The 57,671-nt window shown below is 37.8% G+C and carries 54 protein-coding genes (1 of these 54 cut by a window edge); 25 read left to right on the forward strand and 29 right to left on the reverse strand.

Features of this window, described 5'->3' with window-relative positions; genetic code table 11:
- The 6 genes from J3U37_RS10720 to J3U37_RS10745 form a co-directional block, all read right to left on the reverse strand.
- Window positions 1–187: hypothetical protein (locus tag J3U37_RS10720; RefSeq protein ID WP_267374837.1), on the reverse strand; the 187-nt coding region annotated here is incomplete at its 3' end.
- A gap of 6 nt (window positions 188–193) precedes the next feature.
- Window positions 194–1,174: a hypothetical protein gene (locus J3U37_RS10725; protein ID WP_267374840.1), complete on the reverse strand. Its 981-nt coding sequence runs from the start codon at window positions 1,172–1,174 to the stop codon at window positions 194–196.
- A 421-nt stretch (window positions 1,175–1,595) separates the two neighbouring features.
- Window positions 1,596–2,189 (reverse strand): hypothetical protein, encoded by a 594-nt coding sequence (locus tag J3U37_RS10730; RefSeq protein ID WP_267338012.1) that lies wholly within the window; start codon window positions 2,187–2,189, stop codon window positions 1,596–1,598.
- A 76-nt stretch (window positions 2,190–2,265) separates the two neighbouring features.
- Window positions 2,266–2,940: a hypothetical protein gene (locus tag J3U37_RS10735; RefSeq protein ID WP_220218563.1), complete on the reverse strand. Its 675-nt coding sequence runs from the start codon at window positions 2,938–2,940 to the stop codon at window positions 2,266–2,268.
- A 51-nt stretch (window positions 2,941–2,991) separates the two neighbouring features.
- On the reverse strand, window positions 2,992–3,582 hold the full coding sequence (locus J3U37_RS10740) for a hypothetical protein (RefSeq protein ID WP_267374842.1): 591 nt from the start codon (window positions 3,580–3,582) through the stop codon (window positions 2,992–2,994).
- A 90-nt stretch (window positions 3,583–3,672) separates the two neighbouring features.
- The gene (locus tag J3U37_RS10745) at window positions 3,673–3,975 is read right to left on the reverse strand and encodes a hypothetical protein (protein ID WP_267374843.1); all 303 of its coding nucleotides are present in this window, start codon (window positions 3,973–3,975) and stop codon (window positions 3,673–3,675) included.
- 383 nt (window positions 3,976–4,358) lie between these two features.
- Here J3U37_RS10745 and J3U37_RS10750 point away from each other — a divergent pair, with 383 nt between their 5' ends.
- The 4 genes from J3U37_RS10750 (at window position 4,359) to lysS (ending at window position 9,052) form a co-directional block, all read left to right on the forward strand.
- Complete coding sequence (locus J3U37_RS10750; protein ID WP_267374844.1) at window positions 4,359–5,087, forward strand: type 1 glutamine amidotransferase; 729 nt, start codon at window positions 4,359–4,361, stop codon at window positions 5,085–5,087.
- Between the two features lie 523 nt (window positions 5,088–5,610).
- Window positions 5,611–6,237: a Fe-Mn family superoxide dismutase gene (locus J3U37_RS10755; RefSeq protein WP_267374845.1), complete on the forward strand. Its 627-nt coding sequence runs from the start codon at window positions 5,611–5,613 to the stop codon at window positions 6,235–6,237.
- A 171-nt stretch (window positions 6,238–6,408) separates the two neighbouring features.
- Window positions 6,409–7,507 (forward strand): peptide chain release factor 2 gene (gene prfB / locus J3U37_RS10760; RefSeq protein WP_324169869.1). Its coding sequence is split into 2 segments (ribosomal slippage): window positions 6,409–6,483 and window positions 6,485–7,507, totalling 1,098 coding nucleotides; the frame shifts between segments, so codons are not numbered across the junction.
- A 30-nt stretch (window positions 7,508–7,537) separates the two neighbouring features.
- Window positions 7,538–9,052, forward strand: coding sequence for a lysine--tRNA ligase (gene lysS / locus J3U37_RS10765; protein ID WP_267336486.1), 1,515 nt, complete (start codon window positions 7,538–7,540; stop codon window positions 9,050–9,052).
- Between the two features lie 249 nt (window positions 9,053–9,301).
- Here lysS and J3U37_RS10770 read toward each other — a convergent pair whose 3' ends face one another.
- From J3U37_RS10770 to J3U37_RS10800, 7 genes are all read right to left on the reverse strand, one after another.
- Window positions 9,302–10,435, reverse strand: a complete 1,134-nt coding sequence (locus tag J3U37_RS10770; protein ID WP_267338006.1) for a hypothetical protein — start codon at window positions 10,433–10,435, stop codon at window positions 9,302–9,304.
- An 854-nt stretch (window positions 10,436–11,289) separates the two neighbouring features.
- A complete protein-coding gene (locus J3U37_RS10775) occupies window positions 11,290–12,537 on the reverse strand; it encodes a uracil-xanthine permease family protein (RefSeq protein WP_370634038.1) in 1,248 nt (415 codons plus the stop codon).
- 107 nt (window positions 12,538–12,644) lie between these two features.
- Complete coding sequence (gene upp, locus J3U37_RS10780; RefSeq protein ID WP_267374847.1) at window positions 12,645–13,271, reverse strand: uracil phosphoribosyltransferase; 627 nt, start codon at window positions 13,269–13,271, stop codon at window positions 12,645–12,647.
- A gap of 350 nt (window positions 13,272–13,621) precedes the next feature.
- Entirely contained in the window at window positions 13,622–14,626 is a 1,005-nt protein-coding gene (gntR, locus tag J3U37_RS10785; protein WP_220218556.1) for a gluconate operon transcriptional repressor GntR, read from the reverse strand.
- A complete protein-coding gene (ung, locus tag J3U37_RS10790; RefSeq protein WP_267336488.1) occupies window positions 14,619–15,311 on the reverse strand; it encodes a uracil-DNA glycosylase in 693 nt (230 codons plus the stop codon). Before ung ends, gntR begins: the two co-directional genes overlap by 8 nt.
- A 106-nt stretch (window positions 15,312–15,417) precedes the next feature.
- On the reverse strand, window positions 15,418–16,557 hold the full coding sequence (locus tag J3U37_RS10795; protein WP_267374849.1) for a glycoside hydrolase family 88/105 protein: 1,140 nt from the start codon (window positions 16,555–16,557) through the stop codon (window positions 15,418–15,420).
- Window positions 16,558–16,600: 43 nt separating this feature from the next.
- The gene (locus J3U37_RS10800; RefSeq protein ID WP_267374850.1) at window positions 16,601–18,121 is read right to left on the reverse strand and encodes an MFS transporter; all 1,521 of its coding nucleotides are present in this window, start codon (window positions 18,119–18,121) and stop codon (window positions 16,601–16,603) included.
- 647 nt (window positions 18,122–18,768) lie between these two features.
- On the opposite strand from J3U37_RS10800, the gene grcA reads away from it, so the two are divergent.
- A complete protein-coding gene (gene grcA / locus J3U37_RS10805) occupies window positions 18,769–19,152 on the forward strand; it encodes an autonomous glycyl radical cofactor GrcA (RefSeq protein WP_220218552.1) in 384 nt (127 codons plus the stop codon).
- Window positions 19,153–19,419: 267 nt separating this feature from the next.
- Here grcA and dnaJ read toward each other — a convergent pair whose 3' ends face one another.
- A complete protein-coding gene (gene dnaJ, locus J3U37_RS10810; RefSeq protein ID WP_267374852.1) occupies window positions 19,420–20,562 on the reverse strand; it encodes a molecular chaperone DnaJ in 1,143 nt (380 codons plus the stop codon).
- 122 nt (window positions 20,563–20,684) lie between these two features.
- A complete protein-coding gene (gene dnaK, locus J3U37_RS10815; protein WP_220218550.1) occupies window positions 20,685–22,601 on the reverse strand; it encodes a molecular chaperone DnaK in 1,917 nt (638 codons plus the stop codon).
- A gap of 230 nt (window positions 22,602–22,831) precedes the next feature.
- Between dnaK and satP the strand changes: the two genes are divergently transcribed.
- Window positions 22,832–23,410 carry an acetate uptake transporter gene (gene satP, locus J3U37_RS10820; protein WP_220218549.1) on the forward strand — a complete coding sequence of 193 codons (579 nt, stop codon included), beginning with the start codon at window positions 22,832–22,834 and terminating at the stop codon, window positions 23,408–23,410.
- Window positions 23,411–23,497: 87 nt separating this feature from the next.
- Here the strand turns inward: satP and asnB are convergent, their stop codons facing one another.
- From asnB to polA, 6 genes are all read right to left on the reverse strand, one after another.
- Window positions 23,498–25,171, reverse strand: a complete 1,674-nt coding sequence (gene asnB / locus J3U37_RS10825) for an asparagine synthase B (RefSeq protein WP_220218548.1) — start codon at window positions 25,169–25,171, stop codon at window positions 23,498–23,500.
- A gap of 206 nt (window positions 25,172–25,377) precedes the next feature.
- Window positions 25,378–25,722 carry a YdbL family protein gene (locus J3U37_RS10830; RefSeq protein ID WP_220218547.1) on the reverse strand — a complete coding sequence of 115 codons (345 nt, stop codon included), beginning with the start codon at window positions 25,720–25,722 and terminating at the stop codon, window positions 25,378–25,380.
- Between the two features lie 141 nt (window positions 25,723–25,863).
- Complete coding sequence (locus tag J3U37_RS10835) at window positions 25,864–26,049, reverse strand: YnbE family lipoprotein (RefSeq protein WP_416380008.1); 186 nt, start codon at window positions 26,047–26,049, stop codon at window positions 25,864–25,866.
- Window positions 26,050–26,068: 19 nt separating this feature from the next.
- Window positions 26,069–27,673 carry an intermembrane phospholipid transport protein YdbH family protein gene (locus J3U37_RS10840; RefSeq protein WP_267374854.1) on the reverse strand — a complete coding sequence of 535 codons (1,605 nt, stop codon included), beginning with the start codon at window positions 27,671–27,673 and terminating at the stop codon, window positions 26,069–26,071.
- 66 nt (window positions 27,674–27,739) lie between these two features.
- Window positions 27,740–29,164, reverse strand: a complete 1,425-nt coding sequence (gltX, locus tag J3U37_RS10845) for a glutamate--tRNA ligase (protein WP_267374855.1) — start codon at window positions 29,162–29,164, stop codon at window positions 27,740–27,742.
- Window positions 29,165–29,427: 263 nt separating this feature from the next.
- Window positions 29,428–32,202, reverse strand: a complete 2,775-nt coding sequence (gene polA, locus J3U37_RS10850; RefSeq protein WP_267374856.1) for a DNA polymerase I — start codon at window positions 32,200–32,202, stop codon at window positions 29,428–29,430.
- Between the two features lie 199 nt (window positions 32,203–32,401).
- Between polA and folE the strand changes: the two genes are divergently transcribed.
- The 6 genes from folE to ispH all read left to right on the forward strand — a co-directional run bounded on the left by folE (window position 32,402) and on the right by ispH (window position 39,093).
- Window positions 32,402–33,058, forward strand: a complete 657-nt coding sequence (folE, locus tag J3U37_RS10855; RefSeq protein WP_220218542.1) for a GTP cyclohydrolase I FolE — start codon at window positions 32,402–32,404, stop codon at window positions 33,056–33,058.
- Between the two features lie 17 nt (window positions 33,059–33,075).
- Window positions 33,076–33,579: a hypothetical protein gene (locus J3U37_RS10860; protein WP_220218541.1), complete on the forward strand. Its 504-nt coding sequence runs from the start codon at window positions 33,076–33,078 to the stop codon at window positions 33,577–33,579.
- A gap of 199 nt (window positions 33,580–33,778) precedes the next feature.
- On the forward strand, window positions 33,779–34,717 hold the full coding sequence (gene ribF, locus J3U37_RS10865) for a bifunctional riboflavin kinase/FAD synthetase (protein ID WP_267374857.1): 939 nt from the start codon (window positions 33,779–33,781) through the stop codon (window positions 34,715–34,717).
- A 38-nt stretch (window positions 34,718–34,755) separates the two neighbouring features.
- The gene (gene ileS, locus J3U37_RS10870) at window positions 34,756–37,563 is read left to right on the forward strand and encodes an isoleucine--tRNA ligase (RefSeq protein WP_267374858.1); all 2,808 of its coding nucleotides are present in this window, start codon (window positions 34,756–34,758) and stop codon (window positions 37,561–37,563) included.
- A 106-nt stretch (window positions 37,564–37,669) separates the two neighbouring features.
- On the forward strand, window positions 37,670–38,140 hold the full coding sequence (lspA, locus tag J3U37_RS10875; protein ID WP_267374859.1) for a signal peptidase II: 471 nt from the start codon (window positions 37,670–37,672) through the stop codon (window positions 38,138–38,140).
- A gap of 2 nt (window positions 38,141–38,142) precedes the next feature.
- Window positions 38,143–39,093 carry a 4-hydroxy-3-methylbut-2-enyl diphosphate reductase gene (ispH, locus tag J3U37_RS10880; protein WP_267374861.1) on the forward strand — a complete coding sequence of 317 codons (951 nt, stop codon included), beginning with the start codon at window positions 38,143–38,145 and terminating at the stop codon, window positions 39,091–39,093.
- Between the two features lies 1 nt (window position 39,094).
- Here the strand turns inward: ispH and J3U37_RS10885 are convergent, their stop codons facing one another.
- Window positions 39,095–39,349 carry a YfhL family 4Fe-4S dicluster ferredoxin gene (locus tag J3U37_RS10885; protein ID WP_220218536.1) on the reverse strand — a complete coding sequence of 85 codons (255 nt, stop codon included), beginning with the start codon at window positions 39,347–39,349 and terminating at the stop codon, window positions 39,095–39,097.
- A gap of 621 nt (window positions 39,350–39,970) precedes the next feature.
- Here J3U37_RS10885 and J3U37_RS10890 point away from each other — a divergent pair.
- The 3 genes from J3U37_RS10890 (at window position 39,971) to J3U37_RS10900 (ending at window position 41,672) form a co-directional block, all read left to right on the forward strand.
- Complete coding sequence (locus J3U37_RS10890) at window positions 39,971–40,318, forward strand: phage virion morphogenesis protein (RefSeq protein ID WP_267374863.1); 348 nt, start codon at window positions 39,971–39,973, stop codon at window positions 40,316–40,318.
- A 314-nt stretch (window positions 40,319–40,632) separates the two neighbouring features.
- Window positions 40,633–40,773, forward strand: a complete 141-nt coding sequence (locus J3U37_RS10895) for a hypothetical protein (protein WP_267374865.1) — start codon at window positions 40,633–40,635, stop codon at window positions 40,771–40,773.
- Window positions 40,774–41,522: 749 nt separating this feature from the next.
- Window positions 41,523–41,672, forward strand: a complete 150-nt coding sequence (locus J3U37_RS10900; RefSeq protein WP_267374867.1) for a hypothetical protein — start codon at window positions 41,523–41,525, stop codon at window positions 41,670–41,672.
- Between the two features lie 280 nt (window positions 41,673–41,952).
- On the opposite strand, the gene J3U37_RS10905 is transcribed toward J3U37_RS10900, so the two are convergent.
- Window positions 41,953–42,387: a nuclear transport factor 2 family protein gene (locus tag J3U37_RS10905; RefSeq protein WP_267374869.1), complete on the reverse strand. Its 435-nt coding sequence runs from the start codon at window positions 42,385–42,387 to the stop codon at window positions 41,953–41,955.
- A gap of 34 nt (window positions 42,388–42,421) precedes the next feature.
- Window positions 42,422–43,426: a 2-keto-3-deoxygluconate transporter gene (gene kdgT / locus J3U37_RS10910; RefSeq protein WP_267336545.1), complete on the reverse strand. Its 1,005-nt coding sequence runs from the start codon at window positions 43,424–43,426 to the stop codon at window positions 42,422–42,424.
- 485 nt (window positions 43,427–43,911) lie between these two features.
- Here kdgT and J3U37_RS10915 point away from each other — a divergent pair, with 485 nt between their 5' ends.
- The 5 genes from J3U37_RS10915 to J3U37_RS10935 all read left to right on the forward strand — a co-directional run bounded on the left by J3U37_RS10915 (window position 43,912) and on the right by J3U37_RS10935 (window position 48,250).
- Complete coding sequence (locus tag J3U37_RS10915) at window positions 43,912–44,856, forward strand: C-terminal binding protein (RefSeq protein ID WP_267374871.1); 945 nt, start codon at window positions 43,912–43,914, stop codon at window positions 44,854–44,856.
- Between the two features lie 26 nt (window positions 44,857–44,882).
- On the forward strand, window positions 44,883–45,887 hold the full coding sequence (locus J3U37_RS10920; RefSeq protein ID WP_267374873.1) for a zinc-dependent alcohol dehydrogenase: 1,005 nt from the start codon (window positions 44,883–44,885) through the stop codon (window positions 45,885–45,887).
- Between the two features lie 29 nt (window positions 45,888–45,916).
- The gene (locus J3U37_RS10925) at window positions 45,917–46,678 is read left to right on the forward strand and encodes an SDR family oxidoreductase (RefSeq protein WP_220218529.1); all 762 of its coding nucleotides are present in this window, start codon (window positions 45,917–45,919) and stop codon (window positions 46,676–46,678) included.
- A 78-nt stretch (window positions 46,679–46,756) separates the two neighbouring features.
- Window positions 46,757–47,221: a YhcH/YjgK/YiaL family protein gene (locus J3U37_RS10930; protein WP_267374876.1), complete on the forward strand. Its 465-nt coding sequence runs from the start codon at window positions 46,757–46,759 to the stop codon at window positions 47,219–47,221.
- 75 nt (window positions 47,222–47,296) lie between these two features.
- On the forward strand, window positions 47,297–48,250 hold the full coding sequence (locus J3U37_RS10935) for a sugar kinase (protein WP_267374879.1): 954 nt from the start codon (window positions 47,297–47,299) through the stop codon (window positions 48,248–48,250).
- Between the two features lie 28 nt (window positions 48,251–48,278).
- Here J3U37_RS10935 and J3U37_RS10940 read toward each other — a convergent pair whose 3' ends face one another.
- Together J3U37_RS10940 and J3U37_RS10945 are read right to left on the reverse strand one after the other, a co-directional pair.
- Window positions 48,279–49,049: an IclR family transcriptional regulator gene (locus J3U37_RS10940; protein WP_267336540.1), complete on the reverse strand. Its 771-nt coding sequence runs from the start codon at window positions 49,047–49,049 to the stop codon at window positions 48,279–48,281.
- A gap of 54 nt (window positions 49,050–49,103) precedes the next feature.
- Complete coding sequence (locus J3U37_RS10945) at window positions 49,104–49,865, reverse strand: IclR family transcriptional regulator (RefSeq protein ID WP_220218525.1); 762 nt, start codon at window positions 49,863–49,865, stop codon at window positions 49,104–49,106.
- 382 nt (window positions 49,866–50,247) lie between these two features.
- Between J3U37_RS10945 and J3U37_RS10950 the strand changes: the two genes are divergently transcribed.
- The gene (locus J3U37_RS10950) at window positions 50,248–51,444 is read left to right on the forward strand and encodes an efflux RND transporter periplasmic adaptor subunit (RefSeq protein WP_220218524.1); all 1,197 of its coding nucleotides are present in this window, start codon (window positions 50,248–50,250) and stop codon (window positions 51,442–51,444) included.
- 1 nt (window position 51,445) lies between these two features.
- Window positions 51,446–53,416 carry a MacB family efflux pump subunit gene (locus J3U37_RS10955; RefSeq protein WP_267374882.1) on the forward strand — a complete coding sequence of 657 codons (1,971 nt, stop codon included), beginning with the start codon at window positions 51,446–51,448 and terminating at the stop codon, window positions 53,414–53,416.
- A 118-nt stretch (window positions 53,417–53,534) separates the two neighbouring features.
- Here J3U37_RS10955 and J3U37_RS10960 read toward each other — a convergent pair whose 3' ends face one another.
- Complete coding sequence (locus J3U37_RS10960) at window positions 53,535–54,263, reverse strand: DsbA family protein (protein WP_267337988.1); 729 nt, start codon at window positions 54,261–54,263, stop codon at window positions 53,535–53,537.
- Between the two features lie 19 nt (window positions 54,264–54,282).
- Window positions 54,283–54,552 carry a YihD family protein gene (locus J3U37_RS10965; RefSeq protein WP_220218521.1) on the reverse strand — a complete coding sequence of 90 codons (270 nt, stop codon included), beginning with the start codon at window positions 54,550–54,552 and terminating at the stop codon, window positions 54,283–54,285.
- Between the two features lie 270 nt (window positions 54,553–54,822).
- On the opposite strand from J3U37_RS10965, the gene mobA reads away from it, so the two are divergent.
- Complete coding sequence (gene mobA, locus J3U37_RS10970; RefSeq protein ID WP_267336536.1) at window positions 54,823–55,410, forward strand: molybdenum cofactor guanylyltransferase MobA; 588 nt, start codon at window positions 54,823–54,825, stop codon at window positions 55,408–55,410.
- 43 nt (window positions 55,411–55,453) lie between these two features.
- Here mobA and J3U37_RS10975 read toward each other — a convergent pair whose 3' ends face one another.
- Window positions 55,454–56,479 (reverse strand): threonine aldolase family protein, encoded by a 1,026-nt coding sequence (locus tag J3U37_RS10975; protein ID WP_366518747.1) that lies wholly within the window; start codon window positions 56,477–56,479, stop codon window positions 55,454–55,456.
- An 86-nt stretch (window positions 56,480–56,565) separates the two neighbouring features.
- On the opposite strand from J3U37_RS10975, the gene mobB reads away from it, so the two are divergent.
- The gene (gene mobB / locus J3U37_RS10980; RefSeq protein WP_267337984.1) at window positions 56,566–57,060 is read left to right on the forward strand and encodes a molybdopterin-guanine dinucleotide biosynthesis protein B; all 495 of its coding nucleotides are present in this window, start codon (window positions 56,566–56,568) and stop codon (window positions 57,058–57,060) included.
- Window positions 57,061–57,121: 61 nt separating this feature from the next.
- A protein-coding gene (gene mtgA, locus J3U37_RS10985) for a monofunctional biosynthetic peptidoglycan transglycosylase (protein WP_370634037.1) crosses the window boundary here: on the forward strand, window positions 57,122–57,671 show its 5' portion. 134 nt of this gene lie beyond the right edge of the window; only the first 550 of its 684 coding nucleotides appear in the window; the start codon lies at window positions 57,122–57,124; its stop codon lies beyond the right edge, outside the window.

Genomic DNA, 57,671 nt, shown 5'->3' on the forward strand with positions numbered 1-57,671 from the left:
GTTGCCAATGTGTGGCAAAAGGATATAAAACATGTTTATCACCAATTGGCGGGCTGGCAAGCGGAGCTTGCATAATTTGGGTAATAAAATGGTCTTTTTTATTTTTATTAATCGGTTGGCTATTCGCCATTTGCTTACAACCTATCATCAAGAAGATGATGATAAAGGGTATAACTATCGTTTTCATACTATATTACCTCTTTTTAATTTTAGCCACTTCATCATCTATAAACACCCGATTCACAAGCTCACCATCTTTATAGGTTTCTGTGTACAAAAGTTTGCCTTTTTTGCGGGTGGATAAGATGGGTTCATACAGTTCATTATATTGTTGTTCTAATTGATGACATTTCCAAATACCAACAGGCAGGCCATTTTTGTATTCCGATTCGAGATAAATATAACCGATACCTAGAGGCGCATATTTACTGCCTGTTATCTCTATCCATACCCCCTCGCGAGTATGGTTTTGAACTAAACCTTCCTCTGTATCATTAAGATCTGTATTTTGAAAAGAACCATTAGTATCATAATAACGGATGAATTTGCCTTGTGGTGTCAGTTGGTATGTTCTTTTTTCGTTAGCAGCACTGTCTGTCTCATCACTACCAAAATCCCTAATAATTATTTTCCCATTATCATAATAGAAAAATCGATAGCTTCTACCCAGATCATTTCCATATTCGTAAGTGGCTGCTAATTTATCCACAATTTGATCAGAGCTGATAGAGATAATGGATTGAAAAATAAGGTGTCTTCCATACTCGCAATGGTTGCATTCTAACTCAAGGTTCTCGGTGGTGAGTAGAAACAGATCAAACTGAGGAAAGCCGGCTATTTTTTCCACATGAACTGTAATTTTCTGGTTTAAAATATCGTTGATATTAAATGGGATATCATAGGAATCCTGAACAATCTGCTTTAAATTTTCTTGGGTTAAAGTAATCTTATAGGATTGTTCTGATTGGGACTGCTTATCTAAATTTCTGGCCAATTCATAAAAAGCTTTTTCACTCCCCGAACGTTCATTTTCTGTTTTTGCATGTTGCCAATGTGTGGCAAAAGGATATAAAACATGTTTATCACCAATTGGCGGGCTGGCAAGCGGAGCTTGCATAATTTGGGTAATAAAATGGTCTTTTTTATTTTTATTAATCGGTTGGCTATTCGCCATTTGCTTACAACCTATCATTAATAGGATGGTGAAACATACTATTATCAATCTCATTGCCAATATTCCTTGTTTATTTTTTACAGTGTTTCCCCCGTACTTTAAAAAACGCTTGTATAGAATAACGGGTGCAGTATATGAGTGCGGTTTTCAGAATTTATGGAGAGTATATACCTGATTTCAGATAATAGTGAATTTATTTCTTCTTTATTTTAGGTGGATTTTTAATTGATAAGTTACTTTGAATAATAACAATTTTTGCCGATATATTTTTTTATTATCACGCATATTATGCACGGCAATCCATAGTAAAAAAATCCTGAATAATTATATATCATTTAGTCGCAATAAATTGGTATATCATTATTCAGGATTTTTATGTTGATTTTCTATAAAACTATTTAAAACTAATTCTTTTTTAAAACTATAATTTTCTATTGCGTAATACGCCATATTTGAAGTAATCTTCCATTCCTATATTATCCTCAGTATTGTAATCAGCAGGTATAGGGCAGTCCAATATTTTGGTTTCAATTGGTAAAGGTTTTAATTTTACTTCCTTAGTGACTTCATAAATTTTTTCAATCTCAAAAAAAACATTTTCTTCATCAAATGTACCCAAGCAAATTCCATTTTTATTATTTTCTAATCGAACATCAATAGAATATACATATTTATTAGCAACGAGGAGCACATCTCTTAAAATGTCATTTTTATCATATAAGAGAATATAAAAATTTTTATGATTATCTTTAATTTCAATGGGTCGAACATAATAAAACTCTGCATCAAGACCAAAAGTATCTGGAAGCATATAGTCTTCATTATTAAGATTAAAAAGCTTGTCTAACTCTTTTGATTTAAAATAATCATTATTTCGATCATATTGTGCTTCATAGACAAATTTTGTATCTATATATTGATTTTCGTAGGCATTACAACCGAATGGTAAAAAAATTGCTAAAAATAAACTAATCAAATAGTTTTTAATTTTTATGGTAGTGCGGTTTATTTTCATTTTCATCATCTTTATCTTTGGTATTATAGGAATTTAGTCTAATTTTTGCCGATATATTTTTTTATTACCACGCATTTTATGCACTGCAATCCATAGTATAAAAATCTAGAATGGATAAATACCATTTATTATCTAATTGGGTTAGATAAAATATAAAAATATTTTTTTCATGATTCGGTATTATACCTGGAAAGTTTTCTATATAAACAACTTTAACTGTTTTAGGGGCTATTATATCGGCAATGGCTTGATATTCCTCCCAAACAGGATTTTTTTCAAATTGATAGTGTTTTAGTTCCCAATGATAATAATCAAGCGCTATTTTTAAAGCCTCAATATTTTTTTCTTTTGAATTGGCATACAGACCTAGTTTAGTGACTTTTTCACTACATGGATCAAATGTAGGATATTGTTCATATTGTATTTTAGGATTGCCAGATATTGAAAACCCTAGCAATTCATCGTCTACCCAAGACGGTATTGTATTTTCAATTATTTTATTATTCGATTTAAATTGTTCAATTCTTCTCATTGTTGGGCTGGTACTTCCATTATATACAATGAAAAGACCTATATCTTTATTAATATATTGGTTAATTTCTTTAAAATTCTTTTTATTAAAAAGGTCAATAAGTTGATAAACCGTAGCATCAAAATGTGGGATTGTTTGAGTCACTGCTGATTGATTTTCTATTTTTTGACTACATGCTATATTAGCCAAAGACAATAGAATCAGTAATAATATTCTCATGTTAAAATTCCCATGTTTTTTAGTTGTTTATCTTTCTTTCGAACTTAAACTTCATTTGCCATCAAATTCAACTTTTCCTTGATTTATCCATTGATTATCTTTCCACTCGCCGTCACACATATCTACCCCTGACCTAACAACTTTTGAGTTTTTGATATCGATAATGATACATTGATAGTTTCCGTTTAGTTCCTGTGATGTTCCAACATAACCTTTGCTAATAGTATCCATTTCAACATAATGTTTATTTTCAGATATTTTAAAATCAATTGAATAAATACCTGCATATACGTCATCGTATCCTTCATATCCTTCGATTTTAGATATAACACCGTTTCTACTTAGTCTTGGTTCTGAATAAAGTTTGTAATCTTTAATATAATTTAAGAAGATTAATTCTTCTTGATCGCTGATTTTTAGTTTATAGGCATAGCCTGATTGACCAGATAAATGCGTATCAGACTGCAAATCTATCTTAGGAGAAACCTTAGGAGTAGAAGAAGGAGGAGACTCTAAAAAAACCTCAGTAACTACGTAATCATATTCAATGGGAGTGACATGATCATCAGCTTGTTGACTCTCAATTTTTTGACTACACGCTATGTTAGCCAAAGACAATAGAATCAGTAATAATATTCTCATTTTAAAATTGTTTCCTTTTACTATTAAGTCGACTGACAGGAAAAGCAAAAAAATTCAAACCCCAAAAAGTAATATGTGGTAAAAATTGCTTCATAGGGTTTTCTCTTTTGTATTTTTACGTTTTAAAAAAAACAGTATAAGTAAAACTGAAATATTAAGAATTAAAGGAATCTTATAAATCATATCAATGATATTTTGTCCTATCATTTCATTTTCATCAGAAAACAAAACATAATAACTATTGTAACTTAAATCATTAATATAACTATAGTTTTCAGAAAGAGGATTTAATTTTAGCGCCATAAAAACTGTAGGATCATCTTTACAAATAAGAATTTGGGTAAAACATTTAATTAATAGTAATAGTATTATTAACATCTTTAATAATTTCATTTTGTCATCCATTTATAATCTTATTGGATAGATTGAATTGTGAATTTAATCCAAGAATACCCTTCATAAATATTACTTTTTTCATATTCTTTTCTTCCAATAATATAATGATATTCAATATCTACCCAATTATTTTTTACAACATGTCATTTTTCTACATCATTGCGCTAAAACCATAAAATCTCTCGCTGGAGCCAATTTTAGGAATTCTGAAACCTGTTAAAGCAGATTTTTATACCAAATATCTCCCCAGCTCCCGCATAATACGCCAAATCTTCACTATTGTATTTCTTAATAAAAGATTCATAATAAACATCGCGCTTAATTGTCCATATTCAATATAAAGTAGGACACAGATCGATAAGATTAAAGGAGATTTACCAATGCATGTGCACTTTATCATCCACGAAGATTTCGAAGCACCTGGCGCATATGAGCAATGGGCAAAAATGCATCAACACACCATTAGTTATTCTCGTGTTTATCTTGGTCAGCCGCTTCCCGATAAGATAGATAAGATTGATATGTTGATTATCATGGGCGGACCACAATCGCCAGCAACGACAAAAAAAGAGTGCCCGCATTTTGACTCATTAGCCGAGCAGACCGTCATATCTACGGCAATTAAATTACAAAAAATAGTCATCGGTGTCTGTCTTGGCTCGCAACTAATTGGTGAAGCCTTAGGTGCACATTTCGAGCATAGTCCGGAAAAAGAGATTGGCAAATTCCCAATTACGTTGACCGAAGCAGGCAAAAGAAATCCGCTTTTTTCTCATTTCGGTGATTGTTTGGCGGTCGGCCACTGGCACAATGATATGCCGGGTTTAACTCAAGATGCCAAAATCATTGCTTATAGTGAAGGCTGTCCACGACAAATTATTGCTTATGGCAAATTGGTGTATGGTTTTCAATGTCATATGGAGTTAACCCATGAAGTGGTTGAAAAGTTGATTGCCCACTCGCAAAATGATCTTAATCAAGCCGCTAAATATCGTTTTGTTGATACTGAAGATAAATTACGCAGTCATGATTACAGTAAGATGAATTATAAACTCTTTGTTTTCTTAGATAAACTTACCCAACTTTACCTATCATCAACCTCAAATTAAGAGGTTGATTGTTCATTGTAATAATTGTAGTTAGGCGAAATGATCAAGTAGATAAGCCAGAAAAACGGCGTAATTTGAGGCTAAAATTAGGTAAAAGTATTTTACCTTAAAACGTAAATTTCATTGGTGGAAAAATCGCAAGTCATTTAGTGTCGCCGATCTTAATAATCGTTCATGTTGCTACTTGCATAAAAAACATTATTCGGTTTTATTCAGACAGCTAAAAGATGTAGATATGTATTTGCAATATAACAAAATGACCAATCTCCGTTTAGCATTGAAAAACTTAATAGCTTATTATCAGGAAGTAAAATTAGTCAGCGAAAATGATGCTATCATGATGTCTATCCCACGCCTAACCAATCATGACACTCATTAATATTAAACGCTAAATTGGTATAAATTGATTAATTATTAAATAGTCATTAACTATCTAAACAATAGATTGTGAGTAAAACAATTTAACCGTATACTCAATTAATTAAAGCAATAACTAAAATCTAATTTTGAAAGGAGTATCCTCATGGCCTATACATTACCACCACTTCCTTATGCTTATGACGCATTAGAACCGTATATCGATTCAGAAACGATGCATCTTCACCATGACAAACATCATCAAACTTATGTCAACAATGCTAACGCACTTTTAGAATCTTTACCGGCCGAACTCAAAGATTTATGCCCTGAAACTTTACTTCAAAATTTAGACAAAGTACCAGCAGACAAACTGACTGGAATTAAAAACAACATGGGTGGTCATGTTAATCACACCCTATTTTGGGAACTACTCAAAGTTGGTACTGAACTTAAAGGCGAACTAAAAGCAGCGATTGAGAAAGATTTTGGTTCAGTTGATGCATTTAAAGAGAAATTTTCAAACGCCGCTGCTACTCGTTTTGGTTCTGGTTGGGCTTGGTTAGTATTGCAAAATGGCAAACTAGAAGTTGTCTCTACTGCAAATCAAGATTCACCGGTAATGGGCGAAAAATTTTCAGGTGTTTCAGGTACGCCAATTTTAACTTTAGATGTGTGGGAACACGCTTACTATTTGAAATACCAAAATCGTCGTGTTGATTATATCGGTGCATTTTGGAATGTCATTAACTGGGACAAAGTTGCTGAGTTATACGCTCAAGCTAAAAAATAGACTTTTTAAACATCATACCCTCCTGTTTGATCAATGACGCTTTATGCGTCATTTTTTTCTTAATTAAGCTCATTGCTTTGACCCGATAACAAATTGGCAATTGCTAAAATATACTTAAATCCGCTACAATGGGCGATTATTTAAATATCAGAAAACCGAACAAATTAACACATGTTTGAAATTAATCCGATAAAATCCAAAATAGCCGAACTTACCGAGCGCACAAACGTGATTCGGGGGTATCTTTGACTATGATCTCAAGAAAGAGCGGCTTGAAGAAGTCAACGCCGAATTAGAACAGTCCGAAGTTTGGGCAGATCCCGAAAAAGCACAGGCGTTAGGTAAAGAACGAGTCACACTTGAAGAAATCATAAATACTATCAACTCATTAACCCAAGGCCTTGACGATGTCGAAGGTTTACTTGAACTTGCTATTGAAGCCGAAGACCAAGAAACTTTCGATGAGGCTAATGCTGAGCTTGAACAGTTAGAAAAGAAACTGGCCGGACTTGAGTTTCGCCGTATGTTCTCCGGTGATTATGACAGTGCCGATTGTTATTTAGATATACAGTCGGGGTCTGGTGGTACTGAAGCGCAAGATTGGGCTGAAATGTTACTGAGAATGTACTTACGTTGGGCTGAATCGAAAGGATTTACAACTGAAGTTATGGAAGTTTCTGACGGTGATGTTGCCGGCATTAAATCTGCAACAATCAAAGTATCGGGTGACTATGCTTATGGTTGGTTACGTACCGAAACCGGCGTACATCGTTTAGTTCGTAAAAGCCCATTTGATTCAGGTAATCGCCGTCATACATCATTTGCATCGGTTTTTGTCTATCCGGAAATTGATGATAATATTGATATCGATATTAACCCCGCTGATCTTCGTATTGATGTTTACCGAGCATCCGGCGCCGGCGGACAACATGTCAATAAAACGGAATCAGCTGTTCGAATCACGCATGTGCCGACGGGAATTGTGACGCAGTGTCAAAATAACCGTTCTCAGCATAGTAATAAAGATCAGGCCATGAAACAGTTAAAAGCAAAACTGTACGAACTTGAGATGCAAAAGAAAAACGCTGAAAAACAGCAGATGGAAGAAAACAAATCTGATATCGGTTGGGGCAGTCAAATTCGTTCTTATGTGCTTGATGACTCAAGAATTAAAGATTTGCGTACCGGCGTTGAAACGCGTAACACTCAGGCCGTTTTAGACGGTGATTTAGATCAATTTATTGAAGAAAGCTTAAAAGCAGGTTTATAAACCGCTTGGTTATAAATAAAAGGTAAAATTATGTCAACACAGCAAGAGCAACAAAACCATATTGAAGAGTTAAATAACGAACTAGCTATCCGTCGTGAAAAGCTAGCAAATATTCGCCAGCAAGGTATTGCTTTCCCAAATGATTTTCGTCGTGATGCTATTTCAAGTGATCTTCATAAATTGTATGACGATAAAACCAACGAAGAATTAATTGAAAATAAAATTACCGTTACCGTTGCCGGCCGTATGATGATGCGCCGTATTATGGGTAAAGCTTCTTTTGTTTCTTTGCAAGATGTTGCGGGACAAATCCAACTTTATGTGACCCGAGATGATCTACCTGAAAACTATTATAACGAGCAGTTCAAAAAATGGGATTTAGGCGATATTGTTGGTGCTAAAGGTTATCTATTTAAAACCAAAACAGGGGAGCTTTCGATTCACTGTGAAGAGATTCGTTTATTAACCAAAGCGCTACGACCATTACCGGATAAATTTCATGGCCTTGCGGATCAAGAGATGCGTTATCGTCAACGTTATTTGGATCTTATCACTAATGAAGAATCAAGAAATACCTTTATCGCTCGCTCAAAAGTGGTAACTGAAATTCGTAACTTCATGTTAGAAAACCACTTTATGGAAGTTGAAACCCCAATGATGCAAGTGATTCCTGGTGGGGCATCAGCTAAACCTTTTATTACGCATCATAACGCCCTCGATTTAGATATGTACTTACGAATCGCACCAGAACTCTACTTAAAACGTTTGGTCGTAGGTGGCTTTGAGCGTGTGTTTGAAATTAACCGTAACTTCCGTAACGAAGGGGTTTCGCCAAGACATAATCCGGAATTTACCATGATGGAAATGTATATGGCGTATGCCGATTATAAAGATCTGATTGTATTAACCGAAGCACTATTCCGTCGCTTAGCTATCGCGGTAACCGGTGATGCAGTTGTACAATACGGTGAACACACTTTTGATTTTGGTAAACCATTTATCAAAATGACCATGCGTGAAGCGATTTGTCATTATCGACCAGAAACCAATAATGCGGATTTAGATGATTTTGATAAAGCCTGTGCGATTGCAAAAGCCGTGGGAATCAAAGTGGAAAAAGGCTGGGGGCTTGGTCGAGTTGTGACTGAAATTTTTGAAGAAGTTGCCGAAGCTAATCTGATTCAACCAACATTTATCACCGAATACCCGGCAGAAGTCTCACCACTAGCTCGTCGAAACGATGAAAACCCATTTGTGACAGACCGATTCGAGTTCTTTATTGGTGGTCGTGAAATTGGTAATGGCTTCTCAGAACTTAACGATGCCGAAGACCAAGCACAACGTTTTGCTGATCAAGTATCGCAAAAAGATGCCGGTGATGATGAAGCTATGTTCTATGATGAAGATTATATCACTGCATTAGAACATGGTTTACCGCCGACAGCAGGGCTAGGAATTGGGATTGATAGAACCGTAATGCTATTTACCAATAGCCATACAATTCGGGACGTGATTTTATTCCCAACAATGCGTCCAATTAAATAGTTGCTACTGACTTAAAACTCACTTATAAACATAAGTGAGTTTTTTATTGCCAAAAACCTCGCTTCTTAACTTTTTATGTAAAACGCTAAAAAAATAACCCACCCTAGTTGAGGTGGGTTTTTCATGAGGGGCTAGGTCACAAAAATGCTTCTTTATTGCAAGGCTACGTTGACTCATCGAGTCAACTAGCCTTTAACAACTTAACGCTATTTCTGCTACTTTCTATTCTCCAATCCTAAGAAATTAGAATTAAGGCCAGACGCAAAGCCCTTTGCTTTTGTTGTAGTCTTCTTTCTCTTCATCGTAGACGCCCCAATCTATAGTACCCTCGTCCCCGAACACAATAAAGTGGTAGGTAATACCAATTGAGTCACCAGTCCAGTACCAGTGGGGAGTAAAATCAGTCTCAGGATAGCTGCGCATAGTACCCCACTCAGTAAAGAAACCTGCACCAATGTGACGCTGGTAAACGTTACTCGGTGAAGGAGGGGTTGCACCGACTGAGCCTTCGCAGCTAACAGCTGCATTGTGACGCTGGCAAGATGCATTGGTTAGATCTTTTACCTTAGGAATCCGATAACCTATATTATTACACCAAGCAACTGTATTCGGATGAACATAAAAACCATTACCACGACCGACGAACCACTGCTTTAAGACAAACCCATACTTGACCACAGCATTACCATTACTATCACGGCCAACTAACTCGAATGTCTGAGGTAAGGTAGGTTTAGCAACAGGACCGGGATTATTTAAACCCCACTGAGATTGGGATGCAACTGGGCCTGTTAATGTAACACGAACCCCTGTACTTGTAGAATTGGTCATAGTAGCTGTGATACCACCATGTGAAACTGGAGACCACGATAATACCTGATTATTACCACTAATAGCTAAATCAAAGTACAAATTGTTACCACCAACGGTAGGAAAGTTTAAATCATAAGATGACTGAGGAAGAAAGCCATTATTCGGATCCCACATCGTAGCTGGGCCAGCATAAGCACTTACACCATATTTCAAGCTAGGCTTGGCAAAACAAACCACAGGCCCCGTCTTAGGATTAACATAATAAGTAACATCATTTGCACTGAAAGTACTACCTTGTGGAATGCCATAACGTGTAGCTAATGTGCTATCAGTGTTAGTTAATTTAACTTGATAAGGTGCCTTACAAATTTCCGGTACTGTATTACGTGATACCGCTTGGTCATATTTATCCACAATAGACAAACTTAAACTACCGGTAGCAGTTATATCACCATCACCATCATCATCCCCCCAATAATAATAAGGCGAACCAATCAATGCACTCAATTCAACTTCATTGGTATCAGTTGGCATTAACATGTTTATATCAGCAAAACTCTGACCTATCACAGGCAACTCGATTGGAGTTGTGGATGAAGTATTGGTTGAAGGCGTGTACTGCACGCCGTTGGATAACGTAATTCCGAGTAGACCATCGGTATCAACTGCGCGAGTGTGACCTCCGTCAAAAGTTAAATACGGCGCGCTACCCTCAATAGGGTTCGACGTTTTAGAGGTTAATGCATGGGCGGAAAAAGAAGTCGAAAACAAAATCGCCACACCTAAAAAAATCTGCTGAGATAATCTTGAACCGTAAGAGGATCGACGAAGAGATCTTAAATTTTGTTTTATTAATGAACTGGAGTGAAAAACGATATGTTGAGAGTTTGAATTATGTGAATTTGAATTAAAGTCTATTTTTTGAAAATTACGAAACATGTTCGACTATCCTGTCAATTATAATTATGATTTATTACTTGATTTTAGTTATCCAACTAAAATGCTATAAAAGTATAGTGATTGGAAAAATACGACGCAATCCCTTTTTTCATATAAAATAGTTAACTTTAGTAAAGAAAATCGCAGAAAAATCAAACAACGATCGAATAAACACTGCTTTAATTAAAATCCTCTTTAAAAAACTTTAAAAAAACATATTTTTTGATTAAAAAAAATCCAATCTTAGTGTATAAAATTAACGGTTTTAGTCATTGTATGAAATTTGAGTAGGATGTTGAGCTTCAAAAACCCGGCTTATCAACTTTTTTGCTGTAAAACCTGTCCATCACTTAAGGTCGGATTATTAATGCGGGGCAACATTGCAAGACGGGATTTTAAACTTTAAAAATCCCGTGCCACAATGTTTTGAAAAAAGAAGTGACATTTTTTAGCTATTCATCAATTTAATGATTAGCCACGATTTATTAGTCGGTTGACTTATGAGGTAAGATTAAATTTAGTACAATGGCTAAAATTCCACATAAGCTGATACCTTGTAGCGCATAGGATCCAAAATCAAAGATCATTCCACCAATACCAAACACAAGGACTAATGAAACAATGCACATATTGCGTGATATCGAAAGATCGACCTTATGTTTAATCAATATATTTATGCCTACTGATGCAATCGAACCGAATAAAAGTACCATAATCCCCCCCATTACAACAGTTGGAATTGTACTTAAAAAAGCGCCGATCTTACCAACAAATGACATGAAAATCGCCCAAATTGCCGCCCAAGTCATTACTCGTGTTTTAAAATTACGGGTTAACGTGACAGCGCCAATAACTTCGGCATAAGTGATACAAGGCGGACCACCAAAGAAGCCGGCACTTGAGGTTGCTAATCCATCACCAAGCAACGTTCTTTGCAATCCCGGTTCTCGGGTATAATCTTTTCCGGTTACGGCACTAATGGCCATAATATCACCCACATGCTCAATCGTTGGTGCAATAACAATTGGGATCATATATAAGATAGCTTGCCAGTGAAACTCCGGAAAGGTGAAATCCGGCACTTTAAACCATGGGGCATCAATAATGGGTTGAAAATTGACAATCCCCATTACACACGACAAAGCATACCCCACAACAATACCGGCAATAATCGGCACTAATCTAAAAAAACCTTTGGCCCAAATTGCCACAATTAAGGTGGTTAATAGTGACGCCATTGAAATCAAAATTAACTGATAGCTTTCCGCTGGTATTCCGCTGTCGGTACCCATTGCCATTTTTACTGCAACTGGTGCAAGCGATAGACCAATAACCATAATAATCGGCCCGGTAACCACTGGCGGTAAAATGCGATCAATAACATGCTTACCGTTAATTTTCACCAAAAAGGCAAAAAACATAAACACAAAACCGGCAGCAACCAGTCCACCCAATGTTGCAGGTATACCCCACTGTGCTACGCCAAAAGAAATCGGTGCGATAAAAGCAAATGATGAAGCTAAAAATACCGGTACTTTTCCTTTGGTGGTGAGTTGAAATAATAACGTCCCCACTCCAGCTGTGAATAAAGCAACATTGGTATTTAATCCGGTTAAAAGTGGTACAAGTACTAATGCACCAAATGCAACAAATAGCATTTGGGCACCGGTAAAAATATCTTGCCACGAGTGTTTAAGTTGTGATGCATCATTATCGATATTGTCTGTTGTAATTTTAGACACATTGTCCTCTCTTATTCAACTTAATGTTAATCATCTCTATTTATAATCAAATAGTAGGCATAAAAAAACCGGTTAAAACCGGTCTAAAATTTGAGATTTTATTTGGTGCCGAATATTTTATCGCCGGCATCACCAAGTCCGGGTAAAATATAGCCCTTCTCATTCAATCGTTCATCAATTGAAGCAGTATAAAGCTCAACATCCGGATGCGCTTGCTCAAGCACTTTAATACCTTCCGGTGCAGCAACTAAAACTAAAACTTTAATATTTTTACAGCCCGCTTTTTTGAGCAAATCAATGGTCGCAACCATAGATCCACCTGTTGCCAACATTGGATCGACAACTAAAGCCATTCGCTCTTCAATATCTGATGTTAATTTTTGAAAATAGGGTACAGGTTCAAGGGTTTCTTCGTTACGGTAAAAACCAACAACGCTAATCCGGGCACTTGGTATATGCTCAAGAACGCCATCCATCATACCTAAACCTGCTCGTAAGATAGGTACTACCGTAATTTTTTTACCTTTGATTTTTTCAACTTGAACAGGACCACACCAACCTTCGATAGTAACAGTTTCGGTCGGTAAATCAGCGGTTGCTTCATAAGTTAATAAGCTGCCAACTTCACTGGCAAGATCGCGAAAGTCTTTAGTACTAATATCGTGTTCGCGCATTAAGCCAATTTTATGGCGTACAAGAGGGTGTTTTACTTCAACAATTTTCATGGGAGCCTCAGTGTTATCTTTTATAATCTGTTAGTCGTTATAAATAACCACTGAGCGATAATTCTAACATAGTTATCACTTTATGAAAACCCGAATTGAATATGCCTATTTAAAACATAACGCTCTGTTAGATAAGCAAAAACAGATAAAAAAACAATAGTTTTATTTTTGTTTTCGCTTTTTTTTCATTAGGATCATTAAGCAAAGGCAACATATGAAGCGCAGTTTATATAAACTGATATTTCTTAAGCAACAGCTCATTTATTGATAAGTAAAACCTGACTAAATTGCTATTATCAACCAGATTAATAGGCTTGATTTAGAACATTAACTCGTACAATTTACGATAATCAAATACTTTCACCGTCTAAATATTGAACAGGGAAATCAACAACTTTTTCACAAATGGTTTCACCATTTATCGACTTTAATAACATTTGTGCCGATTTTTGTCCCATTTCAATTCTTGGTGTTGAAACTGATGCCAATTTTGGGGTAACCACTTGACCAACGTCATGCCCATGAAAACCTGCCACCGCAATCTGGTTTGGCACATCAATATTAAGGCGTTGACACTCAAACAGTACTCCTAGCGCCAAATCATCGTTGGTACTAAATACGCCGTCGATTTGAGGATATTGTTGCAAAGCTTGATGAAGCAGTTGTTTACCTAAAGAGTAAGAAGAAGATTGTTTCGTGGCAAAAGTTTTCGCAACCAATCCGGCATCGTTCATCGCCTGTTCATAACCTTGCTGACGGATAAGACTGCGATCATCCTGACGAGCACTAAAATAAGCAATATGCTTATGGCCTTTGTTAATCATACGCTCAATCATATTTTTGGCGACTTGAAAATTATCAATACCAACCGCCATATCAATACAAGGGGAAACACTATCCATAATTTCAACCACAGGAACGCCCGATATTTCAATCATTTTAAGGGTTGCGGGGGTATGTGTTCGTTCAGTTAAGATTAACCCGTCAACATTGTAAGCCAGTAATGAACGTAAGCGCATTTCTTCTTTTTCCGGGCTATACCCGGTATGGGCAATCATGGTTTGATAACCATACTTATCGGTCTCGATCTCAATGCCTTTTAACACATCCGCAAAAACTTGATTGGTTAATGACGGCAATAACACACCAATAGCATAACTTTTAGCATTCGATAACATATCCGGCGCTTTATTGGGGATATAGCCAAGTTGGTCTATCGCTGCTGAAATTTGAGATTGAAGTGGTTTAGAAACAAGATTGGGATCACGCAAGTAACGGCTTACCGTCATTTTACTTATCCCAATTAAATTAGCTATTTCCTGCAAGCCAGTTCGACGTTTTTTATTACTACCCATTATTTTGTTCCGGTAACCTTGGTTGCCAATCTATCGGCGTTTTTCCCTGTTGGATAATCAAACTATTGGCTTTAGAAAAATGCTGACACCCAAAAAAGCCACGATGTGCGGATAATGGTGAAGGGTGAACAGCTGTTAAAACATGATGCTTTTGACGATTGATAAATTGACCTTTCTTTTGCGCAGGCGATCCCCATAACAAAAATACTACCCCGTCGAGGTATTGATCAACTGCCGCAATAACATGATCAGTAAATGTTTCCCAGCCTATTTTGGCATGGGAATGCGCTTGCCCGGCTTGAACAGTTAATACATTATTTAATAGCAACACCCCTTGGGTTGCCCAATAGCCTAAATAGCCATGCGACGGAATTTGAAACCCTGCTATATCGGTTGAAAGTTCTTTATAGATGTTTAATAGCGATGGAGGCGGTTTAATTCCGGGTAACACAGAAAATGATAAACCGTGTGCTTGATTTGGGCCGTGATAAGGATCTTGTCCTAAAATCACCACTTTGATATCACTAAATGGCGTAAAACGAAAAGCATTAAAAACATCATGCTGAGGGGGATAGATAACTTTTCCCTCAGCTCGCTGTGATGCCACAAATTGCATTATTTGTTTAAAATAAGGCTTCTCTTTTTCCGATCCAATGACATCATTCCATGTTAATTGATTAGTCATACAGTACCTTTACTATAATTTGATATGGCTGGCAATGTTGCTTGCTCATCCCCCTAATTATACCTAAAAATAATAATAAGCCTAATGCTAATCAATATTGTTAAAACTAAATAAAAACCCTTAAATATTCAGTCAAACATAAAATTGCCATTGATTGCCCATATGGCATTGAAGTTAGTGGAATATTTTTATAATAATCCAAATTATGACCCATGGCGGTACCAAACGAAACATTTAACAAAGTACCTTCATCATTGATATTTGCCATGACACCTTTAATGGCTTTTTCTGCCATGAGCTTATAGTCATCAGCGATATAACGTTTCCTGATCGATTTTAATATCCCATAGGCAAAACCAGCTGTCGCCGATGTTTCTAAATAGGAATTAGGATCATCAATAATTGTATGCCATAAGCCACTTTCATCTTGGTATTTAGCGAGTGCTTCTACTTGAGCATTTAACACCTCAATTAATAATCTTCGAACAGGATCATCAATAGTCAGATCGAGTAGCTCAATAAATTCCGGAATAACAATAGTTAGCCAACTGTTACCCCTTGCCCACCTTGCTTTTGCAAAGTTATGGTTACCTTCAAAACTCCAACCATGAAACCAAAGCCCTGTTTGACGATCCATTAAATATTGAACGTGGATTAATATTTGATAGATTGCTTCTTGAATATATTCAGGTTTATTAAGCAGTTGGCCAATTTTGGCAATTGGCAATACGCTCATCATCAAGGTATCATCCCAAAGTTGTTGATGATTTTCACTGTTATAAACAATATGTTGCAAGCCACCAAACTTAGTCCGAGGCATTTGATACATAACCCAATCTGCCCAACACTCTAAATAAGGTAAAAATACCGGATTTTGCGTCTCTTGATAACGATAAGCTAAGGTTAAAAATGGACACACGGTATTGACGTTCTTCGTTGGAGTCCCTTCGGATAAACGCTGTTTAAACCAGTCATCAATAATAGCAAGTGTCGATTTATCGCCGGTTTGTTGGTAAAATTGGTACATACCATAAAGACCAATGCCATGCGTCCACTCCCAGCCATTCCAACCTTTTGTGTCAATCACTCGACCGTCATCTAAGCGAAGAAGAAATTCACCTGTCTCATCTTCAATATTAATCAGATTATTCACAATCTTTTTAATCAACTTTTCTAAATCAGCTCGAGCAATTAAATGTTCGGGCTTACACAGTAACTTGCTATGTTTTACAGGAAATATCTGCATGTTTTGTTTACCTCTAATCAAACTCATATAAAAACCAATAACGCTATTTACGTTTATAACCAATATTATTATTGCCCCAAAGCTTAGTGACAGGCATACCCGTTAACATTTCAACTACCGGCTTACCTTCATCACTGACTCTTTTTTCACTCTCAGAGCCAATACCTTTGATATTGTTAATTTCATCAATTAATATTTTGTGAGTTTTTAGATTCAATTTAAATTTCAAAGAAATTAAAAAGCCAAGTGTTAAAACCAAGATAGTCCCGGCTACTAATAACAATAAAATCGTTTGCGATACCGCTGGCGGCTGTTGGTTTTGCCCACTGACAAAACCAGACCACTGTAAACAGACACCAATTAACATCACTGCGCCAGCCTGCGAGGCTTTACGGGTAAATGTCATTACACCAGCAAAGATACCTTCTCGACGCTTACCGGTGATGATTTCATCGACATCAGAAATATAGGTATAGATATTCCAAGGAACATAATTAATCCCGCCACGCCCTAATCCTGCAATAGCTGAAACGGTAATTAACAATGTATGAATATGACTTAAGTTGTAATACCAAATAATCCCATAAGCTAAGCAACTCATACCAAAAATAGCCACGACACCACGATAAGCCGGCGCAGGGCCATATTTAATACACAACGGCATCATACACAGCACGGCAATAAACTGCGTAATGGACATTGTCCCAATTAGCGTAGAGGCAACGGTCGGCTCTTGTAATAGCACAAAAATGACATAATAAGTAAACACAGCATTAAAGACGTCTTGAGCAATATAGCCACCCAAATACATCCCGAGATGCTGCCTAAATATTTTTATTTTGAAAGTGGATAGCAGTTCAATAATTAAATGAGAAATACTTTCTTTAAAAGACAAGGAGGCGGCCTCTTGTTCGGCTTGCAACGCTTCTTTGGATTTAAGCGCTGTTGGTCTTTCCCAGGTAAACAAGTACACCATGCAAAGCGCAAATGAGCATAGAATAGAAAACACTAAGCTGGCATAAAAGAAGGATATTGCATTATCTTTACCAAAGTAATTGAGTAAAACTCCCGGTAAGAAACCGGCTAAAATGGCAGATAACTGCGCCATTGAAATTCTTGCCCCTGAAAACTTAGTTTTTTGTTTAAAATCATCGGTCATCTCTGGCACAAGGGTTTCATAAGGCACCAGCACCATGGTATAAACCATATCAAAAAAGAGATAAGTGAATAAGTAATAGAGATAATTCATACCCGGCGCCCACATTACGCTATAACTAAAAATAAGTGGAATACCGAGTAAAATAAAGAATTTACGCCGTCCAAAACGTTGTCCTAAACGTGTGCGCCCAAAGTTATCGGTTAAATACCCCATTAACGGGCTAATAACCGCATCAAGTACTCTTGCTGCCGCAAATATAAATGTCGCTTCAATCGGCGTTAACCCACAAAAATTGGTATAAAAATATAACAACCATACCGCCGTTAATGCCGTGGTACCCGCTCCTAAAAAATCACCGGCGCCATAAGCCAGATAATTTTTTAAACCAATCACTCTATTTTTCATCTTACCACCACTTTTTATCTAACTACTGCTCAAGATCAACATCTCTTTTAGATGCTCAAGTTAGTCTAGGGTGGGTGTTGCTTTGACACTTTAACGTCACTGCCAACTTTTTTTAAAAATGGCAAAAATTTAAAAGTCGACGTGATGTTGTTCACAAATATTCTTTTTTTATCAAATAAATTTCATTCGGCAAAAAAATTTATGAAACAATAATTTAAATTTTATTTCAGTAAAGCAAATTTACTCCAGTTGTTCATCAGTAGTAAAAGTGTGAAGTAAAAATAGTTTGCCTCTGTATCAGGCGATTTATATCAAATAGAATGGTATGTTGATTGAGTGATTGTCATTAATAACAATCTATTGAGTAGCAAAGACTAGCTGCCAACTTCAAGTTTACCTGCATTTTAGGCTGATTATTAAGGCTGGATAAAAAGCGATCTATTTCTAAACCGAACATGTTTATCTAACATATTGATACCCAAATCATTTATAAAATATTACAATCCGTTTTATTGATTACCTGACTAAAAAGTGATCTAAGGTATTGCTTATCAGATTGATAGCTTTTTTTGACTTTAATCAATTTTTTAAAGTGCTATATTACAATCAATTATTCAGGACAATAACGTCCGTTAGGAGGATTTAAAATGATTACAGGTATCCAAATCACTAAAGCAGACAATGCAGCACTATTAAACTCTTTCTGGTTATTAGATGATTCAACTAAAGAAGCACGTTGTGTTGCTGCTAAATCTGTTTACAAAGAAGATCAAGTCATTCCAACAGCTGAACTTGGTCAATTCGAATATCGTGAAATTCCATTAGATGTCGCACCAACAATTAAAGTTGAAGGTGGCCAACACTTAAATGTTAACGTACTTCGTCGTGAAACATTAGAAGATGCTGTGCAACATCCGGAAAAATATCCTCAATTAACTATTCGTGTTTCTGGTTATGCAGTACGTTTTAACTCTTTAACTGCAGAACAACAACGTGACGTTATTGCTCGTACTTTTACAACTAAAATTTAGTTCTAAATGACAATAAATAAAATTAAACATTAAACCCATCTTGCCCAGCTTTGCTGGGTTTTTTTACTTTCAATTAAGTTTTTATAAACTATTTCACCCAAGTTAAATACTGCGACCAAGTCGGATCATATTTACATTCAATATTTACGGATAAATTTTGATTGAGTATCTGTTGTACGACTTGCGTCGCTATATCTTTGAGTCTTATTTGAGTGTCAAAAAAATAGCGAAGCAGATAACCCTGCTTCGCTATTGAGTGATATTTTCTTATCCAAAAAACTTTTTAACTTTATCAAAAAAGCTTTTTTCTTTTGGGCTGTGTTTGGCATTTTTATCCGCTTTCAAACTTTCGCCAAGCTCTTTGAGTAACTCTTTTTGTTTACCGGTGAGGTTAACCGGTGTTTCAACCACAACATGACAGTATAAATCACCAACAGAATTACCACGTAATGATTTAATACCTTTACCACGTAAACGGAACATTTTACCTGTTTGAGTTTCAGCCGGAATGGTTAAGCTCACTTTACCATTTAATGTAGGTACTTCAACTTCCCCACCTAACGACGCTAAAACAATATTAATTGGAATCTCACAATGTAGATTTGTGCCATCTCGTTCAAAAATTCCGTGAGGTTTTACCTGCACTTGAACATATAAATCACCTGCTGGCGCACCATTTAACCCTGCCTCGCCTTCACCAGAAAGGCGGATACGGTTACCAGTGTCAACACCGGCCGGAATAGTGACAGATAATGTTTTGGTTTTCTGAACTCGACCTTCACCATGACATTTCTTACATGGATTTTTCACCACTTTACCACGGCCATGACAGGTTGGACACTCTTGCTGTACCGCAAAAAAGCCTTGACGCATTTGAACAACGCCAGCACCATGACAGGTATCACAAGTAACCACATCAGAGGCTTTTTCAGTACCTTGTCCATGACAAACACTACAAGCCACCCAAGTAGGTACTTTGATCTCTTTACTTACGCCGCTTGCTGCTTCTTCTAATGTTAGGGTGATATTATATTGTAAATCTGCACCTCTTGAAGGGCTTTGCGCACGCCCACGACCACCGCCGAAGAAGTCACTAAAAATATCATCAAATGCCGATCCACCGCCAAAACCACTAAAGCCACCAAATCCACCTGCGCCAGCACCGCCGCCACCAAAACCTTGCTCAAAAGCGGCATGTCCATATTGATCATAAGCGGCTTTCTTTTGTGCATCGGTCAATACTTCATAAGCTTCTTTAACTTCTTTGAATTTTGCTTCAGCTTCGGCTTTATTGTCCTGATTTTTATCAGGATGATATTTCATGGCTAGGCGTTTATAGGCTTTTTTTATCTCAGCTTCAGTTGCGCTTTTACTTACGCCTAATGTTTCATAATAATCTTTCTTCGCCATAATTAACCTTAATTTTTCTTGCAAAAACAACTAAACGGGCTTGAGTTACCTCGCGCCCGTTTAGTAAGTTACATGTTTATAACTCGTTGAAATAACTCATTAAAAAACATCGTTGTTAATGCTTATTTTTTATCATCATCAACTTCTTTGAAGTCCGCATCAACAACATCATCTTGACCAGCATCACTAGCGCTACTTGCTTGTGCACCTTGGTCAGCTTGCGCTTGTTGTTGTGCAATTTCAAGTAACTTTTTCGATGCTTCCATTAATGCATTGATTTTCGCTTCAATTTCAGCTTTATCTTCACCACGAGCTGCAGTTTCTAATGCAGTTACTGCTTCTTCGATAGCTGTTTTATCCGCTGCCGGTAATTGATCGCCTGCTTCAGTAACTTGTTTACGAGTTGAGTGAACAAGATGATCCGCTTGATTACGAACTTGAGCTAGCTCTTCAAACTTACGGTCAGCATCAGCATTTGCTTCGGCATCATTAACCATTTTTTGGATTTCTTCTTCGCTTAAACCAGAAGAAGCTTTAATGGTAATGTTTTGTTCACGTCCGGTGTTTTTATCTTTCGCTGAAACATGTAAGATACCGTCGGCATCAATATCAAAAGTTACTTCAATTTGTGGCATACCACGTGGTGCCGCTTGAATACCATCAAGGTTAAATTGACCTAATGATTTATTATCGCTTGCACGTTTACGCTCACCTTGTAACACATGAATGGTTACCGCAGATTGATTATCTTCAGCTGTTGAGAACACTTGACTATGTTTAGTTGGGATAGTCGTATTTTTCTCAATCAAGGTAGTCATCACACCACCCATTGTTTCAATACCTAATGATAATGGGGTTACGTCAAGTAATAATACATCTTTAACATCACCACCTAACACACCACCTTGTACTGCCGCACCAACTGCAACTGCTTCATCCGGGTTAACGTCTTTACGAGGTTCTTTACCAAAGAAGTCAGCAACCGCTTTTTGCACCATTGGCATACGGGTTTGACCACCCACTAAAATGACATCTTTAATATCAGAAACAGAAAGACCGGCATCTTGTAATGCTGTTTTCACTGGTTCCATTGAGCGTTTAACTAAATCTTCAACTAAAGATTCTAATTTAGCGCGAGTCACTTTGATATTTAAGTGTTTAGGGCCAGATGCATCAGCAGTGATATAAGGTAAGTTAATATCAGTTTGTTGTGCTGATGATAATTCAATTTTCGCTTTTTCAGCCGCTTCTTTTAAACGTTGCATTGCAAGTGGATCATTTTTAAGATCGAAACCTTGTTCACGTTTAAACTCATCAACTAAGTAGTTAATTAAGCGTGAGTCAAAGTCTTCACCACCTAAGTGAGTATCACCATTGGTTGCTAATACTTCGAAAGTTTTTTCACCGTCAACATCATCGATTTCGATGATTGAAATATCAAATGTACCACCACCTAAGTCATAAACGGCAATGGTGCGATTACCAACATCTTTATCTAAACCATAAGCTAATGCTGCGGCTGTTGGTTCGTTGATAATACGTTTAACATCTAAACCAGCAATACGACCAGCATCTTTGGTTGCTTGACGTTGTGCATCATTGAAATATGCCGGAACAGTAATGACAGCTTCGGTTACTGGTTCACCAAGATAATCTTCTGCTGTTTTCTTCATTTTCTTTAATACTTCAGCAGAAATTTGTGGTGGAGCAATTTTTTGGCCTTTTACTTCTACCCATGCATCGCCATTGTCAGCTTTAACAATTTTATATGGCATAATACCAACATCACGTTGCACTTCGGCATCTTCAAAACGACGACCAATTAAACGTTTAATGGCAAATAATGTATTTTGTGGATTGGTTACTGCTTGGCGTTTAGCCGGTTGACCAACTAGAATTTCGCCATCTTGCGTATAGGCAATAATGGAAGGGGTTGTGCGATCGCCTTCGGCATTTTCTAATACTTTAGCCTGACCGTTATCCATTACTGCTACACATGAATTTGTTGTACCTAAATCGATACCAATAATTTTACCCATAATCTATTCTCCTCAAAACCTGTATTTTATTCTTTGTATATAAGTCTGAAATATGGATTTTCAAGCCCTTAATTTTCACAAAGAAATAATTTTGTTTCCACTTAAATGGGAACGTAATTTTTAATATCAAGGGGGAAAAAAAATTATTTTTCTTTAAATCTTGATTCTCCGCTTTTCAACACTTATTATTGCCGCTCTTTTTTATTATGATTATTAGTTAAAGGATCTTTATGGAACAAACAAAACTTGCCAATCCTGGCCCACTTGGACTAATGGGATTTGGTATGACCACAATTTTATTAAATATTCATAATGCAGGATTTTTTCCTGTTATGACGGCAATTGTGTCAATGGGTATTTTTTATGGTGGACTGGCACAAGTCATTGCCGGCATTTTAGAATTCCGCAAAGGTAACACATTTGGCACCACTGCTTTTACTTCATACGGTTTCTTCTGGATTGCACTAGTTGGCATTTGGTATTTACCAACTTCGCCAGCAACTGCACCGACCGATGCAACTTTTGTCGGAATCTTCCTTGCTTTATGGGGCATTTTTACCGGCTTTATGTTTATCGGCACATTAAAAGGTAATCGTGTATTACAATTTGTTTTTGCCAGCTTAACGCTTTTATTTGCGCTGTTAGCAATTGGTAACATTTCCGGTAATCACGACATTATCCATGTTGCCGGGTTTGAAGGTATTATTTGTGGCGCAAGCGCTATCTACCTTGCAATGGCAGAAGTGCTTAACGAACAATACGGACGCACTATTTTACCTATCGGCGCACCAAAAGGCGCTGCACACTAATTCAAACTGTCAAACATAGGCAGTATGTGAGCAACAAAAAACGGGGAAAATTCCCCGTTTTTTATTAATCATTAAAGCGTAAGCTAATTATTTTTTATAAGCGTCGTTATGAACACCTACCGCTGCACGACCTGAAGGATCATTTAAATTTTTAAATGACTCATCCCATTCGATCGCTTTGGCTGTCGAGCAAGCAACGGTTGGACCACCCGGTACACAATGCGCTGCGCTTTCAACCGGGAATAATTCATCAAAAATTTCACGGTACATATAAGCTTCTTTAGAAGTCGGTGTATTGTAAGGAAAACGGAATTTTGCGTTTTCTAACTGCTGATCAGTGATTTTACTTTCCGCAATCTCTTTTAAAGTATCGATCCAACTATAGCCAACACCGTCAGAGAATTGCTCTTTTTGACGCCAAACCACTGATGCCGGTAAATAAGATTCAAATGCTTCACGGACAATATGTTTTTCCATTTTGCCGTTGCTACCGCACATTTTATCTTTTGGATTAATGCGCATTGCCACATCTAAGAATTTCTTATCAAGGAATGGTACACGAGCTTCAACGCCCCATGCTGCCATTGCTTTATTAGCACGTGCACAGTCATACATATGAAGAGCGGCTAATTTTCGTACTGTCTCTTCATGGAACTCTTTAGCATTTGGCGCTTTATGGAAATAGAGGTAACCACCAAACACTTCATCAGCACCTTCACCGGATAACACCATTTTAATCCCCATGGCTTTAATCTTTCTCGCCATTAGATACATTGGTGTTGAAGCACGGATAGTTGTGACATCATAAGTTTCAATGTAATAAATCACATCACGAATAGCATCGATACCTTCTTGAATGGTAAAGTTGATTTCGTGGTGAACTGTACCAAGATGATCGGCAACCGCTTGCGCAGCTTTAAGATCTGGCGCCCCTTTTAAACCTACGGCAAAAGAGTGCAATTGTGGCCACCAAGCTTCAGATTTTTCATGATCTTCAACACGACGTGCTGAGAATTTTTTGGTAATAGCCGAAATCACCGAAGAATCAAGTCCACCGGATAATAAAACGCCGTATGGCACATCTGACATAAGATGACTCTTAACAGACTCTTCTAACGCAATTCGTAATGCATTGATATCGGTTTTATTATCCTTAACGTTTTCATAATCCATCCAATCACGTTTATAATAGGTTTTGATTTCACCTTCAGTGCTTGATAGATAACATCCCGGCGGAAATGCTTCAATGGTTTTACACACCGGTACTAACGCTTTCATTTCAGAAGCAACGTAAAATGTGCCGTTTTCATCATGACCCATATACATTGGGATGATACCGATATGGTCACGACCAATAAAATAAGTGCCTTTGTTAATATCATAAAGAATAAAAGCAAACATACCTTGTAAGTCATCAAGGCAATCAATACCTTTTTCTTGATATAGCGCTAAGATAACTTCACAGTCTGAGCCGGTTTGAAACTCATAACGATCTTTGTACTGATTTCGGAGTTCTTGATGATTATAAATTTCGCCATTAACTGCTAATACTAAAGTCTTATCTTTATTATAAAGTGGCTGAGATCCTGTATTAACATCAACAATTGATAAACGTTCATGAGCAAGAATAGCTTTATCAGAAGCAAAAATACCAGACCAATCAGGGCCACGATGACGCTGTAGACTTGATAGTTCTAATGCTTTTGTTCGTAGTTGTTCCGGATCTGATTTAATATCAAGAATACCTAAAATCGAACACATTGAATTTCTCCATTTAAAATCGCTAAAGCGATACTATTTACAAGTAAAAACTAACGTTACATTTAAAACTTAGCACACATTATTGGGTGCCAAGCTTTTTAATAAATTGTTGCGAATAATTCGCTAAAGTAACACAATACACATAATTTATACATAATTAAAGTATTATGTCATTATACTTTTCCTATCACTGAAAAAGATTAAGATTATTTCTTTATCCACTGACCTTGTTGTTTGATATATTGACCGGCTGGCGTTTTTTCTTGCGCTTTACTGCCCGCTCGGTTTTGCACTTCGGTTAACGACACATTGGTTTCACCGGCAACTTTTTGATATTGTGCTTTACGAGCCTGATTAATTAACTGCGCAATTTGACTTGCCTCACCTTCATTTTTAACTACGCCTAAGTAGCCGTCGGCTTGTTCACCTACTAAACCATTAGCTTTTGCTTGGCTTAACGAGCTCATGGCTTGATCTAACGTTAACGCCAATACCGGAAAAGATAAAATAGCCGATAATAATACTATCGTTGCTTTTTTAAAAATCTTCATAACAGTTCCCCCTGATAAATACATCATATTGAAATTAGTTAAATATGTGTAATAAAAAATTTTTCGCTACTATTTATTGTAGCAATAAGTATGGGTTTGGGTTTTCCTTCATCAAGGATAATAAAGAGTAAGACGTACTTTTTAATATAACCCGGATTTATTAATCATATTATCTAGCGCTTTATCGACTTTGATATTGATTTCATGATCAATCTTAACATTTAAATTGATATTAATCGGCTCACTCGGCGCTTGCACTTTTACCGTTGGCGAACATCCGATTAATAAAAAACTTCCTAACATAATAGCTATCACACCTTTTAGCATAGAATATCCTCTTAATTGATCACCGCTTCTTATTTAAATGCGCTTCAATTCGCTTACGAATAGGTTCGCTAATTTGATCGGACAGTTGCATACTCATTAGCAAGTTAGCGACATTTTCTTCCAGATTGAGATTTAAATTTAACGCTTTACCATTTTCAGCATCTAAATTATTCCCTTGAATATTTAAACCTAATTTGGCGATTCCATTGCTATAATAAACTGTTCCGGCTAGCTTAGTATAATGAAAATTTTTAATAATATCAGTGAGTATTTTAATATTTGGGTTAGCTTGTGCATACTCTTTGAGTGTCGCATTGTCAAAGCGTAAATAGCCGTCATTGACGGTGGTTAATTCTCCATTTTTAATCACTATGCCTAAACTGTTTTTACCGTTGTTTTTCACTGTTAATAATGTGATTGGTAAATACCCCTCAATCGTCCCTTTAGCGTCTAAACCTTCCGCTGGATACTGAGTAAAAACATCTTGTAACTGAATATTTTTTAATCTTAATTTTAATTGTTGTGGCAATTTGGCTAAATTCAATTTACCGGCGTCAAGCAACAACGTTCCGGAAAAGAGCGCTGCTTGTGCTTTTGTCCATGTTACCAAACCTTTGCTGGGTGAATTTAAAGAAGCAGAATATTGACCGGCTAATTTTATTTTTTGGAAAATAACCCCTAAATTGACTTCCTGAATGTTCAATGCGGAGGTTGATACATTAAATTGATTATTTTTCAGCGATAAATTTACTGCGCCACTGACTGATTTAATATCACTGTTTTTATAAATTCCATTGGCTTTATGGATAGCTAATTGACCTGTTGCAGACAGTTGATTTAATTCAAATAACAAAGGGAACTGTATTTTAAACTGTAAACTACCGGTTAAATCATTAACCATTAAATCCTCAGTCAACTGCGCTTTTTTGACACTCACCGATCCATTATCTAAGTTCGTTAAAGTGACTTGATCTTGGCTAATTGTTGCGGAGAAAGGTAGCGTGATATTGCCATTTTCAATACCTAATTGATTTAATGTGGTAGTAAAAAGTCCCTGCTGAATTTCTAAATGTGAATCGGTTTGGTTCAACAGCAAATTACCTGACAAATGCGCTAAATAGGGTTTATCTGTTGAAATATCGAGTTTAAGGGATTGTTGCTGTTTGACGGTATCAATCTTTATATCCAAAATCGGGACATGTTGTTGGTAGAGTTTGAATGAATCAACATGAATGGTTGTTGGCATCCAATAAAATACGGTTGCTAGCGTTGCCATATCTAAACCGGACTGCTCCGGAGGTTGTTCGCTATCACTTATCTGTTTATCGGTAGAGTCAGCCGTTATTGGATCATCATCCTTTGGCAAATAGAGACTTAAATCTTTAACAGACAATTTCGCCAATGATAAATTTATGTTTTTGGCTACGATAGTGGTTTTTTGCTGGGATAGGGTGATTTCTTCAAATGATATACCGTCGAAACTGACATTGAGTCCCTGCCAATCTAACGCAATATCATATTTTTGCTTGATTGATATCCAATATTGCCAGCCGCCAATGATGAACAGCCCGATAATAAGAAAAAAACTTAGTAAAAACCAATAACGTTTTTTTAAACGAGCCATAAGTAAACTCTCAATATTGCCAGAAAGCCAATTGCCGGGGTTTTTACCCGGCAATCAATATTATGCTTAAGCCTGTTCCCGTTGTGCAATATAAGCCAGTGCTTTATCAATTCTCGCTAAAGCCCGTTTTTTACCAACGGCAAACACGGTCGCATCCACTGACGGTGATTGACCGATGCCAGTTACTGCAACACGTAACGGCATACCCACTTTGCCCATACCGACATCAAGTTCGCTAGCGCTTGCTTCAATAGCATGATGAATTTTATCGATTTGCCAATCAAAATCCGCAATCGCTGCAATTTTGGTTTTAATCAGCTCTAAGGGTGCTTTTGCCACCGGACGTAAATGTTTTTTGGCAGCATCAGCATCAAAATCATCAAAATCTTGATAGCAATAGCGGCATGCTTCAGCCATTTCTTTAAGGGTTTTTGAGCGCTCACCAAATAATTTGATGATAGTAATTAAATCCGGCCCTTGAGTTAAATCATAACCTTGTTGATTGATGTGCCACATTAAGTGCTGTGCGACATAATCAGCATCTAAATGATTAATATAGTGATGATTTAACCATAATAACTTTTCAGTATTAAAAGCACTGGCCGATTTACTGACCGCATCTAATGAAAAATAGCTAACCATTTCAGGTACTGAAAATATCTCTTGGTCGCCATGTGACCAGCCGAGTCGGACTAAATAATTTAACAAGGCTTCCGGTAGGTATCCGTCATCACGATACTGCATCACACTCACCGCACCATGGCGTTTAGATAATTTTTGCCCGTCATCACCTAAAATCATCGAAACATGACCATATTCAGGCAGCGGCGCCCCTAATGCTTTAAGTATATTAATTTGACGAGGCGTATTATTGATATGATCTTCACCACGAATCACATGGGTAATTTCCATATCCCAATCATCGACCACCACACAGAAATTATAAGTTGGCGAACCGTCAGTACGGCGAATGATTAAATCATCAAGCTCTTTATTAGCAATTTCAATTGGGCCACGAATAAGATCGTTAAACACCACAACCCCGTCAACAGGGTTAGCGAAACGCACAACATGTGGCTCGTTATGATTATGTTGTTTTTGTACTTCATCACAACGACAATGGCCGTCATAACGTGCTTTTTCGCCTTTCGCCATTTGCTCTTCACGCAACTTTTCAAGGCGCTCTTTTGAACAGTAACAACGATAAGCAGATCCATTGGCTAACATTTCGTCAATAACTTGATTATAACGATCAAAACGTTTTGTCTGGAAATACGGGCCTTCATCCCATGATAATTTTAACCAATTCATTCCTTCCATAATCGCTTCTATCGCTTCCGGCGTTGAACGTTCGAGATCAGTATCTTCAATACGCAACACAAATGCACCTTGTGCATGACGAGTATAAAGCCAAGAATAAAGCGCAGTACGTGCACCACCTACGTGTAAATAACCAGTCGGACTTGGTGCGAAACGGGTTTTGATTTTCATGAAATAATCCTAATAATAACAAAAAGAACACCATAACGATGATCGTTATCAGTGCCCTTTTATCAAACTTACCAACCAACATTGGTAAAGTAATAACATTTTGATATAAATTTGGTTTAGTGGTTTATTTTAACACGCTAAAGGGTTTGAGCAATAGCCAGTTAGCGGCTTAAAATCAATCACTATTTTGTCAAGAAGTTTCAGATTTACCCTACGTTTAAGTATAAAACCACCACTTTTTGACAACCTGACGATAGCAACAATTAATGTGCCTCATCCCAGTTATTACCAATACCGACATCGACTTTTAAAGGTACCGATAATTGATAACAGTTTTCCATGATTGATTTAATTTTAGAACAATAGTTATCAACCAGTTCCTCTTTCACTTCAAACACTAATTCATCGTGAACTTGCATCACCATATTAATATTGCCGTTTGGTTGACTTTTTATCCAGTCACTCATTTTAATCATGGCGGTTTTAATAATGTCAGCTGCTGTCCCTTGCATTGGAGCATTAATTGCCGCACGTTCGGCAGCACGTTTTTCAATGCCATTAGTTGAGGTGATTTTAGGAAGATATAACCGCCGGCCGGATAGCGTTTGCACGTACCCTTGCTGAGCAGCAAGTTGGCGGGTTTGTTCCATATAGTTTTGCACACCCGGATAACGTTCAAAATAACGATCGATATAAAACTGCGCTTCTTTACGGGCGATATTTATCTGTTTGGATAGACCAAATGCACTCATACCGTAAATCAATCCAAAATTGACCGCTTTAGCGCGTCGACGCTCTTCTGATGTCACTTCGGATTCCGGTTTACTTAAAATTTCACTGGCGGTTACCCGGTGAATATCTTTATCATGGGCAAAAGCATTAAGTAGGCTCTTATCTTGTGAAAGATGCGCCATAATGCGCAGTTCAATTTGCGAATAGTCAGCCGAAATAATTTTATAGCCTTTTGGTGCAATAAATGCTTGGCGAATTCGACGCCCCTCTTCATTGCGTACCGGAATATTTTGCAAATTTGGATCGTTTGATGATAAGCGACCGGTTACAGTACCAATTTGATTATAATTGGTATGAATACGGTGATCGATTGGACTTATCATCAATGGCAATTTATCGGTATAGGTATTTTTCAGTTTGGCAAGCCCACGATAAAATAAAATCATGCGTGGTAACTCATACTCATTTGCCAATTCGCTCAGCACATCTTCACTGGTTGACGGATCACCTTTCGGCGTTTTTTTCAATACCGGCAGTTGATGCTTTTCAAACAAAATCGCTTGAATCTGTTTTGGTGAAGCCGGATTGAATTTTTCACCGGCCAGCGATTGTAGCTCTGCTTCAATTGCTTTTAACTGTTGCGCCAGTTCGTGTGAATAGTCGTTTAACTGTTTAGCATCCACCAGAACACCGGTTCTTTCCATTTCCGCCAATACGATAGCTAACGGCATTTCAATATCAGTAAATAACTTGGTTAGTTCTGCTTCTTTAGACAGTTCCGGCCACAATTTTTCATGCAGTTGTAGAGTAATATCGGCATCTTCTGCCGCATATTGGGTCGTTTTTTCAACCTCAATAGCATCAATTGTCAGTTGTTTTTTATCTTGCTTAGTCAGCTCATTATAAGTAATGGTTTTATAATTTAAATAACGGCTCGCTAAACTGTCCATATCGTGCCTTTCGGTACTGTTAAGTACGTACGACTCTAACATGGTGTCATAAGCGATACCTTGCACCTTAATGCCATAGTTTGCCAGCACGCTGTAATCAAACTTAGCATTTTGGGCAATTTTTTTAATATTGGGGTTTTCTAATACCGGTTTTAATTTCGCCAGCACACTATCAAGAGCTAGCTGCTCTGGTACGCCTAGATAGTGATGAGCAAGCGGAATATAGGCCGCTTGATGCGGGGTGACGCTTAACGAAATTCCAACTAATTTAGCATGCACATGATCAACATTATCGGTTTCCGTATCGAAGGCAAATTGCGTGCTATTGGTTAATTTTGCAATCCAGCTATCTAATTGCTCATCGGTTAAAATACATTGATAATCGGTCTTTCTAGTTTGCGCTGGCGATTCATCCTGCCCAAATAATGATAGGTTACTGCTGATAATCGCCGCCGATGCTTTTTGCTGTTTTAAAAAGCTACCGGAGATTAACTCTTTTTGCCAGCGATGAAAGCCGTAATAGGCAAATAGTTCGTTTAATGCGTTAACATCAATATCACCGGCGATAAGCTGTTCATTAGAAAAATCTAACTTCACATCGGTTTTGATCGTAGCCAATAAATAGGACAGTTCGGCTTCTTTTTGGTTGTCGATCAGTTTTTGTTTTAAAGATTTCGCCCCACGAATTGATAACTTTTCAATGTCATCTAAACGTTGATAGATATCTTTAACGCTATTAAATTCAGTTAATAAACTTTGTGCCGTTTTTTCACCCACGCCTGGCACACCGGGGATATTATCCGATGAATCGCCCCTTAAGGCTAAATAGTCGATAATCTTTTCGGGCGGTACACCAAATTTTTCCATGACACCTTTTGGATCAAGCAAGGTATTGTTCATGGTATTAATCAGTGTCACTTTATCGCTGACCAGCTGCGCCATATCTTTATCACCGGTGCTAATTAACACATGATGATTTTCTTTTTCGGCTTGTTTTGCCAGTGTCCCAATTACATCATCAGCTTCTACCCCTTCAATGCAAAGTAACGGCAAGCCCATGGCTTTTAAAATGTTATGGATCGGCTCAATTTGCGGACGCAAGTTTTCCGGCATTGCTTCACGAGTGGCTTTATATTCACTGTAAATTTCGTTTCTAAACGATCCACCTTTCGCATCAAATACAACGGCAATATGGGTAGGATTATATTGGTTAATTAAGCTACGAATCATATTAATCACACCAAAAATAGCCCCGGTCGGTTCACCTTTGGCATTGGTTAATGGCGGACATGCAAAAAAAGCACGGTAAAGGTAAGAAGATCCATCAATTAAAATGATTGGTGTTTTATTTGGCATTATAGTTACCCAAGTTTATTAAAAACGTTACCAAACAGTATACCCCAATTAGCGATAATATTGTCATTATTGACGATAATATAGTGTAAAGAAGTTTAGGGTTAATAAGGTGTTTAAATAGAAAACGCAAAGTAAAAAACTGTATATTAAATAACGAGTGTTATATAATACGGTATCTTTTTCGTCCGAGTATTTAGCCATGACAGAATTAAGCATTGCTGCACAAAAAGTTAAAGCCGCACTGGCAGCAAAAAATCTTGAAACCCCTTCTTGTCGTTTAGCAATGGATAATAGTGAACGCAAGGCAAAAATCGAAGAGCATTTTCGCCAGATCATGCAGTTAATGGAATTGGATCTGACCGATGACAGTCTTGCCGAAACGCCACATCGTGTTTCAAAAATGTATGTCGATGAGATTTTTTCCGGACTGTATTACGAGAATTTCCCGAAAATCACACTGATTGAAAATAAAATGCAAGTTGACGAGATGATAACCGTTCGTGATATCACCTTAACCAGTGTGTGTGAACACCATTTTGTCACCATTGACGGTAAAGCGACCGTCTCTTATATCCCGAAAGATAAAGTTATCGGCTTATCCAAAATTAACCGAATTGTCGAATTTTTTGCCTCACGCCCACAAGTACAAGAAAGGTTAACTCAACAAATACTCGTTGCTCTTCAAACCTTACTAGGGACGGTAAATGTGGCGGTCTCAATTGATGCAACTCACTATTGTGTCAAAGCCAGAGGTATTAAAGATTCTAGTAGCATGACAACCACAACGGCATTAGGTGGTGGATTTAAAACCAACCCAAGTACAAGACAGGAGTTTTTAAGGGCTTTAAATCACTAACAATATAAGGATATTCAATGAAATATTTATCACTCATTTTTACGGTATTTTTGATTACAGCATGTTCTGAACCGCAACGGAATAATGAAGATAAATTTATCGGTTTTTGGGTTGAAGGTGGCCCGGATTATAAACATACGGCAACGATCGCCAATATTGTTGAAATAAGTAAACAAGGCGACAATTACTTTATCAACGAAAACTACGTTTATGGTAATGAGCAAACCATTGCGATGCGAAAACTCACTAAATCACAAGACTTATTCGACGGACTGGCTTATCCTTCCAAAAGAATGTTTGATTTAGAAAATAAAGTCACGATGGATGATGATGACGATTCAAAAATCGGTATATTTAGTACCTTTTTCTTTCGAATATCAAAAGAAGAAGCAGAGCACATTAAAAGTGATGTAAAAGAGTGCGAAGAGATAGAAAAAAACCGTTTTTTTATTCCTACAGCGCAACAAGAAGAATATAAAAAACGAGCCAAAGAGCTGGCTTATTGTCGGATTTTTTGGTAACAATCAATATTCACGCCAACTTAAATAGAGCGGATTTTTGAACCAGTCGTATGCAGATTGATTATTTAACACCAATTAAAAGCCAAAACTCAAAGACAAAACGACCAAAAATCAGCTTTATATTACGTGCATCTTCAAGAAAGATTGGTATAATTCTCGGCTACTTGAGTTAAATTACACAGTTAAATAACACATTTTCATGAAGATCATTCGCGGTATTGCTAATATAAAAAATCAAATTTCCCAGTGTGTACTGACATTGGGCAATTTTGACGGTGTACATTTAGGACATCAGCAATTAATTAACCATTTAATTACCCAAGGTAAAAGATTAAATCTACCGACTGTTGTGATGTTATTTGAACCACAACCGTTAGAGTTTTTTTGCCCGGACAATGCCCCTTCCCGATTAACCTCATTTCAAGAAAAAGTGATTTTAATTGAAAAACTCGGCATAGATTATATTATTGCGATACCCTTCAACCAAACTTTTGCCAAAATGTCTGCTGACGATTTTATCCAAGATTGGTTGATAAATAAGTTACAAGCCAAATATATTGCTATTGGTGATGATTTTCGCTTTGGCTATGAACGTAAAGGGGATATAAACTTACTTGAGCACTATGCCCAAACTTATGGCTTTGCGGTAGAAAGTATCCCGACCTTTGTCTTTGATCATTTACGGGTTAGCAGTACGGCAGTTCGAAAAGCATTATCCAATAACGATTTTCAATTGGCACATTGCCTGTTAGGTCGAAATTACGCCATTGCTGGTCGAGTGATACATGGCAATGCGTTAGCAAGGCAGTTAGGGTTTCCGACAGCGAATATTCATTTACACCGCAAAAAACCGGCCTTGCAAGGTGTCTATTTAGTGAAGGTCAAAAATAGTTGTAGTCAGCAATCTTATCACGGCATTGCCAATATCGGGATAAGACCAACTATTGAAGGAAAAAAAGCCATTTTAGAAGTGAATCTATTTGACTTTTCAGGTGATCTTTATGGACAATATTTAGACGTCACCTTCGTTAAAAAATTGCGTGATGAGAAAAAATTTAACTCATTAACTGAATTAAAAGAACAAATTACACAAGATGTTTGCACTGCTAAAAAGATCAGTGCACAATTAACCAATTAAGAAAGTAGTATCAACAAAATTAACTGGAATAAATCAGCATGACAGATTATAAAAATACCTTGAATTTACCGGAAACCGGTTTCCCAATGCGAGGCGATCTTGCCAAACGTGAACCGGCAATGTTGCAAAATTGGTACGATAAAGAACTTTATCGCAAAATTCGTCAAGTCAAAAAAGGCAAGAAAGCATTTATTTTGCACGACGGCCCGCCTTATGCCAACGGCAAACTTCATATCGGTCATGCAGTTAATAAAATAATTAAAGATATTATTATCAAATCAAAAGGCTTAAGTGGCTATGACTCCCCGTATATTCCAGGATGGGACTGTCATGGTTTGCCAATTGAGCAGAAAGTTGAAGAACAAGTCGGTAAACCAGGGGTAAAAGTAACGCCTGCTGAATTTCGTCAAATTTGTCGTGATTATGCTGCTTCACAAGTTGAGCTACAAAAAGCCGATTTTATCCGCATGGGTGTCCTTGGTGATTGGCAAAACCCTTACCGTACAATGAATTTCGATACCGAAGCGAATATTATTCGAGCATTAGGTAAAGTGATTCAAAATGGGCATTTAGTCAAAGGGGCTAAACCGGTTTACTGGTGTACTGATTGTATGTCTTCATTGGCCGAAGCTGAAGTTGAATATTATGATAAATCTTCACCGGCAATCGATGTAAAATTTAAAGCCGTAGATAACCAAACAGTTGCAAGTAAATTTGGCGTAAATACCGATTTAACCATTTATGCCGTGATTTGGACAACCACACCTTGGACATTACCGGCTAGCCGTGGTATTGCCTTAAATGCTGAATTTGAGTATCAACTGGTACAAATAAACGATAAAGAGTGCTTAATTTTAGCCACTGATCTGGTCGAATCAGTGATGAAGCGTGCCGAAATTTCAGACTGGAAAGCCCTTGGCAGCTGTAAAGGTGATGCACTTGAGCTATTACGCTTTAAACACCCTTTCCTTGATTTTGATGAGCCGATTGTACTGGGTGAACATGTAACTGTTGATGCCGGTACTGGTGCAGTGCACACAGCGCCCGGCCATGGTGCAGAAGACTTTTTAGTCGGTCAAAAATATGGACTTGAAGTAGCTAACCCGGTTGGCGGTAATGGCTGTTATTTACCGGGCACCGGCGCAGGTTTAGATGGTCTTTTTGTGTTTAAAGCCAATAAAGTCGTCGTTGAGATCTTAAAAGAGCACAATGCGTTATTACACTTTGAGAATATCGAACATAGTTATCCATGTTGCTGGCGCCATAAAACACCGGTTATTTACCGTGCAACACCACAATGGTTTATCAGCATGGATAAACAAGGCTTACGTGCGCAATCGCTAAAAGAGATCAAACAAGTGCGCTGGATCCCGGATTGGGGACAAGCTCGAATTGAAACAATGGTCGCTAATCGTCCGGACTGGTGTATCTCTCGTCAACGTACATGGGGCGTACCTATGACGTTATTTGTCCACAAAGAAACCGAAGAGTTACATCCCGATACACTACAATTAGTAGAAAAAGTGGCTAAATTGGTTGAACAAAACGGTATTCAAGCATGGTGGGATGCCGATATTAAAGATCTCTTAGGCCCGGATGCCGATGATTACCGCAAAGTACCGGACACACTGGATGTATGGTTTGATTCAGGATCAACTTTCTTCTCAGTTGTAGGCGTACGTCCGGAGTTTGAAGGACACGAAGCCGACATGTATTTAGAAGGCTCTGATCAACACCGTGGTTGGTTTATGTCATCATTAATGCTGTCAACAGCAATTGACAATAAAGCCCCTTATAAACAAGTTTTAACTCACGGTTTTGTGGTGGACGGTCAAGGGCGTAAAATGTCTAAATCTCTAGGCAATATCGTCACCCCACAAGAGGTAATGAATAAACTTGGCGCCGATATTTTACGTTTATGGATCGCCTCAACCGATTATTCGGGTGAAATGAGCTACTCAGATGAAATCATCAAACGAGCAGCAGACAGCTATCGTCGTATTCGTAACACCGCTCGCTTCTTACTGGCAAACTTAAATGGTTTTGATCCAGCTAAAAATATGGTTAAACCTGAAGAGATGGTGATACTTGATCGCTGGGCGGTTAGCATGGCGAAAGAAGCGCAAGAACAAATTATTCAAGCGTATGAAAGTTATGATTTCCATAAAGTGGTACAACGTATCATGCAATTTTGCTCAATTGAAATGGGATCATTCTATTTAGATATTATTAAAGATCGTCAATACACCGCTAAAAGCGATAGTATTGCTCGCCATAGTTGTCAAACGGCGTTATATCATATTGCGCAAGCTATGGTGCGTTGGATTGCACCGGTATTATCCTTTACCGCTGATGAAATTTGGCAGTACTTACCGGAAAATGAAAAATCAGAGTTCGTATTTGAAGATGAATGGTATAACCAACTCTTTACTTTACCGGAGAGTGAAGCGTTAAATAGTGAATATTGGGCACAAATTCTCACCATTCGTAGTGAAGTGAATAAAGTATTAGAACAAGGACGAAACGATAAAGTTATCGGCGGTTCACTTGAAGCGGCGGTTACACTTTATGCTGACAAGGATATCGCTAATGCGCTAGCGAAATTAGAAAATGAATTACGCTTTGTATTACTCACTTCACAAGCAAGCGTCAAACCGCTTGAAAACGCACCACAACAGGCAGTACAAAGTGATATAAGCGGTCTTAAAATTGAATTAGCGAAAGCACAAGGCGATAAGTGCCCACGTTGCTGGCATTATACTGTTGATAATGAGCCGACAACGCATTTATGTAAACGCTGTGAGCAAAACATTCACGGAAATGGCGAAATAAGACATTTTGCTTAACCGTAAATCACTCACGATAAACCATTAAGCTATCGTCAATGCGATAGCAATTTAATACCTTCACCGCCGACTAATGTCGGCGGTAATATCATAATGAGCCAACTACATGAAAAAAGATAACGGACTTTACTGGTTGTTATTGGCAATAGTCGTTTTCATCATCGATATTGCAAGTAAATTTTATATTTTAGATAGATTTGAACTATTTGAAACAGTCAATCTCTTACCCTTCTTTTCGATCACTTATGTGCGTAACATTGGCGCTGCCTTTAGTATTTTTGAAGGGCAAAGAGTAATGCTGGCTGCTATTGCCTTAGTTATCAGTGCAGTAATTGTGTATATGCTTTATCGCAATAATCGCTCACAAAAATTAGAAAACCTTTCTCTATCAATGATTTTAGGCGGTGCATTAGGTAACTTATTTGATCGGCTATATCATGGTTTTGTTGTTGATTTTCTCGATGTCAATTTTGGCAATTGGCACTACCCAACGTTTAATATTGCCGATTGCGCAATTTGTGTTGGTATCGGATTGTTTATTATCAGCAGTTATAAAAAACCAAAAAAGAAACCATAACAATGCAAATTATTTTAGCTAATCCTCGCGGTTTTTGTGCCGGTGTTGATCGTGCTATCACCATTGTTGAAAGAGCGATTGAACTGTTTGGCGCACCGGTTTATGTTCGGCACGAAGTAGTCCATAATCGCTATGTGGTAAATCGCCTTAAACAACTCGGGGCAATTTTTATCGAAGAGATTAGTGAAGTCCCCGACAACACCATTTTAATCTTTTCAGCACATGGCGTATCAAAAGCCGTTCGAGAAGAGGCGAAAGCTCGTCATCTTCGAATATTCGATGCCACATGCCCACTTGTAACGAAAGTCCATATGGAAGTAGCCAGATCGAGCTATCGAGGCGAAGAGGTTATCTTAATCGGTCATGCCGGACACATCGAAGTAGACGGCACTATGGGGCAATACAGTAATCCCGAAGGGGGTATTTATTTAGTTGAATCTATCGAAGATGTGCAACAATTACAGGTCAAAAATGAAGATAATCTTTGTTTTACCACCCAAACAACCTTATCGGTAGATGATACCGCTGAAATCATTGCCGTTTTAAAAGCACGCTTTCCCCATATCCGAAGCCCACGCAAAAATGACATCTGTTATGCCACAACCAATCGACAACAAGCGGTAAAACAACTGTCATCACAAGCGGACATCGTGTTAGTTGTTGGATCTAAAAATTCATCCAATTCCAATCGATTAGCCGAGCTTGCCAGACGTAACAGCAAACAAGCCTACTTAATTGATTTTGCCTCGGATATCGATCCAAAATGGATAAGCAATGCACGCCGAATCGGCGTAACAGCGGGTGCCTCAGCGCCAGATATATTAGTGCAACAAGTTATCGATTATTTAAAAAGTTTAGGCTGCACATCGTTAATTGAAACCGACGGCATTTTAGAAAACATCACCTTTGAAATTCCCAAAGCGCTGCGCATTGATGTCAAATCTGAACAATAAACTAAGAAGAGCGCTTTAATAACTCAAATTTTGCTAAAAGCTGATCATGCGTCTCCTCATGCTCCGGATCAGCAATTATCGCATTTTGAATCGGACAAACACGCTGGCATGTAGAGTGATCATAATAACCAACACATTCCGTGCATTTATTCGGGTCGATCTCATAAGTATCAAACCCCATAGAGATCGCCTCATTCGGGCACTCAGGTTCGCACATATCACAATTAATACACTTACTGGTTATTTTTAACGCCATTGCTCGATTATCTTTATAGACTGCAAAAAAATTGGCGACATTATAACGCAATCCTTAACAAAACCTAAGATAAGATCCCGTTAGCAAATTTAAAAACAGATGATTTTTGACAAAAACTTTCAGAAAACACCTATGTTTAAGTATAAAAACAAAAGTTTAAGATATTTTCAAAAATATCTAAAATTCCATATTACTACCTTCCATAATAACTAAAAAGGTGCACGAAACCTTGACAAGAACTTTCAGAAAATACCCATGTTTAAGTATAAAAACAAAAGTTTTAGATATTTCCAAAATATCCTAAACCCCTTATGCAGCCATAAAAGGCTCTATCTTACGGCAGACACATACGGCTTTTTTTTAAACGGCTTATGCAGCTGAAAAGATTGTATTGTACAATACAATTGTTAAGAAAGATTTCTAAACAGCTTATGCAGCTTTCAAGTATCATCTCAAAAAGCAACCCGATGCGCTTGACGTTGTTGTTAATGCATACAAAGCCAGCGTTGTTGATTTGCAAAAGAGCGTGAAAGGCGGGATATAAATAACAAAGCCCTGCCGGAGGAGCAGGGCTTATTGCTGTGGTGGGAGTTGAACCCACATAAACATGTGGCGCCGAGCGTGCGCTTATGTCGAATTACCATTATCCGTACACAGCTTGGTAATAACTATAAAGCAAGAGTGACGATTATGCAAATAGATTATAAGTTTAATGATAAAGCAATTCAGGATAGCATAAAACGTTTGCAGCAACTTGGTGCTGACATGACGCCCATTACTCGTGGCATCGCTGCAGTGCTAGCAAGTGAGTCTGAAGCGGCATTTCAAAAAGAAGCCGATCCCACCACGGGTCGGAAGTGGCAGCCGCTCACGCCGAAGTATGCTGCTAAGTTAGCGGCTAAAGGCTTGACAGGTAAGATGCTTAACATTTCTAAACAGCTTATGCAGCTTTCAAGTATTAGTGTTTAAAAACATAATTTTTCGTACTTTTCTAAACAGCTTATGCAGCTTTCAAGTAGAATCTCACATACTATAAACATCGTTTATAAAAACACAAAGGGCAATTTTAGGTTTAAAAACCCTTTTTTCTAACACTTTTGCAATATATTCATTTTTAATGGTTTTATTTTTAACTAAAAAAAAGGGGTTAAAAAGTTAGTATTTTAAACTTCACTACTAATTCCAAACGAATTACCGTTACCTTTCCCAAAAGCAAACAAGTGCACCCACCCGCACCTTCACAAAGCGCCGACAACTGAGAGAGGTTAGCACGCCAAACAGGGATGTTTGGCGAGGCGCTGCTTTGTCGGGAACAAATCAGCGCCGGTGCGTTAAGACCGAACGAAGGCGGAGGGCAGTCGAAGACCGCTTTGGGTGGTGCTGCGAGGGGGTTATTAGGGGGATTTCGCATAAAATCCCCCTAATTCGGACGCTGACACCAAAATGAAAATATCAACCAATTAACAGCGTCCGAAACCTGCGAACTAAAAACCTGCAACAGTCAAAGAAAATAAAAACCTTGTCAAAAACTTTCAGAAAATATAGGTGTTTAAGCAAAAAACACAAACTATTGACAATAACTTTCAGAAAACACCCACGTTTAAGTATAAAAACAAACGTTTTAGATATTTCAAAAATACCCTAAACCCCTTATACAGCCATAAAAGGCTCTATCTTACGACAGACACATATGACTTTTTTCTAAACGGCTTATGCAGCTTTAAAGGGAACGAAAACATGGGAAGAGTGTTCCAAATGTTTCTAAACAGTTTATGCAGCTGTAAAGATAAAAATTCACTCGAAAATTTTTATATTCAATTTCTAAACAGCTTATGCAGCTTTAAAGTGGCGACGATCTCTCACAAGGCGCCCAGAGGGTTTCTAAACAGCTTATGCAGCTTTCAAGTAGAATCTCACATACTATAAACATCGTTTATAAAAACACAAAGGGCAATTTTAGGTTTAAAAACCCTTTTTTCTAACGATTTTGCAATATATTGATTTTTAAGGGTTTTATTTTTAGCTAAAAAAAAGGGTTCAAAAAGTCAGTATTTTAAACACCACTACTATTTTTAAACCGCTTACCATTACCTTCCACAAAAGCAAACAAATGCACCAACCCGCACCTTCACAAAGCGCCGACAACTGAGCGAGGTTAGCACGCCAAACAAGGATGTTTGGCGAGGCGCTGCTTTGTCCGGAACAAATCAGCGCCGGTGCGTTAAGACCGAACGAAGGCGGAGGGCAGTCGAAGACCGCTTTGGGTGGTGCTGCGTGGGGGTATAGGGGGATTTCGCATAAAATCCCCCTATTCGGACGCTGATACCGTATTGAAAATATCCACCAATTAACAGCGTCCGAAACCTGCGAACTAAAAACCTGCAACAGTCAAAGAAAATAAAAAACCTTGTCAAAAAGTTTCAGAAAATATAGATGTTTAAGCAAAAAACACAAACCATTGACAATAACTTTCAGAAAACACCCACGTTTAAGTATAAAAAAGGAAAGAAAATTTTTTTAACACTATAAAAAAATTTACGTTGCTGATTGTTTTCATCGTTCAAAATCAGCAACGCATTAAATAAAAAACCGACCGTTAAGCTTTACTGTGGAAGTTTATAAGCTTGACGGGCTAAAAGTTTCCACTCGCCATCGGCGTTTTTAAACACTAACATCACACCAATTTTCACCTTACCGATTGTGCCGCTATTATTGGTGTCGGCAACAAAAGTATGGCGTACAATCGCTGTATCACCGTCAGTGATGATAGACTGATCTTGAAAAGCAAGGGTGGTAAATCCTGATCGGCCGCTGACAATCGCATCGACAAATTCGGCCTTGTTTTCAACCATTGCATTGGAATGACCATAGCTTAAATTGGTTGAAGCAAGCTGTTCTAACTGTGCTTTATCGGCATTTAACATAGCTAAGCGCAAGCTTTCAACGGTTTGTTCGATAGTGGTTTGATTAGGTGTTGCAGCAAAACTTTGACTGACAGATAACACCAGCAATAATACCATTGTTAATATTTTTTTCATTCTTGATCTCCTTTATCAATTGATTTTCTGTTTTCTATTCATTTTTTGCTGACGTAAGCAAATCGGTATCAATAGTTTGTTTACTCTCGCTTATTCCAAACTTTTTAGCCCAAATTGACGTAATAATTGGCACAACAACCGATGTCACAATCACACTGGTGGCAACCATAGCGGTAGCAGCTGATGCTACCGGGGCAAATTCCGGTACCATTTCGGCAATTAATAACGGTGTGGCAACCGCAGCCCCGGCCGAACTCGAGGCCGCCACCCCGGCGGTACCATTACCTTTACCTAAGAATTTGTCGGCTAAGATAAGCGGCACGCCGGTTATCACTATCACTAATAATCCTAATAAAATACCGGCTAAGCCTGTCTCAAAAATAACTTGCAGTTTGATGCTATTACCTAGCGCAAAGGCAAAAAATGGAATGAGAGTTTGCACAGCACTACCAAATAATTTGCGTAGATCGGAATCTAAATTGCCTAATAAAAAGCCAATTAAAAATGGCAACACCGCCCCGATAAATAGCCTAGGCTCGAATGAAGCCACGCCAGATGTCCCTAAAATCACCATTGTCATTAAAGGCCCTGACTCAAGAGACATAAGAACAAAAGCGCCGGCTTCTTCTTTGGTGCCATATTGATTCATCAGTGCGGCATATAATCCGCCATTAGTCATATCCATTGAAGCAACTAAGGCAATAATTGAAAAACCGGCAAAGATGCCCCCTTCTACCATATAACCATTGGTCCAGAATGTGCCGGCAATCAGCGCAACGACCCAGGCTGTGGCAATTTTGGTCACCACTAAAACGCCGGATTTTCTTAACATCATGCCGGTCGCTTTCAGCTCTATCGATGCGCCCATACAGAAAAACCAAACAGCCAAAATAGGTACCGTTCCGGAGATTAAGCCATTGGTAAATGATCCTAAATATTTGCCCCCGCCGGGAAAAAAGGTATTACATAATGCACCAAGAAACAGTGGGATCAGCATTAATCCACCGGGTACGCGATCTATAAATTTTTTTATTTTCATCATCCATTCCTCAAGAAAAATAACCATATGATTTAAATATATTAATTTGTCTTTTCCGGCATACAGCCAAAGCAAATATAAAATATTCGGAATATCATTCCTTTTTTGAACATATAAAATAACCAAAATAAAATCAATTTTGATTCGCCATTTTGTGATAAACATCACCAAATAAAAATTAAGCACATGAATATCAATAATATTTTAATATTGATTTTCTAAAAACGATCCAGTAAGGCAAAATAATGGCAACAGAAAATAACCGATTACGGACAATTAAATAAAAGGAGATAACGAGTTAATTCGACTGTAAAAGTCATATAAAAATCATAAATATAGTCTGGATTTTATTAATCTTTTTATTAATTTAGCGTTTAAATATTCTGTGATGACGATCACATTATTAAATAAATGAAATATCATTCTTTAAATTTCTTAATTAATATTATTTCGGAATGCTATTCCGTTTTAATTGAGGTAAACAAATGAAGATTTATATAACAGATTGTGATCATGAATCAATGGCGATAGAAAAAGCCATTTTTGCCGAGCAGGGAATCGATTTTGAGATACTTAACATTACTCAACCCGATGATATTGTTCGAGATTGTCAGGATGCTGATGCGCTGATTTTACAATATGCCACCATTTCAGATAAGGTTTTAAGTTCGTTAAAAAAATTAAAAGGCGTTGTCCGTTATGGCGTAGGGGTGAATACCATTGATATACAGTCAGCAACCCAAAATAATGTTGCCGTTTGTAATGTGCCGGATTATGGCACCAATGAGGTTGCTGATCATGCTTTGGCTCTGATTATGGCCTTAGCCAGAAAATTACCTTTACTCACCAGTGACACCAAAAATGCAATTTGGGCTTATGAAAAAGCGATACCTATTTACCGCTTACAAGAACAGATCGCCGGTATTATTGGCTTAGGTCGAATAGGTTTATCGTTAGCGAAAAAATTGCATGGTATAGGTTTGAAGGTGATCGGTTTTGATCCGTTAGCAAAACAAGAAGATCTGCCTGATTTTATTGAAATTGTCAGCTTACAGACGCTGTTAAGCCAATCGGATATTATTTCGCTCAATCTGCCACTGGTTAAACAGACCCAAAATTTGATTAGTCATCAAGAGTTTTCGATGATGAAAAAAAATTGCTATCTCGTTAACACTGCACGAGGCGGCATTGTCAATGAACAAGCGCTTTATCAAGCTTTAGTGACAAACACTATTGCCGGCGCTGCGCTCGATGTGTTTGAGCAAGAGCCACCGACTGATAGGGCACTATTTGCACTCGATAACTTTATCGCGACCCCGCACGCTGCCTGGTATTCAGAGCAATCACAGCAAGATCTAAAACGCAAAGCCGCTCAAGAGGCGATTCGATTGGCGAAAGGTGAGCAGCCTTTGTATTGTTTAAATCGATAAAATTTTAGCGCAGAAAGGATATAAACATGAAAGCAATTATATATAAAAGCCCAAATGAAGTGGTTTGTGAACAAATTGACAAGCCGGTTTTGAACGACAATGAAGTTTTAATCAAAGTGAGCCATGCCGGCATTTGTGGATCGGATTTAAATATTTATCTGGGTGTTCATCCAAGAGCCAAAGCGCCATTAGTTATGGGACATGAGTTTTCCGGTTACATTGTTGACGGTGATGCTCAGCTGCCGACCGGTACCAAAGTCTGCGTCCGTCCGCTGATCTCCTGCGGTCAGTGTAGCCCTTGTCAATCCGGAAACAGTCATGTTTGCCAAACACTAAAACTTTATGGCATTGATACCGCTGGCGGTATGGCTGAGTATGTTAAAGTCGATCGCCGGAAAGTGCATGTCTTGCCCGATGATATGCCCATGGATTTAGGAGCATTTGTCGAACCACTGGCGGTCGGTATTCATGCGGTGTCAAGAACGCCATTTAAAATCGGTGATTCGGTTGTGGTGTTTGGCGCTGGCACTATTGGGCTTTGTGTGGCAAGCGTTTTACAACACGCTGGCGCTAAACAAGTGATTGTCATTGAAACGAATGATTTTCGCATTAATTTAGCCAAAGAGCTTGGTTTTACCGTGATTAATCCCAAACAAGAAGATGTGTTAAAAACGGTGTTAAACCTTACCCATAATGTTGGTGCTGACATTGTTTATGACTGCGCAGCACATCCTCAAGTTGCTTTGCAATTAACCGATCTGGTTAAAGTGCAAGGTACTATCGAGATTGTCGGCTCTTATAAAAAACCGACCGAATTTAAGTTACTCGATATCGAATTTAAAGAACTGAATATTATCGGGACTCGAGTTTATCAGGCAAGAGATTTTGATACAGCGATTGCCTTGATAAATAAAGGTTTCCCCTATAAAAAACTATTAACTATATTGCCTCCGGAACAAGCCAAAGCAGGTTTTGCTAATGCATTAGTGGGCGAAAATGTGATTAAAACACTGTTTAAATTTAGTGATTAATTACGCAAAATTAATTAAGGAATATGATGATGAAAAATAAAAATCCCTTTGATTTAACAGGCAAAAATGCCATTGTAACCGGTGCTTCTCGTGGTATTGGAAAATCGTTAGCGCTTAGTTTGGCCAACGCCGGGGCAAATATTATTATTATTGATGTTTGCCGTGATGAACAAACTGAACAAGAAATAAAAAGCTATCAAGTATCGTGTGAAACGTTTATTTTTGATTTGGCAAACTTTGAACAATATCAAAGCTTGATTTCAACCATTATCGAAAAATATCAACATATTGATATATTGATCAATAATGCCGGCATTCAACGGCGTCACCCTGCTGCGACCTTCCCTAAAGCGGATTGGGATCTTGTGATTGATATCAATATGAATGCGGTATTTTTTATGTGCCAACAAGTTGGCCGACATATGTTAGAACGAGGCTACGGTAAAATTGTCAATATTGCCTCGTTACTTGCCTTTCAAGGGGGATTCACTATCCCGGCTTATACCGCAGCGAAGTCGGCGGTGTCTGGCTTTTCTAAATCGTTATCCAATGAGTGGGCATCAAAAGGGATCACCATTAACTGTATTGCACCGGGTTATATTGCCACTGAAATGAATACTGCATTAATGAATGATGAAACCCGTAACCGTCAAATTTTAGAGCGTATCCCCGCCGGGCGCTGGGGCGATCCGCAGGATTTGGGCGGTGCAGCGGTGTTTTTATCATCTTCAGCTTCTGATTATATTAATGGATTTACCTTGGCCGTTGACGGTGGTTGGTTAGGTCGATAAGTCAATCGGATTGAATATATTTTATCTGAATTATTGGCTCACTTTTTTACCAATAATTCAGTATTTAAGGAGGATTTTATGATTATTGGCAATATTGAACATCTTGATTTAGTGCCTTATTTACCTGAAAAACTAAGACAAGCCATTGAGACAGTTCAACAACAGGTGAATGATAAGACCGATAACGGTCGCTACGTAATCGATGAGGATAATGTTTTTTATATGGTGTCTGAAACACTATCACGCACGCAAGAAGTCGGGCAATACGAGTATCATGCAAAATATATTGATATTCAAATTGTGTTATCCGGTCAAGAAGGCATGGCAGTATCAACACTTCCGCCCCATACTGAGGTGATCGAAGACCGGTTACTTAACGGAGATATCGCCTTTGTTAAAGCACCAAATGAAGAGACGCTATTTGTACTGCAACCGAATGACTTTGTTGTCTTCTATCCGCATGAAGTGCATAAACCACTTTGTATTGTGGCTGGCAAGGCAGAAAAAATCCGTAAAGTGGTGGTAAAAGTCGCAATCGATTAATCGGTTATTTATTGAAGAAATATCACCGAACCAAATAAAGATTTGGTGTATTTCAAAAGTAACAAATAAGGACACATGATGACAATAAATATAGCCGTAATTGGCGAATGTATGATTGAACTGTCGATTAAAGGCAACTTAACCAACAGAAGTTTTGGCGGGGATACTTTAAATACGGCAACTTATCTAGCCCGGTTGTTGGCGAATAATCAAGCCAATATTCACTATGTGACAGCACTAGGCAGCGATCCTTTTAGTCAAGAGATGTTACAGCAATGGCAACAAGAGCGAATCGACACTCAGCTTATCCAACAAATCGATAATAAAATGCCGGGTTTATATGCCATTGTGACCGATGATTGTGGCGAGCGTTCATTCTATTATTGGCGCAATGATGCAGCAGCAAGATTCTGGCTTAAAACAGCGCAAACCGCCTCGATTTGCCAGCAAATTGCCACCTTTGATTATATCTATTTAAGTGGCATCAGTATTGCGATTCTTGATGAGCATAGCATCGACAGGCTGATCGAGCTTTTAGAAAGCTTTAAAACCAATGGCGGTAAAGTGATTTTTGATAATAACTATCGCCCTCGACTATGGCGCACTCAAGAGTATGCAAAAAACGTCTATTCAAAAATCTTGTCTTATACCGATATCGCATTTTTAACTCAAGATGATGAAACCCTGCTTTGGGGAGATAATGATTATCAAGATAGTATTTTGCGCAGTCAAAAACTCGGCATCAGTGAAATCATTATTAAACGGGGCAGCGAAAGTTGTATTGTCGTCACTGATAAGGAGCGAGTCGAGTTGCCGGCTAATGTGATTGCTCAACAAAATATTTTGGATACCACAGCGGCTGGAGATTCGTTTAGTGCCGGCTACTTATCTGTCAGGCTGACGGGCGGATCGATTCAAGCGGCGATTAAGCAAGGGCACGATCTGGCTGGCGAAGTGATTCAGCACCGTGGCGCAATTATCCCTTCTTGTGCCATGTGTCATTTAACATTAATGCCAAATACTCTATGATGCGCATCATATCCTCATCACCCTATGTTTATGATGATGAGGGTATATAGCCTAATCGACGGGAAATTGCGTTGGTGGTCTCTTGCAATAAACCGGCACACTTTTCTATCTGATTTTGCATGCGATGACTAGGGCCTGCAATACTTAATGCCGCCACCACATCATTACTATAATTGAAAATACCGGATGCGACGCAGACTAACCCCTCTTCAACCTCTTCCCAATCGTAAGCGATATTTTCCTGCCGAACTGTAGTTAATAGTTGATTGAGTTTATTGGGGTCAGTGATGGTTTTTGCGGTATATTGCGGTAAAGGGGAATGTAAAATACGGTCAATTTCTTCGGCCGATTGGTGAGCAAGTAATATACGACCTAAGCCGGTGCAGTATGCTGGTCGCATATGCCCTAAATTTGAGCTGGTATGAATGGCGTTATTCCCTTCGCTTTTATATAAATAAACCACATTTCCACTATTGTAAACGCCTAAAAAACAGGTCTCATTAATGGTGTTCGATAGTGATTTTACAAAAGGGATAACCACATCAACAATATTAACATTGACTAAACTTGATATGCCTAACTCTAACGATTTAAAACCTAAAGTGTACTTTTCTGATTTGGCATCATAAAACACATACTCTCTATCAAGTAAGGTTTTTAAAATCTTTTTTATTATCATTTTATTGAGTTTTGTTGCGCCAATCATTTGGTTAATGGTGACACCTGCTGCGCAATCACTAATCACATCTAACACAGCAATGGCTTTATCAATTGCTGAAGTTGTCTCTTTTTGGGTCATGATAATAAGCCTTTACAATATAGGGTAGCTATAAATTTACTCTATAGCCGTAAGTTAATTTTTCTTCTTTAATTCAACGGATATCGATGCGGCAATATTTTTCAGTTCATGAATAATCATTGCCTTTTTCTGGATTATTCGAAATGAAGAGCCGGCAACGCTGATTGCTCCAACCACCTTATTTTGTTTAATAAAGATTGGAACAGCAATGCAGGTTAATCCCTCTTCTACTTCTTCATCATCCATTGAGTAACCGTCGATGCACACTTTAGCTAAACTGTTGTGTATGGCTTCACGATCAACAACCGTTTTACTGGTGAATTGAACCAATGGGCGGCTTAACACCTTGTTAATTTCAACTAATGGTTGATAGGCTAATAATGCTTTTCCTAAACCGGTGCAGTATACCGGCATTCGGCTACCAATATGGGAGTTAGTTTTAACCGCCAGCTCACCTTCAGCTTTGTATAAATAAATCACACTGCCGTCATGATATACCGCTAAAAAACAAGTTTCGTTGAGTATTGCAGCCAGCTTTTTTAAAAAAGGAATCGATACCCCAACTAAAGAGATATTCATTAATCCTTTAACACCTAATTGAAAGGCTTTGACATCTAAAAAATATTTTTCTGTGGCAGCGTCATAACTCAAGTACTGTCTTTTTTTTAATATATCTAAGATTCTAAATACGGTGGTTTTTGCCATTCGACTGAGTTTAACAATTTCTGCCAGCGAAATCCCCGAAGAATAATGGCTAATAATTTCGAGCAACGTTAGGGCATTATCTAAAGTGGATTGCTGTTTTTGAGATGACATTTGTTCTACTCCACATAAAGGTACGATTTTTTACCGCAGTACTGTTAATTTTTTCTTTAAAAACAGTATAATAAACATTCAAAATCGGACTTTAAAAGAAATCTTTCAATATACTATTTTATCTAATGATATGGATAATTTAAGCTTAGCGGCTACATATTACTTGATTAATGGCTTTTTTTCTATAAATTCAAGTACATCTTTCTATTTTTAATCCGCTTAAAAGGCGATAAACTAATGTGTTTTTAGCATGCTTTTTTAGATAGATATGATATCGGTAATTTTCATAATTATTACAAATAATTATCGTTAGTTAGCCAAACCAAATAATTTAATACGATACAATGTTAAAAAATATAACAAAATTTAAGGATGAAACAGATTGTTAAAGTACATTAAACTGAAATACCTATTAATAGCGATCATCGTTTTTGTCGTTATTTATGTTGCAAAATTAATCCTTTCCCCTTCGCAATCCACCGTTAACTACATTACTTCCCCGGTTATTAAAGGAAACGTCGAAAAAACCGTGCTTGCCGACGGCACTATCAGCGCTTTCAAACAAGTCAGCGTAGGTGCTCAAGTTTCAGGGCAGATAAAAAAGTTGTATGTGGAATTAGGTGATGAAATTAAGCAAGGCGATATGATAGCTGAGATTGATGATCTTAAACAGAGCAATGATCTTAAACAATCCGAAGCAAAGCTAAATAGTTTAGAAGCGCAGCGCACATCAAAGCAAGCCAAATTAGTCAATTATCAGCTTACTTATGAGCGCCAACTTAAGTTAGTGAAAAAAGGGGTGGGTGCACAGGCTGATTTAGATTCGTCAAAAGCCGATCTCGATGCAATTAAAGCCGATATTGCTGCACTTGATGCCGATATTGTTAGTGCGCAAGTCGCCGTTGATACCGCTAAAGTCAACTTAGGTTATACCAAAATCCGCTCACCAATTGACGGCGTTATCGTCGCCATTCCGGTTGATGAAGGACAAACCGTCAACTCAGTACAAAGTGCGCCAACCATTGTTAAAGTCGCTCAACTGGATAAAATGACGATCGAAGCGCAAATTTCAGAGGCCGATGTCATTAATGTTAAAAAAGGAATGCCGGTTTATTTTACTATTTTAGGGCAACCAAATAAGCGGTTTGACGGGCTAACATTAAGAGCCATTCAACCGGCGCCCGAATCAATCAATAGTGAGAGTTCTCTAGCTACAAGCGCTTCATCTTCATCATCAAAAACGGCAATTTACTACAATGGGCTGTTTGATGTTGATAATCCCGAACATATTTTACGCATTTCGATGACGGCGCAAGTCTACATTGTACTGGCTGAAGCGAAAGATGTGCTATCAATTCCGTCTCAAGCCATTGTACAGACTTTAGCAGACAATAAAGCGATTGTTTACCTGCTAAATAGCGATAACACTGTTGAAGAGCGACAAGTCACTTTAGGGATAAATAATAATGTGAGTGTCGAAATTCAATCCGGACTTAAAGAGGGTGAGATTGTGATAGTGAGTAGTACCAATGGCTCGCAATTTAGTCCTAACGGGCGATCACCAAGGATAAAATTCTAATATGACTAATTATCCTAATCCGCTTATTAAACTGGAGAAGATCACTCGGCAATTCCCGGCTGGCGATTCAACAATTGAGGTGTTAAAAGGGATTGATTTAACCATTAATGCCGGTGAAATGGTGGCGATTATTGGTGCGTCAGGCTCCGGTAAATCAACATTAATGAATATTCTGGGTTGTTTAGATAAGCCAACCAGTGGTACCTATACCATTGGCAATCGCACCACCAGCAAGCTATCACCCGACGAATTAGCCGAATTACGACGGGAACATTTCGGCTTTATTTTTCAGCGATATCATCTATTAAACGCCTTAACCGCACAAGGCAATGTTGAAATTCCGGCAATCTACGCCGGTATGACAGCAGATCAGCGCCAAATTCGTGCTAAAGATATTTTGACTCGTTTAGGTCTGGCGGAAAAAATCAATAACAAACCTAACCAATTATCCGGCGGTCAGCAACAACGTGTCAGTATTGGCCGGGCTTTAATTAATGGCGGGCAAATTATTCTGGCCGATGAGCCAACCGGTGCATTAGACCGTAAAAGTGGCACGGAAGTAATGGCTATTTTACGTGAACTTCATCAACAAGGTCATACGGTAATTATTGTCACCCATGATAACAATATTGCTCAAAGCGCCGAACGTATTATTGAAATTAGTGACGGCAATATTATTTCCGATGCGATTAATCCTAATTATCAAACCGAACAAGGAAGTCATCGTCAGGTAAAACAGATCGAAATTACCAAAACGCAAGACAATCTACGTGCCAAATACTATCGTTTTCGTGATGCATTTAAAATGGCGTTACTTTCTATGGCATCACAACGCTTACGAACTTTTCTCACCATGCTCGGCATTATCATTGGTATTGCTTCAGTTGTTTCTATGGTGGCATTAGGGCAAGGTACCAAACAAAAGATTTTAGCCAATATCAACTCGTTAGGCACCAGCACGTTAGAAATTTATGCCGGAAGTGGATTTGGTGATCGTAATGCTGACAAAATTACCACGCTCAGATCTGCCGATGCTGACTTTTTGGCAAAACAAAGTTTTGTGCATAGCACCACACCGAATTTAGCAACAAGTGCCTATTTTCGTATCAATAATTTGGCCGTGACCGGAACGGTAAATGGTGTTGGAGAGCAGTTTTTTGCGGTGCGAGGCTACACTATCAGCAAAGGGATTGCTTTCGATAAGCAGAGCGTGGATACCTCTGCGCAAGATGCCGTGATTGATGAAAATACCGTTAAACGACTATTTACCAATCAAGACCCGATTGGCAAAATTTTAATTGTCGGACAATTGCCGGTTAGGATCATCGGGGTTGCTACCAAACAGCAACAAGGTTTTGGCAATAACGAAAGTTTAAATATTTGGCTCCCTTATACCACCGTTATTAATCGTATGGTCGGTCAAACGTCTTTAAAGAGTATTACCGTTCGTGTAAATGATAATGTTGATTTATCAATTGCCGAAAAAGCTATCGAAAACATTATGTTACAACGGCATGGTAGTAAAGATTTCTTTATTTTCAATTCAGATAGCATACGGGAAACCGTCAATTCGTCAGCCTGGGTGTTAACACTTTTAATTTCAACCATTGCTTTAATTTCGTTAGTGGTTGGTGGAATTGGTGTGATGAATATTATGTTGGTGTCTGTAACAGAAAGAACCCGTGAAATTGGGGTAAGAATGGCTGTCGGTGCTCGCTCAAGTGATATTTTGCAACAATTTTTAATTGAGGCAGTATTAGTTTGCCTAATTGGTGGCGCTTTAGGGATCTTATTGTCGTTTGTAATTGGTTTTATTTTTAACTATTTCGTGACTTCATTTGCAATGAGTTTTTCTATTGCTTCTATTATTGCTGCATTTAGCTGTTCAAGCGTCATTGGCGTTATTTTTGGCTATTTCCCGGCTAAACGAGCGGCAAAACTTGATCCTATTTACGCTTTAGAACGTGAATAGTTCGCCTAGAAAAATCCCTTTACTTAATGTTAGCACTAAGTAAAGGGATATAAATGATGTTAAGCTATTTATCGCTAAAAAAGATAACCTTGATCAGTGATTTAACTCAGCAAGGCAATTATTCTATCGGCTTTTCTTCTTCATTTTTTACATTATGCGGATCTAACGTCGTTAAAAAAGCCGTTACTTTAGCATAGTCGTTAATAAATGCTTCGTTACTGTCTTTATTCAATCCACTAGAGTTGACAAAGAATTTTCGATTTACCACAACCAGCGGTATCGAACCCGGTTGTAATTCATTAATAGCGTCAGCTTGTTGGGATAAAAAAGTTTTAACTAAAAAACTATCTTTGGTTTTATCATAAGTTTGAGCATCAACACCTAAATCAGCAAATACGGTCTTGATATCTTCCGCTGTTTTGATTTTCTTATCTGTTTGCATCGCTTTATAAAAAACGTCTTCAACTTTATCTTCAATGCCAAGTACATTGGCAACCGCCCATGCTTCAGATAACTCTTTCGCTAGTGGACCAAAATTATTTAAATGGTAACGTTTAAAATTAACATCTTTTGGCAACGTTTTTGCGATTAATTGAGCACCATGGTAGTCATTTTCAAATACCCGACAACTAGGGCAGTTAAACGAAAAGAACTCAACGACTTCTTTATCCGGTGACGGACTAGTCGGTAAAACGCCATATTGAATACCTTTAGTAATTGACTCTTCAGCCGGTGTCGATACCGATGTTGCTTGTTGGCTTTCAGAATTAGTATCGGCGGGTACTGACTCAGCAAAGCAACTCATACTGTAAGCTAGTACTCCAATGGCAATAAGCGTTTTTTTCATGGTGTTAATTCTCCTTTAATTATTCTTTAATTAATCCGCGCGCTTTTAGTAGTGCGGTTTTAAAATCATCTTCATAATCTTTTTTTAACCCGGGAATGGCTTCATTTTTATCAGCGTCTCGCATTTTAAGATGATAAATTAAGACTTCATCACTCAGATCCTTTAATTCACCTTCAAAACCAGCTTCTTGACCAAGTTTAGCCAAAAATTGTAATAAATTGAGATCAGAATCTTTTTCCCACGCTGCTTGTAATAACTCCATTACTTCATCGATACGATGACATTTCATAATTGATACCTTTTTAAGTCTTCAATCAAATTGAAGATGATGATGTGAATTTTATTTAAAATATCCATATTTCATCAGGTTTATTGTCATTATTTAATTGATTTGCAACTACAGCTTAAAAACAGCTTAGTATATACTCAATAATAATTATTCGCCCATAAAACCTGTCATTATTGAATTATTTATTTTATTTTGTATTTTACGACTAGATTAACATTGCTATATAGTAATGTTATTTTGATTTTTCGCAATGTTAAAGAGAAATAATTTATGGAAAATCTGCCTATTACAGCAATAATCTTAGCAGGTGGTCAAAGCTTGCGGATGCATGGCGAAGATAAAGGTTTAATGATGTTGAACAATAAACCGCTTTTTCAACATGTTATTGACCATATCAAACCGCAAGTGAGTAATATTATGATCAACTGTAATCGTCATTGCGATCAATACCAAAAAGCAGGCTACCCGACTTTTAGCGATGATCATAAGGGCTATTTGGGTCCACTTTCGGGCATATATAGCGGCTTATTGCGTAGCACTACACCGTGGAACTTATTTGTTAGTTGTGATACCCCTTTTTTACCCAATGATTTAATCGCACGTTTAGCCATTTATACCCCAACTCATCATGCGATTTATCCGTTTGATGGCCAACATAGCCACCCCACTATCTTATTAATACATCGTAGTATTACGCCACAACTGAAAACTTATTTAGCGCAAGGCGAGCGAAAATTGATGTTATTTTTAAGTAGCATCAAAGCGCAAGCTGTCGATTTTAGTGATAAGCCAACCAGTTTTATCAACGTTAATACCCCTGAAATGCTTGAAAGCCTTAACCAAAAAAGCAGTAGCTAGTCACAATACGCAATAATTTAATCTTTTATCACACACTTTGCCGTTACAGCCATTTTTTAATCTGTTTAGCAAACGCTTCGATCTCGTTGTCTTGCGTTGCCCATGATGTACAAAAACGTAAGCCGATATGATCGCTATCTGTCTGGCCTAAATTATCGACCGCATAATGGTTAACAATTTTTTTGGCTATTGCGTTAGGAAAATTGACAAAAAGTTGATTGGTTTGTGGTTTTGCCATAAAGGTGAATCCGGCCTCTTCAAATAGATTGACTAATTTTTCAGCCATTTGGTTACCATGTTTGCCAAGCTCAAGATAGAGATTATCAGTCATTAATGTATCGAGTTGTACGGCAACAACCCAACTTTTAGCTAAAATTGCACCTTTTTGTTTCATGCTAAAACGGAAATCTTGATTAATGGTTAAATTATTAAATACCACCGCTTCACCAGCAAAAGCACCGACTTTGGTACCACCGATATAAAATACGTCAGTGTATTTAGCTAAATCGGGAAAAGTGATATCGTTTTCTTTAGCCGCTAATGCCATGGCTAATCGTGCGCCGTCTAAATAGAGATATAGATGATTTTTTTGACAAAATTGATAAAGCTCTTTGAGCTCTTGCTTAGTGTATATTGTACCTAACTCTGTTGAATTAGAGATATAGACTAACTTTGGTTGCACCATATGTTCATCACTGTGCTGCGCTAATATCGGTTTAATGAGTTCTGGGGTCAATTTGCCATTCGAACTTTTGACCGTTAATACTTTGTGTCCGGTCGCCTCAATGGCGCCTGTTTCGTGAACATTAATATGGCCGGTTTGAGTTGCAATTACCGCTTGATAAGGCCGTAATAGATGAGAGATAACCGTTAAATTGGTCAGCGTCCCACCCGGCATAAAATGAATATCAGCATTAGGTGATTTGAGTTTTTTTTGAATGGTCTCTCTCGCTTGATAACTACAAGCATCTAAACCATAACCGCTTAATTTTTGGTTGGTAATATCAAGAAAACGTTGCAGTAAACGTGGGTGCACAGTTTGGTTATAATCATTCAAAAAATCATACATATCATTACCTTTTTTATTCATCCAACATCATAAAATGATGTAATATTAATCTTACTTTTAATATAACATGCTTGAACAAAGAGTCTATGAACAATCGAAAAATAGTGGCGATCGCAGGCTACAGCGGTAGTGGTAAAACCACGTTATTAAAAAAGATTATCGCGTTATTAGTTAAACAAGGGATAAAAGTTGGTAGCTTAAAACATGCCCACCACGATATCGAAGTGGATATTGCCGGTAAAGATAGTTATGAGTTACGAAAAGCAGGCGCTTTGCAAACGATTGTTGCTTGCGATAATCGATACGCTTTTATTGAAGAAACCCCTAATGAGCCAGCCAGCTTATCCAATCTCATTGAGCGTTTTGATAACGTTGATGTGATTTTGGTTGAAGGGTTTAAAGATGAAAAAATCCCGAAGATTGTCTGTCATAGGCAAGCAAACAATAAACCTTTTTATATCGATGAATTTACTATCGCTGTTGCCAGTGATCAGCCTGTAAAAATGGCTTTGCCACTATTAGATATCAATCAGCCCGAGCAAATTGTCCAATTTTTAAAAAAATATTTATTTAATTCTTAATATATCGTATCTTATTTACCTAATTTTTACTCAGTTCCTATTAAAGATTTGCATGAATCGAATACTAAAAAAACTATTACGCATCACGATAAAAGTCACCCTTGGATTTATGCTGTTATCTTTCTTTCTGGTATTAGTCATGCGTTGGGTCGATCCATTTGGCTCAATGATTATGGTCGAAAGAAAATTAGCTAATTGGAATGTTCAGCAAGAACATGAATGGAAAGATTGGGATGAAATTTCCGATAATATAAAAATTGCGGTTATTGCCGCCGAGGATCAAAAATTTTCTTCTCATTGGGGATTTGATTTTAGTGCCATAGTTCATGCAGTTAAACATAATTTAAAGAATAATAAAAAGCGTGGCGGTAGTACCATTACCCAGCAAGTGGCTAAGAATGTATTTTTGTGGTCTGCACGTAGCTTCGTGCGTAAAGGCGTTGAGTCTTGGATTACGCTTTGTATTGAGCTAAGTTGGTCAAAAAAACGCACCCTTGAAATCTATTTAAATAGTATCGAATGGGGAGAAGGTATTTTTGGTATTGAGGCAGCCTCCCGCCACTACTTTGGTGTCAGTGCAAAGCAATTAACCAAAGAGCAAGCTAGTTTAC

It is taken from the genome of Gilliamella sp. B3172, from assembly GCF_026536465.1.
Taxonomy (GTDB): domain Bacteria; phylum Pseudomonadota; class Gammaproteobacteria; order Enterobacterales; family Orbaceae; genus Gilliamella.

Excerpts from the sequence above, each read along its gene's own strand:
- J3U37_RS10725 (WP_267374840.1), bottom strand. The coding sequence starts at position 1,174 with ATGGCGAATAGCCAACCGATTAATAAAAATAAAAAAGACCATTTTATT.
- J3U37_RS10730 (WP_267338012.1), bottom strand. The coding sequence starts at position 2,189 with ATGAAAATAAACCGCACTACCATAAAAATTAAAAACTATTTGATTAGT.
- J3U37_RS10735 (WP_220218563.1), bottom strand. The coding sequence starts at position 2,940 with ATGAGAATATTATTACTGATTCTATTGTCTTTGGCTAATATAGCATGT.
- J3U37_RS10740 (WP_267374842.1), bottom strand. The coding sequence starts at position 3,582 with ATGAGAATATTATTACTGATTCTATTGTCTTTGGCTAACATAGCGTGT.
- J3U37_RS10745 (WP_267374843.1), bottom strand. The coding sequence starts at position 3,975 with ATGAAATTATTAAAGATGTTAATAATACTATTACTATTAATTAAATGT.
- J3U37_RS10750 (WP_267374844.1), top strand. The coding sequence starts at position 4,359 with ATGCATGTGCACTTTATCATCCACGAAGATTTCGAAGCACCTGGCGCA.
- J3U37_RS10755 (WP_267374845.1), top strand. The coding sequence starts at position 5,611 with ATGGCCTATACATTACCACCACTTCCTTATGCTTATGACGCATTAGAA.
- lysS (WP_267336486.1), top strand. The coding sequence starts at position 7,538 with ATGTCAACACAGCAAGAGCAACAAAACCATATTGAAGAGTTAAATAAC.
- upp (WP_267374847.1), bottom strand. The coding sequence starts at position 13,271 with ATGAAAATTGTTGAAGTAAAACACCCTCTTGTACGCCATAAAATTGGC.
- gntR (WP_220218556.1), bottom strand. The coding sequence starts at position 14,626 with ATGGGTAGTAATAAAAAACGTCGAACTGGCTTGCAGGAAATAGCTAAT.
- ung (WP_267336488.1), bottom strand. The coding sequence starts at position 15,311 with ATGACTAATCAATTAACATGGAATGATGTCATTGGATCGGAAAAAGAG.
- J3U37_RS10795 (WP_267374849.1), bottom strand. The coding sequence starts at position 16,557 with ATGCAGATATTTCCTGTAAAACATAGCAAGTTACTGTGTAAGCCCGAA.
- J3U37_RS10800 (WP_267374850.1), bottom strand. The coding sequence starts at position 18,121 with ATGAAAAATAGAGTGATTGGTTTAAAAAATTATCTGGCTTATGGCGCC.
- grcA (WP_220218552.1), top strand. The coding sequence starts at position 18,769 with ATGATTACAGGTATCCAAATCACTAAAGCAGACAATGCAGCACTATTA.
- dnaJ (WP_267374852.1), bottom strand. The coding sequence starts at position 20,562 with ATGGCGAAGAAAGATTATTATGAAACATTAGGCGTAAGTAAAAGCGCA.
- dnaK (WP_220218550.1), bottom strand. The coding sequence starts at position 22,601 with ATGGGTAAAATTATTGGTATCGATTTAGGTACAACAAATTCATGTGTA.
- satP (WP_220218549.1), top strand. The coding sequence starts at position 22,832 with ATGGAACAAACAAAACTTGCCAATCCTGGCCCACTTGGACTAATGGGA.
- asnB (WP_220218548.1), bottom strand. The coding sequence starts at position 25,171 with ATGTGTTCGATTTTAGGTATTCTTGATATTAAATCAGATCCGGAACAA.
- J3U37_RS10830 (WP_220218547.1), bottom strand. The coding sequence starts at position 25,722 with ATGAAGATTTTTAAAAAAGCAACGATAGTATTATTATCGGCTATTTTA.
- J3U37_RS10835 (WP_416380008.1), bottom strand. The coding sequence starts at position 26,049 with ATGCTAAAAGGTGTGATAGCTATTATGTTAGGAAGTTTTTTATTAATC.
- J3U37_RS10840 (WP_267374854.1), bottom strand. The coding sequence starts at position 27,673 with ATGGCTCGTTTAAAAAAACGTTATTGGTTTTTACTAAGTTTTTTTCTT.
- gltX (WP_267374855.1), bottom strand. The coding sequence starts at position 29,164 with ATGAAAATCAAAACCCGTTTCGCACCAAGTCCGACTGGTTATTTACAC.
- polA (WP_267374856.1), bottom strand. The coding sequence starts at position 32,202 with ATGCCAAATAAAACACCAATCATTTTAATTGATGGATCTTCTTACCTT.
- folE (WP_220218542.1), top strand. The coding sequence starts at position 32,402 with ATGACAGAATTAAGCATTGCTGCACAAAAAGTTAAAGCCGCACTGGCA.
- J3U37_RS10860 (WP_220218541.1), top strand. The coding sequence starts at position 33,076 with ATGAAATATTTATCACTCATTTTTACGGTATTTTTGATTACAGCATGT.
- ribF (WP_267374857.1), top strand. The coding sequence starts at position 33,779 with ATGAAGATCATTCGCGGTATTGCTAATATAAAAAATCAAATTTCCCAG.
- ileS (WP_267374858.1), top strand. The coding sequence starts at position 34,756 with ATGACAGATTATAAAAATACCTTGAATTTACCGGAAACCGGTTTCCCA.
- lspA (WP_267374859.1), top strand. The coding sequence starts at position 37,670 with ATGAAAAAAGATAACGGACTTTACTGGTTGTTATTGGCAATAGTCGTT.
- ispH (WP_267374861.1), top strand. The coding sequence starts at position 38,143 with ATGCAAATTATTTTAGCTAATCCTCGCGGTTTTTGTGCCGGTGTTGAT.
- J3U37_RS10885 (WP_220218536.1), bottom strand. The coding sequence starts at position 39,349 with ATGGCGTTAAAAATAACCAGTAAGTGTATTAATTGTGATATGTGCGAA.
- J3U37_RS10895 (WP_267374865.1), top strand. The coding sequence starts at position 40,633 with ATGTTTGGCGAGGCGCTGCTTTGTCGGGAACAAATCAGCGCCGGTGCG.
- J3U37_RS10900 (WP_267374867.1), top strand. The coding sequence starts at position 41,523 with ATGTTTGGCGAGGCGCTGCTTTGTCCGGAACAAATCAGCGCCGGTGCG.
- J3U37_RS10905 (WP_267374869.1), bottom strand. The coding sequence starts at position 42,387 with ATGAAAAAAATATTAACAATGGTATTATTGCTGGTGTTATCTGTCAGT.
- kdgT (WP_267336545.1), bottom strand. The coding sequence starts at position 43,426 with ATGAAAATAAAAAAATTTATAGATCGCGTACCCGGTGGATTAATGCTG.
- J3U37_RS10915 (WP_267374871.1), top strand. The coding sequence starts at position 43,912 with ATGAAGATTTATATAACAGATTGTGATCATGAATCAATGGCGATAGAA.
- J3U37_RS10920 (WP_267374873.1), top strand. The coding sequence starts at position 44,883 with ATGAAAGCAATTATATATAAAAGCCCAAATGAAGTGGTTTGTGAACAA.
- J3U37_RS10925 (WP_220218529.1), top strand. The coding sequence starts at position 45,917 with ATGAAAAATAAAAATCCCTTTGATTTAACAGGCAAAAATGCCATTGTA.
- J3U37_RS10930 (WP_267374876.1), top strand. The coding sequence starts at position 46,757 with ATGATTATTGGCAATATTGAACATCTTGATTTAGTGCCTTATTTACCT.
- J3U37_RS10935 (WP_267374879.1), top strand. The coding sequence starts at position 47,297 with ATGATGACAATAAATATAGCCGTAATTGGCGAATGTATGATTGAACTG.
- J3U37_RS10940 (WP_267336540.1), bottom strand. The coding sequence starts at position 49,049 with ATGACCCAAAAAGAGACAACTTCAGCAATTGATAAAGCCATTGCTGTG.
- J3U37_RS10945 (WP_220218525.1), bottom strand. The coding sequence starts at position 49,865 with ATGTCATCTCAAAAACAGCAATCCACTTTAGATAATGCCCTAACGTTG.
- J3U37_RS10955 (WP_267374882.1), top strand. The coding sequence starts at position 51,446 with ATGACTAATTATCCTAATCCGCTTATTAAACTGGAGAAGATCACTCGG.
- J3U37_RS10960 (WP_267337988.1), bottom strand. The coding sequence starts at position 54,263 with ATGAAAAAAACGCTTATTGCCATTGGAGTACTAGCTTACAGTATGAGT.
- J3U37_RS10965 (WP_220218521.1), bottom strand. The coding sequence starts at position 54,552 with ATGAAATGTCATCGTATCGATGAAGTAATGGAGTTATTACAAGCAGCG.
- mobA (WP_267336536.1), top strand. The coding sequence starts at position 54,823 with ATGGAAAATCTGCCTATTACAGCAATAATCTTAGCAGGTGGTCAAAGC.
- J3U37_RS10975 (WP_366518747.1), bottom strand. The coding sequence starts at position 56,479 with ATGTATGATTTTTTGAATGATTATAACCAAACTGTGCACCCACGTTTA.
- mobB (WP_267337984.1), top strand. The coding sequence starts at position 56,566 with ATGAACAATCGAAAAATAGTGGCGATCGCAGGCTACAGCGGTAGTGGT.